56 protein-coding genes, 2 pseudogenes and 1 other annotated feature (1 of these 59 running past the window's edge) are annotated in these 57,671 nt (G+C 42.2%); of the genes and pseudogenes, 50 read left to right on the forward strand and 8 right to left on the reverse strand.

The window, feature by feature from the left end:
• The 10 genes from DXD06_RS12025 to DXD06_RS12065 form a co-directional block, all read left to right on the forward strand.
• On the forward strand, positions 1 to 188 hold a 188-nt coding region (locus DXD06_RS12025), incomplete at its 5' end, for a nucleotidyltransferase substrate binding protein (RefSeq protein ID WP_243001059.1).
• 3 nt (positions 189 to 191) lie between these two features.
• Positions 192 to 347 carry a hypothetical protein gene (locus DXD06_RS17145; RefSeq protein WP_158569530.1) on the forward strand — a complete coding sequence of 52 codons (156 nt, stop codon included), beginning with the start codon at positions 192 to 194 and terminating at the stop codon, positions 345 to 347.
• Between the two features lie 112 nt (positions 348 to 459).
• Complete coding sequence (locus DXD06_RS12030; protein WP_117832090.1) at positions 460 to 2,127, forward strand: AAA family ATPase; 1,668 nt, start codon at positions 460 to 462, stop codon at positions 2,125 to 2,127.
• Between the two features lie 286 nt (positions 2,128 to 2,413).
• Positions 2,414 to 3,193: a P-loop ATPase, Sll1717 family gene (locus DXD06_RS12035; protein ID WP_442969668.1), complete on the forward strand. Its 780-nt coding sequence runs from the start codon at positions 2,414 to 2,416 to the stop codon at positions 3,191 to 3,193.
• A 383-nt stretch (positions 3,194 to 3,576) separates the two neighbouring features.
• A complete protein-coding gene (locus DXD06_RS12040; RefSeq protein ID WP_117832094.1) occupies positions 3,577 to 4,014 on the forward strand; it encodes a DUF4869 domain-containing protein in 438 nt (145 codons plus the stop codon).
• 9 nt (positions 4,015 to 4,023) lie between these two features.
• Positions 4,024 to 5,025 (forward strand): hypothetical protein, encoded by a 1,002-nt coding sequence (locus DXD06_RS12045; RefSeq protein WP_147343629.1) that lies wholly within the window; start codon positions 4,024 to 4,026, stop codon positions 5,023 to 5,025.
• A gap of 63 nt (positions 5,026 to 5,088) precedes the next feature.
• Positions 5,089 to 5,907, forward strand: a complete 819-nt coding sequence (locus tag DXD06_RS12050; protein WP_117832099.1) for a DUF6612 family protein — start codon at positions 5,089 to 5,091, stop codon at positions 5,905 to 5,907.
• A 359-nt stretch (positions 5,908 to 6,266) separates the two neighbouring features.
• Entirely contained in the window at positions 6,267 to 6,674 is a 408-nt protein-coding gene (locus tag DXD06_RS12055) for a BlaI/MecI/CopY family transcriptional regulator (protein ID WP_022045724.1), read from the forward strand.
• Positions 6,675 to 6,784: 110 nt separating this feature from the next.
• Positions 6,785 to 7,828 carry a M56 family metallopeptidase gene (locus DXD06_RS12060; protein ID WP_158569531.1) on the forward strand — a complete coding sequence of 348 codons (1,044 nt, stop codon included), beginning with the start codon at positions 6,785 to 6,787 and terminating at the stop codon, positions 7,826 to 7,828.
• A 1-nt stretch (position 7,829) separates the two neighbouring features.
• Positions 7,830 to 8,084: a hypothetical protein gene (locus DXD06_RS12065; protein ID WP_117832102.1), complete on the forward strand. Its 255-nt coding sequence runs from the start codon at positions 7,830 to 7,832 to the stop codon at positions 8,082 to 8,084.
• 60 nt (positions 8,085 to 8,144) lie between these two features.
• Here DXD06_RS12065 and DXD06_RS12070 read toward each other — a convergent pair whose 3' ends face one another.
• A complete protein-coding gene (locus DXD06_RS12070) occupies positions 8,145 to 9,191 on the reverse strand; it encodes a glycosyltransferase family 2 protein (protein WP_117832104.1) in 1,047 nt (348 codons plus the stop codon).
• Between the two features lie 153 nt (positions 9,192 to 9,344).
• Here DXD06_RS12070 and DXD06_RS12075 point away from each other — a divergent pair, with 153 nt between their 5' ends.
• A complete protein-coding gene (locus DXD06_RS12075) occupies positions 9,345 to 9,848 on the forward strand; it encodes a VanZ family protein (RefSeq protein WP_158569532.1) in 504 nt (167 codons plus the stop codon).
• The gene (gene glf / locus DXD06_RS12080; RefSeq protein WP_117832108.1) at positions 9,845 to 10,963 is read left to right on the forward strand and encodes a UDP-galactopyranose mutase; all 1,119 of its coding nucleotides are present in this window, start codon (positions 9,845 to 9,847) and stop codon (positions 10,961 to 10,963) included. Before DXD06_RS12075 ends, glf begins: the two co-directional genes overlap by 4 nt.
• A gap of 62 nt (positions 10,964 to 11,025) precedes the next feature.
• On the opposite strand, the gene fliD is transcribed toward glf, so the two are convergent.
• Complete coding sequence (gene fliD / locus DXD06_RS12085; protein WP_117832110.1) at positions 11,026 to 12,324, reverse strand: flagellar filament capping protein FliD; 1,299 nt, start codon at positions 12,322 to 12,324, stop codon at positions 11,026 to 11,028.
• A 335-nt stretch (positions 12,325 to 12,659) separates the two neighbouring features.
• On the opposite strand from fliD, the gene rpmG reads away from it, so the two are divergent.
• The 21 genes and pseudogenes from rpmG to DXD06_RS18180 form a co-directional block, all read left to right on the forward strand.
• Positions 12,660 to 12,809, forward strand: a complete 150-nt coding sequence (rpmG, locus tag DXD06_RS12090) for a 50S ribosomal protein L33 (RefSeq protein ID WP_055068799.1) — start codon at positions 12,660 to 12,662, stop codon at positions 12,807 to 12,809.
• 26 nt (positions 12,810 to 12,835) lie between these two features.
• Complete coding sequence (secE, locus tag DXD06_RS12095; protein ID WP_022044852.1) at positions 12,836 to 13,051, forward strand: preprotein translocase subunit SecE; 216 nt, start codon at positions 12,836 to 12,838, stop codon at positions 13,049 to 13,051.
• Between the two features lie 17 nt (positions 13,052 to 13,068).
• The gene (gene nusG / locus DXD06_RS12100; protein ID WP_022044851.1) at positions 13,069 to 13,587 is read left to right on the forward strand and encodes a transcription termination/antitermination protein NusG; all 519 of its coding nucleotides are present in this window, start codon (positions 13,069 to 13,071) and stop codon (positions 13,585 to 13,587) included.
• Between the two features lie 13 nt (positions 13,588 to 13,600).
• Positions 13,601 to 14,026 (forward strand): 50S ribosomal protein L11, encoded by a 426-nt coding sequence (gene rplK, locus DXD06_RS12105; RefSeq protein ID WP_055068800.1) that lies wholly within the window; start codon positions 13,601 to 13,603, stop codon positions 14,024 to 14,026.
• Between the two features lie 73 nt (positions 14,027 to 14,099).
• Positions 14,100 to 14,795, forward strand: coding sequence for a 50S ribosomal protein L1 (rplA, locus tag DXD06_RS12110; RefSeq protein WP_022044849.1), 696 nt, complete (start codon positions 14,100 to 14,102; stop codon positions 14,793 to 14,795).
• A gap of 116 nt (positions 14,796 to 14,911) precedes the next feature.
• Positions 14,912 to 15,064 (forward strand) — a sequence feature (ribosomal protein L10 leader region).
• A gap of 39 nt (positions 15,065 to 15,103) precedes the next feature.
• Positions 15,104 to 15,643 carry a 50S ribosomal protein L10 gene (gene rplJ / locus DXD06_RS12115; RefSeq protein WP_022044848.1) on the forward strand — a complete coding sequence of 180 codons (540 nt, stop codon included), beginning with the start codon at positions 15,104 to 15,106 and terminating at the stop codon, positions 15,641 to 15,643.
• Positions 15,644 to 15,678: 35 nt separating this feature from the next.
• Complete coding sequence (rplL, locus tag DXD06_RS12120; RefSeq protein WP_117832112.1) at positions 15,679 to 16,053, forward strand: 50S ribosomal protein L7/L12; 375 nt, start codon at positions 15,679 to 15,681, stop codon at positions 16,051 to 16,053.
• Between the two features lie 238 nt (positions 16,054 to 16,291).
• Complete coding sequence (gene rpoB / locus DXD06_RS12125) at positions 16,292 to 20,230, forward strand: DNA-directed RNA polymerase subunit beta (protein ID WP_055068801.1); 3,939 nt, start codon at positions 16,292 to 16,294, stop codon at positions 20,228 to 20,230.
• A gap of 19 nt (positions 20,231 to 20,249) precedes the next feature.
• Positions 20,250 to 24,125, forward strand: coding sequence for a DNA-directed RNA polymerase subunit beta' (gene rpoC / locus DXD06_RS12130; RefSeq protein ID WP_117832114.1), 3,876 nt, complete (start codon positions 20,250 to 20,252; stop codon positions 24,123 to 24,125).
• Between the two features lie 173 nt (positions 24,126 to 24,298).
• On the forward strand, positions 24,299 to 24,718 hold the full coding sequence (rpsL, locus tag DXD06_RS12135; protein ID WP_022046801.1) for a 30S ribosomal protein S12: 420 nt from the start codon (positions 24,299 to 24,301) through the stop codon (positions 24,716 to 24,718).
• A 179-nt stretch (positions 24,719 to 24,897) separates the two neighbouring features.
• On the forward strand, positions 24,898 to 25,368 hold the full coding sequence (rpsG, locus tag DXD06_RS12140; RefSeq protein WP_207661915.1) for a 30S ribosomal protein S7: 471 nt from the start codon (positions 24,898 to 24,900) through the stop codon (positions 25,366 to 25,368).
• 27 nt (positions 25,369 to 25,395) lie between these two features.
• Complete coding sequence (fusA, locus tag DXD06_RS12145; RefSeq protein WP_117832119.1) at positions 25,396 to 27,513, forward strand: elongation factor G; 2,118 nt, start codon at positions 25,396 to 25,398, stop codon at positions 27,511 to 27,513.
• A 117-nt stretch (positions 27,514 to 27,630) separates the two neighbouring features.
• On the forward strand, positions 27,631 to 28,818 hold the full coding sequence (gene tuf / locus DXD06_RS12150; RefSeq protein WP_117832120.1) for an elongation factor Tu: 1,188 nt from the start codon (positions 27,631 to 27,633) through the stop codon (positions 28,816 to 28,818).
• A gap of 145 nt (positions 28,819 to 28,963) precedes the next feature.
• Positions 28,964 to 29,485 (forward strand): GNAT family N-acetyltransferase, encoded by a 522-nt coding sequence (locus DXD06_RS12155; protein ID WP_117832122.1) that lies wholly within the window; start codon positions 28,964 to 28,966, stop codon positions 29,483 to 29,485.
• 33 nt (positions 29,486 to 29,518) lie between these two features.
• The gene (locus DXD06_RS12160) at positions 29,519 to 30,043 is read left to right on the forward strand and encodes a hypothetical protein (protein WP_117832124.1); all 525 of its coding nucleotides are present in this window, start codon (positions 29,519 to 29,521) and stop codon (positions 30,041 to 30,043) included.
• 146 nt (positions 30,044 to 30,189) lie between these two features.
• Entirely contained in the window at positions 30,190 to 30,684 is a 495-nt protein-coding gene (locus DXD06_RS17540) for a hypothetical protein (RefSeq protein ID WP_243001061.1), read from the forward strand.
• A gap of 322 nt (positions 30,685 to 31,006) precedes the next feature.
• Positions 31,007 to 31,387 (forward strand): hypothetical protein, encoded by a 381-nt coding sequence (locus DXD06_RS12170; RefSeq protein WP_117832126.1) that lies wholly within the window; start codon positions 31,007 to 31,009, stop codon positions 31,385 to 31,387.
• 14 nt (positions 31,388 to 31,401) lie between these two features.
• Entirely contained in the window at positions 31,402 to 32,169 is a 768-nt protein-coding gene (locus DXD06_RS12175) for an ImmA/IrrE family metallo-endopeptidase (protein WP_158569534.1), read from the forward strand.
• A complete protein-coding gene (locus DXD06_RS12180; RefSeq protein WP_117832130.1) occupies positions 32,159 to 32,803 on the forward strand; it encodes a hypothetical protein in 645 nt (214 codons plus the stop codon). Before DXD06_RS12175 ends, DXD06_RS12180 begins: the two co-directional genes overlap by 11 nt.
• Before the next feature lie 366 nt (positions 32,804 to 33,169).
• A pseudogene (locus tag DXD06_RS18175) lies at positions 33,170 to 33,613 on the forward strand (ABC transporter transmembrane domain-containing protein); the annotation flags it as partial.
• A gap of 24 nt (positions 33,614 to 33,637) precedes the next feature.
• A pseudogene (locus tag DXD06_RS18180) lies at positions 33,638 to 33,961 on the forward strand (ATP-binding cassette domain-containing protein); the annotation flags it as partial.
• A 93-nt stretch (positions 33,962 to 34,054) separates the two neighbouring features.
• Here the strand turns inward: DXD06_RS18180 and DXD06_RS12190 are convergent.
• On the reverse strand, positions 34,055 to 35,035 hold the full coding sequence (locus DXD06_RS12190) for a zf-HC2 domain-containing protein (RefSeq protein ID WP_117832134.1): 981 nt from the start codon (positions 35,033 to 35,035) through the stop codon (positions 34,055 to 34,057).
• A complete protein-coding gene (locus DXD06_RS12195) occupies positions 35,025 to 35,453 on the reverse strand; it encodes an RNA polymerase sigma factor (RefSeq protein ID WP_243001063.1) in 429 nt (142 codons plus the stop codon). Before DXD06_RS12195 ends, DXD06_RS12190 begins: the two co-directional genes overlap by 11 nt.
• A 283-nt stretch (positions 35,454 to 35,736) precedes the next feature.
• On the opposite strand from DXD06_RS12195, the gene DXD06_RS12200 reads away from it, so the two are divergent.
• The 8 genes from DXD06_RS12200 (at position 35,737) to DXD06_RS12235 (ending at position 45,726) form a co-directional block, all read left to right on the forward strand.
• Complete coding sequence (locus DXD06_RS12200; RefSeq protein WP_055263476.1) at positions 35,737 to 37,314, forward strand: flotillin family protein; 1,578 nt, start codon at positions 35,737 to 35,739, stop codon at positions 37,312 to 37,314.
• A gap of 140 nt (positions 37,315 to 37,454) precedes the next feature.
• Positions 37,455 to 37,643 (forward strand): hypothetical protein, encoded by a 189-nt coding sequence (locus DXD06_RS12205; RefSeq protein WP_117832139.1) that lies wholly within the window; start codon positions 37,455 to 37,457, stop codon positions 37,641 to 37,643.
• A gap of 18 nt (positions 37,644 to 37,661) precedes the next feature.
• Positions 37,662 to 38,663, forward strand: a complete 1,002-nt coding sequence (locus DXD06_RS12210) for a hypothetical protein (protein WP_117832141.1) — start codon at positions 37,662 to 37,664, stop codon at positions 38,661 to 38,663.
• Between the two features lie 22 nt (positions 38,664 to 38,685).
• Positions 38,686 to 40,104, forward strand: coding sequence for a Wadjet anti-phage system protein JetA family protein (locus DXD06_RS12215; protein ID WP_117832143.1), 1,419 nt, complete (start codon positions 38,686 to 38,688; stop codon positions 40,102 to 40,104).
• Positions 40,105 to 40,779 carry a DUF4194 domain-containing protein gene (locus DXD06_RS12220; RefSeq protein WP_022045035.1) on the forward strand — a complete coding sequence of 225 codons (675 nt, stop codon included), beginning with the start codon at positions 40,105 to 40,107 and terminating at the stop codon, positions 40,777 to 40,779.
• A 1-nt stretch (position 40,780) separates the two neighbouring features.
• Entirely contained in the window at positions 40,781 to 44,128 is a 3,348-nt protein-coding gene (locus DXD06_RS12225) for an SbcC/MukB-like Walker B domain-containing protein (RefSeq protein WP_117832145.1), read from the forward strand.
• Between the two features lie 35 nt (positions 44,129 to 44,163).
• Positions 44,164 to 44,784 (forward strand): hypothetical protein, encoded by a 621-nt coding sequence (locus DXD06_RS12230; protein WP_117832147.1) that lies wholly within the window; start codon positions 44,164 to 44,166, stop codon positions 44,782 to 44,784.
• A gap of 63 nt (positions 44,785 to 44,847) precedes the next feature.
• Positions 44,848 to 45,726 (forward strand): YitT family protein, encoded by an 879-nt coding sequence (locus tag DXD06_RS12235; protein ID WP_055068814.1) that lies wholly within the window; start codon positions 44,848 to 44,850, stop codon positions 45,724 to 45,726.
• 5 nt (positions 45,727 to 45,731) lie between these two features.
• Here the strand turns inward: DXD06_RS12235 and bioB are convergent, their stop codons facing one another.
• Positions 45,732 to 46,697, reverse strand: a complete 966-nt coding sequence (bioB, locus tag DXD06_RS12240; protein ID WP_022045031.1) for a biotin synthase BioB — start codon at positions 46,695 to 46,697, stop codon at positions 45,732 to 45,734.
• Between the two features lie 148 nt (positions 46,698 to 46,845).
• Entirely contained in the window at positions 46,846 to 46,998 is a 153-nt protein-coding gene (locus DXD06_RS17285) for a hypothetical protein (RefSeq protein WP_022045030.1), read from the reverse strand.
• Between the two features lie 171 nt (positions 46,999 to 47,169).
• On the opposite strand from DXD06_RS17285, the gene trpS reads away from it, so the two are divergent.
• From trpS to DXD06_RS12270, 6 genes are read left to right on the forward strand one after another with little or no spacing between them, the layout of a single operon-like run.
• Positions 47,170 to 48,258, forward strand: coding sequence for a tryptophan--tRNA ligase (gene trpS, locus DXD06_RS12245; protein ID WP_022045029.1), 1,089 nt, complete (start codon positions 47,170 to 47,172; stop codon positions 48,256 to 48,258).
• Positions 48,251 to 48,739: a DUF4358 domain-containing protein gene (locus tag DXD06_RS12250; protein WP_117832149.1), complete on the forward strand. Its 489-nt coding sequence runs from the start codon at positions 48,251 to 48,253 to the stop codon at positions 48,737 to 48,739. Before trpS ends, DXD06_RS12250 begins: the two co-directional genes overlap by 8 nt.
• Position 48,740: 1 nt before the next feature.
• Complete coding sequence (locus tag DXD06_RS12255; protein WP_117832151.1) at positions 48,741 to 50,174, forward strand: MBOAT family O-acyltransferase; 1,434 nt, start codon at positions 48,741 to 48,743, stop codon at positions 50,172 to 50,174.
• 13 nt (positions 50,175 to 50,187) lie between these two features.
• On the forward strand, positions 50,188 to 51,351 hold the full coding sequence (locus tag DXD06_RS12260; RefSeq protein WP_117832153.1) for a DHHW family protein: 1,164 nt from the start codon (positions 50,188 to 50,190) through the stop codon (positions 51,349 to 51,351).
• Positions 51,352 to 51,372: 21 nt separating this feature from the next.
• Complete coding sequence (locus tag DXD06_RS12265) at positions 51,373 to 52,470, forward strand: DHHW family protein (RefSeq protein WP_117832155.1); 1,098 nt, start codon at positions 51,373 to 51,375, stop codon at positions 52,468 to 52,470.
• 51 nt (positions 52,471 to 52,521) lie between these two features.
• On the forward strand, positions 52,522 to 53,463 hold the full coding sequence (locus tag DXD06_RS12270) for a magnesium transporter CorA family protein (protein ID WP_055068818.1): 942 nt from the start codon (positions 52,522 to 52,524) through the stop codon (positions 53,461 to 53,463).
• On the opposite strand, the gene DXD06_RS12275 is transcribed toward DXD06_RS12270, so the two are convergent.
• Positions 53,460 to 54,338 carry an AraC family transcriptional regulator gene (locus DXD06_RS12275; protein WP_117832157.1) on the reverse strand — a complete coding sequence of 293 codons (879 nt, stop codon included), beginning with the start codon at positions 54,336 to 54,338 and terminating at the stop codon, positions 53,460 to 53,462. The genes DXD06_RS12270 and DXD06_RS12275 overlap by 4 nt on opposite strands.
• Positions 54,339 to 54,470: 132 nt before the next feature.
• On the opposite strand from DXD06_RS12275, the gene DXD06_RS12280 reads away from it, so the two are divergent.
• Positions 54,471 to 55,796: an MATE family efflux transporter gene (locus tag DXD06_RS12280; RefSeq protein WP_117832159.1), complete on the forward strand. Its 1,326-nt coding sequence runs from the start codon at positions 54,471 to 54,473 to the stop codon at positions 55,794 to 55,796.
• Here DXD06_RS12280 and DXD06_RS12285 read toward each other — a convergent pair.
• Complete coding sequence (locus tag DXD06_RS12285) at positions 55,783 to 56,673, reverse strand: class I SAM-dependent methyltransferase (RefSeq protein ID WP_117832161.1); 891 nt, start codon at positions 56,671 to 56,673, stop codon at positions 55,783 to 55,785. The two genes, DXD06_RS12280 and DXD06_RS12285, sit on opposite strands and share 14 nt — an antisense overlap.
• 419 nt (positions 56,674 to 57,092) lie before the next feature.
• On the opposite strand from DXD06_RS12285, the gene rpsJ reads away from it, so the two are divergent.
• Both rpsJ and rplC read left to right on the forward strand, forming a co-directional pair.
• Positions 57,093 to 57,410, forward strand: a complete 318-nt coding sequence (gene rpsJ, locus DXD06_RS12290) for a 30S ribosomal protein S10 (RefSeq protein ID WP_022045826.1) — start codon at positions 57,093 to 57,095, stop codon at positions 57,408 to 57,410.
• A 145-nt stretch (positions 57,411 to 57,555) separates the two neighbouring features.
• Positions 57,556 to 57,671: the 5' end (the start) of a 50S ribosomal protein L3 gene (gene rplC / locus DXD06_RS12295; protein ID WP_022045827.1), read on the forward strand. 568 nt of this gene lie beyond the right edge of the window; 116 of the gene's 684 nt are visible here — the first part of the coding sequence; its start codon is at positions 57,556 to 57,558; its stop codon lies off the right edge, out of view.

Genomic DNA, 57,671 nt, shown 5'->3' on the forward strand with positions numbered 1-57,671 from the left:
TGTGGTTGGAAATGCTGCGGGCACGGAATCAACTGGCTCATGATTATGATGGCAAATTAGCAAAGAAATATTTTGAGCGGATTACGGTGGAGTTCTATCCGCTATTTGTCAAACTTCAGGAGCGGGTCAAAAAGTATTATGAAGAGCCTTGTCTGCGGGAAACAATGACTTTTTACACAAAGGGTTGATCGATGCGAAAGTATGTATATTTATTTGAAGCTGGCGATGTGATGCACTTATCACAGAATGTGGTAGAATCCTTTATTGACCGCATCGAGGTTTTCAACGATGAGCGTGTGAAAATTCGTTTTACATTTGAAGATGTGCTGGCAGACTATGCCGAATGAGTCGTAGCCAGAATCAATGCAGTAAGCAGAGTTTTTTGTAAGAACATGAGATTCATGGTATCATAGAAGCAATAAAAAGTCTGTGTGTGGCTACGCGAAAGGAGCAGCAGAGATGAAAAAATTGAACATCCCAGTTGGTATTTCGGACTTTGAGAAGATTCGGAAAGGTGGGTTTTATTATATTGACAAATCTGGCCTGATTACGGAAATTTTGGACGAAAAAGCAGAAGTGACACTTATCACTCGACCACGGCGTTTCGGCAAGACGCTTGGCATGAGTATGCTGGAAAGTTTCTTCGACATCCGTAAAAACAGCAAAGAATTGTTTGAGAGACTGGAAATTGCGGAGCATCAGGCATTATGTGATGAGTGGATGAATCAGTATCCTACAGTCTTTATTTCATTCCGGCAGGTAGACGGTCTGGATTTCACTGGGGCATACGATATGCTCACAATGGTGATAGCGGATTTGTACAACAAACATCTTTATTTGCTTGATAGTAAAAGTGCTACAGAATTCCAAAAAACAGCGTTTGAGCATCTTGCACATGGCAATGGTTCTATAAAAGAAGTTAAGAACAGCCTTATGCTTTTGACAACGATGATGCAGAGCTATTATGCAAAGCCTGTAATTCTTCTTATAGACGAGTATGATGTCCCTGTAGCAAAAGCGAATAACAACGGTTATTATAATGAAATGGTCGATGTTATGAAAGGCTTGATGCAGGCCCTAAAAGACAATCAAGCACTTCAGTTTGCAGTTGTTACGGGGTGCTTAAAGATTGCGAAAGAAAGCATTTTTACGGGAACAAATAATTTTGTATCGGATACGATCACAAATTCTCGTCTGAACGAGTATTTCGGATTTGTACAGAGTGAGGTTGACCTGCTGCTAAAGGATGCTGACTTGACAACGCAGGCTGAGAGCATCAAGAAATGGTATGATGGATACCATTTCGGAGCCTTTGATGTTTACTGCCCGTGGGATGTAATGAATTATTTGCTGGAACTGCAGCGCAATCCGAAAGCTAAGCCTATCAGCTACTGGAAGAACACCAGCGACAATGCAATCATCCGTTCCTTTATTGACTATGCGGGGAGTACCATCACAAATAAACTTGAAATCCTGATGGCTGGTGGCTGCATCGTTCAGCGTGTGGATGAAAACCTGACCTATGATTATCTACATTCCTCAGAAGACAATCTTTGGAGTACGCTGTACCTGACAGGGTACTTAACCAAGGCGCGTGAAGAAGATTATAAGGGTGAGTTGCCGGATGGCATGGTTGCCCTTATGATTCCGAATGCAGAAATCAAAGAGATTTTTGAAACAACAGTCATCAAATGGTTCGATGACAGTACGAAGAAGTGGAATCGAAATGCTTTGTTTGATGCAGTCTGGAACGGTGACAGCGAAGGCATTACCAAGGAAATGAATGCTCTGCTCCGGCGCACCATAAGCTACCATGACTACCGGGAAGACTTCTATCATGCTTTCCTTGCGGGCATCTTCACAGGTGCCGGATATATGGTGGATTCCAATAAGGAGCATGGAGAAGGCCGAAGTGATGTGGTCGTTTACGATTCCATCAATGCCCGCGTTGCAATCTTTGAAGCAAAGTACACGAAAGTTTTGGAAAATCTGGAAAGTGAATGCGATATAGCCTTGCAGCAAATGGATGATCGGATGTATGCAAAGGAGTATGAGGATGATTACGATCAGATTCTTTGCTACGGTATTTCGTTCTTTAAAAAACGTTGCATGGTAAAGAAAAAGTGATTCACAGCAAATCTTAACTTGAATTCTGTATTATAACTTAAAATGAGTTAAAATACAGAAAAAGAATTATAAGAGAAGCTCGCATAAACCACAGACAGCACCCAAGATGATTCGAGGGTGCGTCTGCAGCTTATGCGGGCCGTTTTATTTTGTGCTTTTTACTGCAAAATAATGTTAAACTCCAAGGCTGACAAGAGAAATCGATAATGCACAGTATTTTGATTGTCTGGTGGGATTGGTGAATGCTGTGTTGGAAATGAATTAATCTTTCCTGAAAGAAAAAAATATTAAGGTTATGTTGTTGATCAGACCTGATATTATGTATAAAATGCCAGTTCATAATATGAATCAGAAACTTCGGAATAATGCTGTTTTATTGAATTGGGTGACAACATATCGTAAGTATGTTGATTCCAAACTGTTTAAGATTGCGGATGATTATTTTATGAAACAGCAGGATCAGCAGTATTTATTGGGACAAAGTTGGAATCATTATTTTCCGTATAAGATACAAGCACCATGGAAGCAGCCGGATAATCTTTTTATAGAATTTTTAAGGTATTCGCTGTACAAACCAAGAGACATACTCACCATGTTGAATGAAATGGTGGATGCATGCAATGGAGATATATTTAAGCATGCGGATTTTGAAGATATGCTGACAAATTATTCCGTATATTTAAAAGGCGAATTGAAGGATTGTATGTTAATTTATATGGAAGACAGTGATTACAGTAATTTTATTTTATTCTTTGATTATTTTCAGGGACATAAAAACTTTGATTATGCTTTTTTTGAAACAAAACATTTAGAGTATGTACGATATTTGAAGGCGTTGGAGCGCAAGATTCCTCCGTTTATGGAAACCGCAAGTGAAGCTCTGCAGTTATTATATGATACTAATATTATTTGTTATAAAACGGTAGAAACGCTTCCAAATGGCAGAAAGAAAAATAAGATGTTCTGGTCATACAAAGAACGTAATTATGCCAATATACAGCCGGAAGTAAAAAAGGGTGGAAAATATGCGTTCCATCTTGCCTATGCGAAGGCGTTTCGGTTATAGAAGCTGCATGCGAAAACAGAAATATGTTTTGATAAGAATATCGAAGCAACAGAATACGTGCTGCAGATCATTCTCATCAAAGCGAAGCGGGAAAGAGAGAAAATAAGGTATTGGCAGATGGAGTGAAGCATTTCAAGGAGACAAAAGGTGGGAGAAAGCTTATGTGTGAGGCAGTAGATATGCACAGGAAGTTCACATATATGAGAGCCTCGACAAATAGAAGATTGTTTTCAGGGCAGGGATTCGTATCACTGTTTAAAACAAAATTGTATTTTTAATAGGAATCCGTTATACTATATGCAAAGTATAACGGATTTTTATTAATCAATAAAACCAATAACATTTCATTCGTGAAATCGTATAGGATGAATTAGGAGATAATTATGTTAACAATCGTTTATGGAGAGGTTGATGGGGCAATCAATGACCCAGACACCTATTTTAATCATACCTATTCTCAAAAATGGTTTGAGGACCCTTTTGTTAAGGAGATGATCCGGGCGGTAGACAAGTCGGAGGTATTGTCATCCCATGCAATTGAAAGTCCTGTTCTTGGAATTATTCCGACATCGAAATTGTCTGGTGGGGTAAAGGCACTTATCCTTGTTTATAAAAAGCCGGAGTTGTTGATAGATTGTACTGCATGTGGTGAAAATTGTGCCGAATGGATTCTTAGGATTGCGGAAAAACAGGATACTTTGATCAATCTGAATTATTTTATGGATTTTCCGGAACCGTTTGAACTTAAAATAAAAAATACAGGTGCTGTTTGTCGCAATTCAAAAGAGTTGTATCGTAATTCTATTCATTTTGTGAGGTGAGCAGATGATATGGTAGGGAAACATAGAGTTCAAATTGGTGACAATACAGTCAGATATGACTTTGTGGTATCGCGAAATATTACCATTATACGTGGGGATAGCGGAACTGGAAAGACGACTTTGTATAATCTTATACAGGAAATGAACCAGAAGAAAAACAGTGGGATTACATGGAATTGTGACTGTGACTGTTATGCATTGACAGATTTTGACTGGGAGGATGTTATTGAAAGACATCCGAAATCCATTATTTTTGTAGATGAAAATTTCAGTTCAATGAGGAGCGAAAAATTTGCGTCTATTGTGAATTCAGCGGATAATTATTTTGTTTTGATTACACGCGCATATCTTCCAATGCTGGCATACAGTATTAAAGAAGTATATAGTATGCATGTATCAGGAAAATATGCTACGTTAAATAATGAGTATGAGATAACTGTCAATGAACTTCAGAATGTATATAGTTCGACATTAAGTTATCCGCCCCGGCTTATTACGCCGGATTACGTGCTGTGTGAGGATTCTAATTCAGGGTTGGAGATGTTTCATGCTTTAGCTGAAAAAGTTTCAGCAGAATGTCATAGCGCACATGGAAAATCCAACATTCCAGAAAAGGTACTTGATTTTGAGGAAAATAAGACGTATCTCATAATTGTAGATGGAGCGGCATATGGACCGGAGATGGGAGCTACGGTCAGGTACATCGAAGATCATTTTAACTGCTATCTGTATGCTCCGGAATCTTTTGAATGGCTGTTGCTGAAAGTTATGTTTTCAAAAGATCCAATGATTTATCGTATCCTGAAAAATCCAAGTGACTATACAGAGAGCACAAAATACCTGAGCTGGGAGAGGTATTTTACGCATGTACTGGAAGAACATACGAAGGGGACAGAACTGGAATATCACAAGAAAAAATTAAACAAACAGTATCTTTATGCCAGAGCGATGAAAATATTATCAAAGTTTTTACTGGACAGTAATATTAATTTTGACAGGTGCATGGTATAGGAAAAAAGGATGAGATAAAACCAGCGTCTAGGCTCGACACATAAAGAAAGGAGAACGAAAACGATGAAAGCATTAAAAAAACAACAAATTGCGGTCATTTTGGTACTGTCTGTCATACTCAGCACATTTGCAGCTGTTACACCTGTAAGTGCGGCGACGCTGTCTGCACAGCAGTATTTGGAAAAGATGGATATAGCAGTACGAAACTTAAAATCATATGATTTTACGCAGACAACCGATCAGAAGATGACAATGGAAGGGCAGATCATTCAAAATAAGACGGTGGTAAAGCAAAGCGTATACAACAGTCCTCTGAAGGTAAAAAGCGTAACAGATACAACCACAGTACTTGCAGGAATGAGTTCTAAGAACCAGGCGGTTGCCTATCTGACAAAAGATGCGGATGGATTGCTGTGGGAGTACATTTCTTCCAATGGTTCCGGATATCAGAAAACAGGGATTTTAAACTATACCAATCAGATCAAAGGTATGGATATTTCCATGTATTCGGATGCAAAAATTGTGAAAAAGAAAATAAAAGTCAACCGGATCAATACCGTTCAGATTTCGGCGCAGGTAAAGGGCTCCGATGTGGTGAAATTTTTGGACCAGATGGGAATGAGCAAAGAGATCAATGCGGCAGCTGCTGTGGATTACAATACGTTGCCGGCAATCAAAGTGACCTGTTGGATCGATAAAAAAACCTGTCGTCCAGTCAGAACCACGGCGGATATGAAAGCGTTTATGAACGGGTATATGTCGGCGCTGTATCAGAAGCTGGGACAGGATCTGAAACTTGTTTATTCGCAGGCAAAAGCAACGGTAACCTATAAAAATTTTAATAAGGCTGCAACATTTACAATACCGAAGGAATGCAGATAAAGATACCACATTTTCAAAGATGACAACAACAGTTACTACGGATACAAATAAAATAATATATACGGCAAAGGTTCCGAAAGACGCTACATCTGCACGGTAAGTATTCGGTTGGAACATACACCTATCAAAAATAAATGTTTCTGAGAAGAGAGAATGGCTGTTTGTGAAAACGGCTATTCTTTTTTTATCTAAAATGGCATATTTCTTGTCAGAAGCAATTGAAATTATAATTCAAATATGATAGGATAAAGTAGGCTGTCTAGTGTAGAAAAGACACGTAAGGCAGAGTTGGTGATATATGTAATGTCAGAGAATGATAGTTACTACATATAAAATTATAAAACTACGGAGGAAGAAACATGAAGAACAAAGATTATTTAACAGTAAGACAGGAAGAATTAATGAATTTTCTGTGGAAGGTCAATGAGCCGCTGACTGCCAACGAGATGGCAGAGCGCCTGGCAGAAGACGGATGGAACAATGTTACATTGTTTAAGACCGTTCAGTCTCTGACAACGGATGGCTATCTGGAAGTTGTAGGACTTGAGAAAACCGTCAAGACTTATGCACGTAAACTCGCTCCGTCTATGTCAAAAGATGATTATTATGCATCTGTATTGATTAAGCGTGGAATTGACAGCAGTTCTATTGCGAACATTACAGCTGCTCTGATCGGAGCAAAAGATAAGCAGGCAAAAGAAAAAAATGCAGAGGTTATTGCAAAGTTAGAGGAGATTATTGATACTCTGAAAAATGATGAGGAATAAGAATGCAAATAACAATATTTTCGGTTTGGATGACGTTCGTTTGGTGTAACATTTTTATTGTACTGTGCTACATTCTCAGAAAACGATCGGTTCTGCTGAATTTATCCAGTATGACAGGAATCATCATTTTATATTTGTTTTGTCTGATCAGGCTTGCCGTCCCGGTGGAATTGCCATGGACGAAAGTGGTATCCGGAGGCAGCCTGTATAATTTCCTGTATCAGATATTCGGGTGTGAAATAACCTGTGTGGCAGGACACGAAATCTATGTCTATCATGTATTTGTGGTGGCATGGGGAGTGGTCATGGCAGTTCTTCTGACGCGGTATCTGATACAGTATCACAGAGTTGTGTCGTATTTTTCAGAGATGGAAAAAACGGAAGATACAGAATTAAATAATATTTTAGATGAAATTTGTACGGATAAAGAAAAGCGGAACATTAAGATCGTACAGACAGCAGCGGTAGAAGTACCGTGTTGTATTGGGATTTTTGAGAAACGGATATTGATTCCGGACAAAAAATATTCGCGTGAAGAATTGCATTATATTATTCTACATGAATATACACATTTGGATAATAAGGATATACTGACGATACAGCTGATCAACATTCTGTGTATCGTGTTCTGGTGGAACCCGTTTGTGTATATTTTAAAAGGAGATATGTATCAGAGTATTGAGATCCGTTGTGACCAGACGGTTACAAAGAAACTCAAATCGGCAGAGCGGGGTAACTATCTGACGGTGATATTAAAAGAGTATAAGGCAAGTGTGCAGGAAAAAGAATTTCGAAAACCTGCAGGAGCCATGCCATTGTGTGAAGATCATTCGGATCATCTGATCGAACGATTTCGTCTGGTCGCGGAGGGAAAGCAAAGTAGTTCGCGTATTGGAAGAATTCTCGTTCCGGTGATTGCGGTTGCACTGCTGGTGCTTTCGTATTCACTTATCCTTCAGCCGAGGTATGAGGAACCAGAGAATTCGTATGATCTGCCAAATGATAGTTGTAAAGAAATAAATGGGCAGAATTCATATCTGTATGAAATAGATGGAAAGTATTATCTTCATTATGAAAGGGGAGATGTCCCAATTGATAAGAAGAGTATGGAGCTTTTTAAAAAGGCGGGTTTAAAATTTGAAGGAGGAAACTAGCATGAAAAAGAAGTTTTTAATTGCTGTAGCGATTTGTGCATCATTATTTGTTGTTGCGCCTAGTGTAAGTGTAAGTGCGGCAGAAGTTGAACCAGAAGTACAGGTTCAGAGTGAAAAGAGCAATATAGGTGTTGCACCATGTGCGGATGAGATCGTGATGAAATTCCGCATTATCAATGGGAAAAAGTTACAGTATCGACGTTGGAACCAGACCAGAGGATACTGGGTGGATAAGCATTGGATTGATATGAATTAACCAAAGAATTTGCCGGTGCAGCTGCACCGGCATTTTTTTTATAAATTATTCTTTCGCAAATTATAATTCTTCCGGCAGTTCCCACGCCTGTGCCTGTTGTTCATATTCCGAAGCACGGGAGAGAAGATCCCCGGCAGAGCATGGATCACAGAGTTCATTTTCTGCCAGCGTGCGGTAACATTCCGCCAGTTGAAGCAATGCTTTTTTCCCTGAAATTTCAATATCCAGAACAGGCTGTGTCTCAAATGCAGCATTGTAAAACCACAGAGAAGCTTCCTGGGGATTCTGCCGTTCCCGGTAGTATTGTCCGAGCTCATAACAGATTTCGGAGCAGGAAGAACTGCACATATCTTTCAGACAGATCGAAAAGAAATCATCCACAGAATTTTGGATACGGGCAGCGTGTGCCAGAATACACGCGGATTCTGCATCAGCGTGTGCTTCATAGTGTAACGAAAAATAATCCGCAGCGCGCAGAAAATCTTCCTCATCCCCACATTTATAAAGCTCTCTTGCATACATGCGCGTGATTTTTTCCGAGAGGACACGATTTTCACGAAATGCTTTTTCAAACATGGCAAAATCCCGTTTGGCATGCATGACATGTGGGCGGTGCAGAATATCAATATCACTGTCATAGATAACGGGATCGGTGCGGATCGTTTCGTGAACCGGATCAACCCATGAAAACGTGCGCAGGCGTTTAAAAAGTTTTGGCCGTGGTTCTTTCTTACAGTTCTGCACGGTGTTGAAATCCGGTGGGGTGATATAGTTCATCTGAACAATTTCAATTTCCGGAAGAAGAGCACCTTTTAACCGGAGAAAACGTCTTTGATTTTCCAGATCAAGGTATTCGTCCGCATCCGGACAGTAGATGTAATCCATGGTTGCAAGCGAAAACGCATAATTTCTTGCGGCGGAGAAATCATCACACCAGGTAAAATCATAGATCCGGTTGGTGTATTGTGCGGCGATTTCTTTGGTGCGATCTGTGGAGCCGGTATCAACGATGATGATTTCGTCCATCATGGAAGCAACGGAATCCAGGCATCTTGCCAGAACCGGTTCTTCATTTTTGACAATCATACATAAACTTATTGTGATCATAATAACAGATGGTCCTTCCGAGGTTTTTCTTTTATATTACACTATCCTGCAACAGTTTTACATAGAAATAAAGAAATATACTTGTATCTTTTTTGAACCATGGCTATAATAAAATTTATGTGGTGTGAAATTATAAAACAAATTTTGGCAGATATGCGGCAGCCACTTCAATATGTGCCATGGGCACTGGTTATTGTGGTACTTGGGCTGGTTGTAACAATTGTACTTTCTGAAAAAAAGGATGGAAAAAAAGCATCCGTCCGGTTTTTTCGTATACTTTTTGCGATTTATATACTTGTGGTGATACAGATTACTTTTTTTTCCAGAGAACCCGGTTCCAGAAATGGGTGCATGAATCTGGAACTGTTTTCCACGTGGGGATACAGCGTGGTTACCCATGCATTTTTTATTGAAAATATTCTTATGACAGTGCCTTTCGGAATTCTGGCACCGCTTTGTTTTCGCCGGCTGCGGCCGATGTGGAAATGTGTTGTACTCGGAGGTGTCTGTTCGGTTCTGACGGAACTGAGCCAGTACGTGACGAAACGCGGGTATTGTGAAGTAGATGATATGCTGACCAACACCATAGGTGTTTTATGTGGTTGCATTTTGTTATGGCTGATTGAACTGATAATAAAACAAAGGAGAAAGAAATGAAGTATGATTATCTGGTGGTAGGAGCGGGATTATATGGCTCCGTATTTGCTCACGAGGCAGCAACAAGGGGGAAAAGGGTTCTGGTTGTCGATAAACGTCCGAATATTGCCGGAAATGTTTATACGGAGGACATTGAGGGAATCCATGTGCACAAGTATGGTGCACATATTTTACATACCAACAATAAAAAGGTGTGGGATTACATTACAAAATTTGCGGAATTTAACCGCTTTACGAATTCACCGGTAGCAAATTACAAAGGGGAACTATACTCGCTTCCGTTTAATATGTACACCTTTAATAAGATGTGGGGGGTGGTGACACCGGAGGAAGCAGCGGCGAAAATTGAGGAGCAGAAAAAAGCCGCAGGCATTACAGAACCGAAAAATCTCGAGGAACAGGCGATCAGTCTTGTGGGAACCGATATTTACGAGAAACTGATCAAAGGATATACACAGAAACAGTGGGGGCGTAAGTGCACGGATCTGCCTGCTTTTATTATCAAGCGCCTTCCGGTGCGCCTGACGTTTGATAACAATTATTTTAATGCGCTGTATCAGGGAATTCCGATGGGCGGTTACACAAAGATGGTTGAGCATCTGCTGGAGGGAATCGAAGTCCGGCTTGGGATTGATTATCTGGAGCAGAAAGAGGAACTGAAGGCTCTGGCTGAGAAAACGGTATATACGGGAGCGATAGATGCGTATTTTGATTATTCGCTCGGCGCGTTGGAATATCGTTCCGTGCGGTTTGAAACAGAACTTCTGGATACTCCGAATTTCCAGGGAAATGCAGCAGTCAATTATACGGATGCCCAGACGCCGTGGACACGTATCATTGAACACAAATGGTTTGAATTCGGCAAGGATGATGAGGGACATGATTTACCGAAGACTGTAATTTCGAGGGAGTACAGTTCGGAGTGGAAACCGGGGGATGAACCGTACTATCCGGTAAACGATGAAAAGAACGGAGTTCTTTATCAGAAATATAAAGAACTTGCGGAAAAGGAAAAAAATGTAATTTTCGGGGGAAGACTCGGAGAGTATAAGTATTATGATATGGACGCTGTGATTGCTTCTGCACTGGAAATGTGCGAAAAAGAACTGGGATAGGCTTCTAGAAAGATACAAAAAAGAGCATTCGCTGTATGGTTACAGCTGGAATGCTCTTTTTGTTATACATATTTGTCCAGCATCATTCCGGAATAGATGGATGTGATGTATGGGGTTGCAAAGTTGTGACCGGGATTTTTATAGGCCACGACTATCTTGTTGACATAGTTCATCGGATTGATGGAGATATTTTCCGCTTCTTTTCCGATGGAATCCCGAAATTGGGATAAAGTTTCAAATGTATTCTGATCACGTTCCGGAACAACTGCTTCACGGAGCGCTTCTTTATCAATAGAGATGGAGCCGTTCTCGTTCGTGACCAGACCGATGTCCTGTAAAGAACTCCGGCTTGAACCGGATATGGAAAGAATCTCTGTCTGAAGTTTGTTTCCGGCACTGGCATTGGTGTCTGCATACACGGCTGCGGTGGAGAGTATGGAATTATAGGCATCCACCAGAGACTGGATATTGTCCGCAATTGCATCCGCATCTGTTTTAAATCCAATGTTTACTTTCTCACCATCGGTTGGCTGATGTAAGGTCAGTTCAAATACCTGATTGATGGAAAATGTGTTGGTCAGGGAAGAGTGGCTTGTGCCATTCAGCGTAAAGGTGGAACTCTGTGCCGGGGATGTGATACGGTCAATTCCCAGCTGATCCATGATTTCCGTGGAACCCGTGCTGGCATCCGGTGCAATGGAAAAAAGTTCGGTTTCGTTTTCTGCCAGACCGGTCTGTATGGAAGTCAGTTTCAGCGCACTCGAACCGTTTCCATCGGACAGTATTTCGGCGGTAATTCCAAGACTGGAGGAGTTGACAAGCCTGGCCAGCTTGTCCAGCACATCCAGATTGGTTTCATCGGAATTGATATTATATTGAAATTCATATGCAGCACCGGGCGTATTCAGATCAAAAGAATATGCGCCGGGACGCATTGACAGCGTATTGTCTTTTAAAAAACGTCCCTGATTGACCTGGGGGGTGGCAAGCCGCTGCACTTCAATGTCAAAGTTATTGGTTTTACTTTCTTCACTTCCGTCGCCGATATAGGTCACACTGACTTTTTCGTCATCGGAAGACATGGCAACTTTCTTCTTAAAAGAATCCTCAAATGAACCATATTGGTCGGAAAGAGATGCCACAACGTTCTGAATGGAGCGCGCGTTTTCCTTGATGTCTATGGCATATTTTTTCGCATCGGTGAGATTCGGAATTTTATAAAGAGGCGAATCTTTATTTATTTTGACAATTTTATTATAAACTTTGCGCAGTTCACTTTTCTTGTGTGAATCATAACGTGAAACCGTTTTCTTGGCATACGTCGAGATATAATAAGCGTAAGCATTATCAATCCTTGCCATTGAGATTCCCCTCCTTTCTTCCCTGAATTGAGGATTGAGAGCAGGACAGTAACAGACCTGTTCTCCTGTGAGGTGCATATCCTTTGCACCAAAAAGATTCTACTTGAATAGTATATCGGCATCATACCGCATTTTCCATACCCTTGTATATGGTAAAATTTTACTAAAAATTCACAATTTGGCGTAAAAGCTGCAAAAAATCATAAAAACCATTGTAAAAGATGTTGACGGACATGGAAAATCATGATATAGTATGAAAGCTTGGAAGTAGGTCTTTTTTTTATGCCTTTTTTTAGGCGAGACAAAACACGAAAATTAAAACGGAGGTGGAAGTTGTGCGTACAAAGATTACATTAGCCTGCACAGAATGTCAGCGTCGTAATTACAACATGACAAAGGACAAGAAGACTCATCCGGACAGAATGGAAACCAAGAAGTACTGTAGATTCTGCAAGACTCATACAGTTCATAAGGAAACCAAATAGTCCGTACAGAGCAAAGGAGTTATGAAATGGGACAGACAGAAAACGTTGAAAAGGCTCCAAAGACAAGCTGGTTTGACGGTGTAAAGGCAGAGTTCAAAAAAATCATCTGGCCGGAACAGAAATCAGTTGTCAGACAGACCATTGCAGTGATTGTTACATCCGTTGTAGTCGGTCTTATTATTGCACTGCTGGATTGGGCAATTCAGCACGGTGTGAATTTCCTTGTTGGTTTGAAATTTTAACGGAGGCATAGTGATTTATGGCAGAGGCGAACTGGTATGTAGTTCATACCTATTCAGGTTATGAGAACAAAGTCAAAGCGAATATTGACAAGACAATTGAGAACAGACATCTGGAAGACCAGATTTTGGAGGTCCGTGTTCCTCTTGAGGAAGTGACAGAAGTTAAAAACGGAGTGAAAAAACAGGTTTCCAAGAAAATGTTCCCGGGCTATGTGCTGATTCATATGATTATGAATGACGATACATGGTATGTTGTCCGCAATACCCGTGGTGTGACAGGGTTCGTTGGACCGGGAAGCAAACCGGTGCCGCTCACAGATGCTGAAATGAGACCGCTCGGAATCAAGGCTGAAAACGTTGTGGTGGATTTCGCGGAAGGCGACATGATTGTTGTTATCGGCGGTGTCTGGAAAGATACCTGCGGTGTGATTACAGCGATGAACCATAACAAACAGACGGTTACGATCAATGTGGATCTGTTCGGTCGCGAAACACCGGTAGAAGTAAGTTTCGCAGATGTAAAGAAGATGAATTAAGGAGGCAATTCCAATGGCAAAGAAAGTTGAAGGATACATTAAGCTGCAGATTCCTGCTGGAAAGGCAACACCTGCTCCTCCAGTCGGACCGGCACTTGGACAGCACGGTGTAAACATCGTTGAGTTTACAAAGCAGTTTAATGCAAAGACAGCCGATCAGGGCGACTTAATTATCCCTGTAGTTATTACAGTATATGCAGACAGAAGCTTTAGCTTTATTACTAAAACTCCTCCTGCACCAGTACTGATCAAGAAAGCCTGCAAGATCAAGTCTGGTTCCGGTGAACCAAACAAGACAAAGGTTGCAAAGATTACAAAGGCACAGGTTCAGGAAATCGCTGAGCTGAAGATGCCTGACTTAAACGCTGCAAATATCGAAGCTGCCATGAGCATGATCGCTGGTACAGCAAGATCTATGGGTGTTGAAGTAGTAGACTAATCTAAGTTTAAGAAGAAATGTGGGAGGGTAATTAATTTCCCACCCGATATTACCACCAGGAGGTTTATATTTCATGAAAAGAGGAAAGAAATATCAGGACGCTGTAAAGGCATACGATAGAAGTGCTCAGTACGATGTTGCTGAAGCAATCGACCTCGTAAAGAAGAATGCCACAGCGAAATTTGATGAGACAATCGAACTTCATCTTAGAACGGGCTGTGATGGACGTCACGCAGAGCAGCAGATCCGTGGTGCGGTTGTACTGCCACACGGAACAGGTAAGACCGTTAAGGTATTGGTTTTCGCAAAGGGAACCAAGGTAGACGAGGCACAGGCAGCAGGAGCTGACTTCGTTGGAGGAGAGGAATTAATTCCGAAGATCCAGAACGAGGGATGGTTAGACTTCGATGTTGTAGTTGCTACACCGGATATGATGGGTGTTGTAGGACGTCTGGGACGTGTCCTTGGACCGAAGGGCTTAATGCCAAACCCAAAAGCTGGTACAGTTACCATGGATGTTACCAAAGCTGTTAATGACATCAAAGCCGGTAAGATTGAGTATCGTTTGGACAAGACAAATATTATCCACGTGCCAGTTGGAAAAGCTTCATTTACAAGTGAGCAGTTGAACGACAACTTCCAGTCTCTTATGGGCGCAATCAACAAGGCTAAGCCTTCAAGCTTAAAGGGTCAGTACATTAAGAGTGCTGTATTAACTTCTACAATGGGACCTGGCGTAAAGCTTAACGTTGTAAAGATTGCTCAGTAATAAAAAAATCAGAAGTCGGGAACCGGAAACGGTTCCTGATGAAATGATAAAATGTATGATCAGACTTACACAAGCAAAATGCGGAAAACACTTGACATCCGCATAAGAACATATTATAATAGCAAAGCATATTGCCGAAGACAGTAAGGTGCTATCGCATATTGCGACAGCGTAAAGGGAAATCCACCTACCGAGGGAATTTTTGATGATAATCGTCATAAAGAATGATACCCCTCTGCTGTAAGGCGGAGGGTTTTTATTATACCTCACGCTATATGCAAGAAATAAAATAAGGAGGTAAATGAATCGTGGCAAAGGTAGAATTAAAGCAGCCGATCGTTCAGGAGATTTCTGAAACAATTAAGGACGCGCAGTCACTTGTAGTAGTTGACTACCGTGGACTTACAGTTGCTGAGGATACACAGCTTCGTAAAAATTTAAGAGAAGCTGGCGTAACTTACAAAGTATACAAAAATACTTTAGTAAACCGCGCAATCGAGGGAACAGAGTTCGAGAGCTTAAAGGATGTCCTGGAAGGACCTAACGCATTTGCAGTATCTACAGAAGATGCTACAGCTCCAGCCAGAGTTCTGGCAGAGTTCGCAAAGAAGGCTCCAAGCCTTGAGATCAAGGCCGGCGTTGTAGAAGGAACATACTATGACGCAGAGGGAATGAAGCAGATCGCAAGTGTACCAAGCAGAGAAGTACTTCTTTCCAAATTACTTGGAAGCTTACAGTCACCTATTACAAATCTTGCTCGCGTTCTTAATCAGATCGCAGAGAAGGGTGGCGCAGCAGATGCAGCAGCAGACGCAGCACCGGCTGAGGAAGCACCAGCAGCAGAATAATTATTAAAAATAAAATTATAACGGAGGAAATAATCATGGCAAAGTTAACAACAGCAGAGTTTATCGATGCTATCAAAGAGTTAAGTGTATTAGAGTTAAATGACCTTGTAAAGGCATGTGAAGAAGAGTTCGGCGTATCTGCAGCAGCAGGCGTTGTAGTAGCAGCAGCAGGCGGAGACACAGCAGCAGCTGAAGAGAAGACTGAGTTCGACGTAGAGTTAACAGAAGTTGGACCGAACAAGGTTAAGGTTATCAAGGTTGTTCGTGAGATCACAGGTCTTGGACTGAAGGAAGCTAAGGACGCTGTTGATGGCGCACCTAAGGTAATCAAGGAGCAGGCTGACAAGGCATCTGCTGAAGACGCTAAGGCTAAACTTGAGGCTGAAGGAGCAAAGGTTACATTAAAGTAGTCTGTGCGTAAGCGACGAGAAACCAATAATAACCCGGCAGAGATGCTTGCATTTCTGTTGGGTTATTTTATTTAGCTGTATCCCCTCTCTCTATCTGAAAAAAGTTCTTAAAAATAATTCTTGCATTCCCCTTGATTTTGTTGTATAGTATAAGTTGCACTATTGTGGTGCACTAGGCATTTCCATGCTCTTTTTTAGGAAAAACTAGATTGAAATAAAAACGAGAGGTGAAACGTCAATGGAGAAAAACAGAATACGTCCAGTCAAGGCTGGAAAAGGCTTGCGTATGAGTTACTCAAGACAGAAAGAGGTTTTGCAGATGCCAAACCTGATCGAAGTCCAGAAGAATTCTTATCAGTGGTTCCTGGATGAAGGTTTAAAAGAAGCATTTGCAGATATCTCCCCGATCACGGATTACAGTGGTCATCTGAGTCTGGATTTCGTCGATTTTACACTGTGCGAAGACGATGTGAAATATACAATCCCGGAATGCAAAGAGAGAGATGCGACATATGCAGCACCTTTGAAAGTCAAGGTTAGACTTCATAACAAAGAGACAGATGAGATTAACGAACATGAAATTTTCATGGGTGATCTTCCTCTTATGACAGAGACAGGTACGTTCGTTATCAACGGTGCAGAACGTGTAATCGTCAGCCAGTTGGTTCGTTCCCCTGGTATCTATTACGGAATTGCTCATGATAAAGTGGGTAAAACTCTTTATTCATGTACTGTTATCCCGAACCGTGGTGCATGGCTCGAGTATGAGACTGACTCCAATGACGTTTTCAGTGTAAGAGTAGATAGAACCCGTAAAGTGCCGATTACCGTATTGCTTCGTGCACTTGGTGTAGGTACCAACCAGCAGATCATTGACATGTTCGGCGAGGAGCCAAAGATTCTGGCATCCCTGCAGAAGGACCCGGCGATCACAGAGCGTGAGCCACAGGGAAGTTTTGAGGCTGGTTTATTAGAGTTATATAAAAAGATCCGTCCGGGTGAGCCGCTTTCCGTAGAAAGTGCGGAGAGTCTGATCACTGCCATGTTCTTCGATCCGAGAAGATATGACCTGGCAAAAGTAGGACGTTACAAATTTAATAAGAAGCTTGCTTTAAAGAACCGTATCAACGGACAGGTTCTGGCAGAGGATGTACTGGATCCTTCTACCGGAGAAGTAATTGCAGAGGCAGGCACAACTGTTGACCGTGATCTGGCAGATCAGATTCAGAATGCTGCAGTTCCGGCACTCTGGATTCAGACAGAGACACGTAACGTAAAAGTTCTTTCTTCTATGATGGTAGATATCAGAAGCTGGATTCCTGAAATTGAGGACCCGAAGGCTATTGGTGTTACAGAACTGGTATATTATCCGGCTCTGCAGCAGATTATGGAAGAAAACGAGACATTGGAAGAGCGTATCGCTGCAATTAAGAGAGATATTGCAGACCTGATTCCAAAGCATATTACAAAAGAGGATATCTTCGCATCCATCAACTATAATATGCATCTGGAGTGGGGCATCGGAACAGATGACGATATTGACCACTTAGGAAACCGTCGTATCCGTGCTGTCGGTGAATTGTTACAGAACCAGTATCGTATCGGTCTTTCCCGTCTGGAAAGAGTGGTTCGTGAGCGCATGACAACTCAGGATCTTGAGGGAATTTCCCCACAGAGTCTGATCAACATCAAACCGGTTACGGCTGCGGTAAAAGAGTTCTTCGGCTCTTCCCAGCTGTCACAGTTTATGGATCAGAACAACCCACTGGGTGAGCTGACACATAAGAGACGTCTTTCTGCATTGGGACCTGGCGGTTTGTCCAGAGACCGTGCCGGATTCGAAGTACGAGATGTCCATTATTCCCATTATGGACGTATGTGCCCGATTGAGACGCCTGAAGGACCAAACATCGGTCTGATCAACTCTCTGGCATGCTACGCAAGAATTAACGAGTACGGATTTGTTGAGGCTCCGTACCGTAAGATTGATAAATCAGATAAAGACAATCCTCGTGTTACAGACGAAGTTGTATACATGACTGCGGATGAGGAAGATAATTACCATGTAGCGCAGGCGAACGAAAAACTGGATGAGGATGGACATTTTGTTCGTAATTCCGTATCCGGTCGTTACCGTGAAGAAACGCAGGAGTACGATAAGACTGCATTCGATTACATGGACGTATCTCCAAAGATGGTGTTCTCCGTTGCTACAGCACTGATTCCGTTCCTGCAGAACGATGATGCAAACCGAGCACTGATGGGATCTAACATGCAGCGTCAGGCAGTGCCGCTTCTTACCACCGAGGCACCTGTAGTAGGAACCGGTATGGAGACAAAGACAGCGGTCGATTCCGGTGTCTGTGTACTTGCAAAAGAAGCAGGTATCGTGGAGAGTTCTGAGTCTAATCGTATCGTAGTACGTGAGGAGGACGGAAATCGCAGAGAATATATTCTGACAAAGTTTGCACGAAGCAACCAGTCCAACTGCTACAACCAGAGACCAATCGTGTTCAAGGGACAGAAAGTAGCAAAGGGTGAGGTGATCGCTGATGGACCATCTACATCCAATGGTGAGCTGGCACTTGGAAAGAACCCGCTGATCGGCTTCATGACATGGGAAGGTTATAACTACGAGGATGCCGTTCTTTTGAGTGAGCGTCTGGTAGAGTATGATGTATATACTTCTGTCCATATTGAGGAATACGAAGTAGAGTCTCGTGATACAAAGCTCGGACCGGAAGAGATCACAAGAGATGTACCGGGTGTCGGTGATGATGCCTTAAAGGATCTTGACGAGCGCGGAATCATCCGTGTCGGTGCCGAAGTCCGTGCCGGAGACATTCTGGTAGGAAAGGTTACACCAAAGGGAGAGACAGAGCTTACCGCAGAAGAGAGACTGCTTCGTGCAATCTTCGGTGAAAAAGCGCGTGAGGTTCGTGACACTTCCCTGAAAGTGCCGCACGGTGCATATGGTATTGTTGTAGATGCCAAAGTATTTACCAGAGAAGATGGCGATGAGTTATCTCCTGGTGTAAATGAGTCTGTTCGTATTTACATTGCCCAGAAACGTAAGATTTCTGTTGGTGATAAGATGGCCGGACGTCATGGTAACAAGGGTGTCGTTTCCCGTGTATTACCTGTAGAAGATATGCCATATCTTCCAAATGGCCGTCCACTTGACATTGTATTAAATCCTCTGGGTGTGCCTTCCCGAATGAACATCGGACAGGTGCTGGAGATTCACTTAAGCCTTGCTGCGAAGGCACTTGGCTTTAATATCGAGACTCCGGTATTCGATGGCGCAAAAGAGATTGATATCCAGGATACACTGGAACTTGCAAATGACTATGTAAACATGCCGTTTGATGCAGAGGAAGCAGAAGACGGAGAAGAAAACTTCTACGATAAGTATAAAGATACTCTGAGAGAGGACGTTATGGATTATCTTTCAGAGAATCGTGCACACAGAAGTCTGTGGAAGGGTGTTCCGATTTCCCGTGACGGAAAGGTTCAGCTGCGTGACGGACGTACCGGAGAATACTTCGACGGAAAAGTCACAATCGGACACATGCATTATCTGAAACTGCATCATCTGGTTGATGATAAGATCCATGCACGTTCTACAGGTCCTTACTCCTTAGTTACACAGCAGCCGCTGGGAGGTAAAGCACAGTTCGGTGGCCAGCGATTCGGAGAGATGGAGGTATGGGCACTGGAAGCTTATGGTGCTGCATATACTCTGCAGGAGATCCTGACTGTTAAGTCCGATGATGTCGTAGGACGAGTAAAGACATACGAGGCTATTATCAAAGGCGAGAATATCCCTGAGCCGGGTGTTCCGGAATCTTTCAAGGTACTTTTGAAAGAGTTACAGTCTCTTGGTCTGGATGTCAAAGTGCTTGACGAAGACAGAAATGAAGTAGAACTCATTGAAACCAGTGAGTACGGAAATACCGATATCAATGCCATCATTGGAAATGACAGAGATGACAGAGATTATGCATTTGAAGACAGTGAGTCGTTTGAAAAACACGGATTTACCAAGCAGGAGTTCGATTCCGAGAATGAAGAGCTTGTCAATGTAGAACCGGAAAATGATAACGATGATGAAGATTTCGGCGATGCTGATGATCTCTTTGATGACGCAGAAGAAGTTCTTGATGATGAAGAGTAATTGGGAAGGAGTGTCATAAATGCCAGAAACAAATAAAAAGGACATGAATCAGGCAATGCAGTTTGATGCGATCCAGATTGGATTAGCATCACCTGAGAAGATCCGTGAGTGGTCTCATGGCGAAGTAAAAAAGCCGGAGACAATCAATTACAGAACCTTAAAGCCTGAGAAGGATGGTCTTTTCTGTGAGAAAATTTTTGGACCGCAGAAAGACTGGGAATGTCATTGTGGTAAATATAAAAAGATTCGTTATAAAGGTGTTGTCTGCGACCGCTGTGGTGTAGAAATTACAAAATCCAGTGTTCGTAGAGAGCGTATGGGACATATTGAGCTGGCAGCTCCGGTTTCCCATATCTGGTATTTCAAGGGAATTCCATCCCGTATGGGTCTGATCCTTGATTTATCTCCGCGTGTACTTGAGCGTGTGCTTTATTTCGCTTCTTATATTGTGCTTGATGCAGGAGATACTTCTCTTGCATACAAGCAGGTACTTTCTGAGGCAGAATATCAGGAAGCAAGAGAGCAGTACGGAAGTGCATTCCGTGTGGGCATGGGAGCAGAAGCCATCCATGAACTGCTTGCTGCGATTGATCTGGAAAAAGATTCTGCAGAGCTGAAAGCAGAGTTAGAGAATGCAACGGGACAGAAGCGTGCACGTATTATCAAGCGTCTGGAAGTTGTAGAAGCATTCCGTGAGTCCGGAAATAAGCCGGAGTGGATGATCATGACGGTTATCCCGGTTATTCCGCCGGATTTACGTCCGATGGTTCAGCTGGATGGTGGTCGTTTTGCAACATCTGATCTGAATGATCTGTATCGTAGAATTATTAACCGCAACAACCGTCTGAGAAGACTGCTTGATCTCGGTGCACCGGATATTATCGTGCGCAATGAGAAACGTATGTTACAGGAAGCGGTTGATGCCCTGATCGATAATGGCCGTCGTGGACGTCCGGTTACCGGTCCTGGAAACAGAGCACTGAAGTCTCTGTCTGATATGTTAAAGGGTAAGGGCGGACGTTTCCGTCAGAACCTGTTAGGAAAGCGAGTTGACTACTCCGGACGTTCCGTTATCTGTGTAGAGCCAAAACTTAAGATCTATCAGTGTGGTCTGCCAAAAGAGATGGCAATCGAGCTGTTTAAGCCGTTTGTTATGAAAGAACTGGCAGCTAAAGGGATTGCTCATAATATCAAGAGTGCCAAGAAAATGGTAGAAAGACTTCAGCCGGAGGTATGGGATGTGCTTGAAGAAGTAATCAAAGAGCATCCGGTTATGTTAAACCGTGCCCCTACACTGCACAGACTTGGTATTCAGGCGTTCGAGCCAATCCTTGTAGAAGGTAAGGCAATTAAGCTTCATCCGCTGGTATGTACCGCGTTCAACGCCGATTTCGACGGTGACCAGATGGCTGTGCATCTTCCTCTGTCCGTAGAAGCTCAGGCAGAATGCCGTTTTATGCTGTTATCACCAAACAACCTGCTGAAGCCGTCTGATGGTGGTCCGGTAGCCGTTCCTTCCCAGGATATGGTCCTCGGAGTATACTATCTGACTATGCACAAACTGGCAGATTACAAGGATAAAAAAGATGCAGTTGCTGTTTCCGATAAAGTGTATAACGATATTGAGGAATTAAAGAAAGCAACCACACCGGACCCGAAGACAGGAAAGAGTGAGATCGGATTGTATGATCTGATCTGGTTTGAAGATACAACAGACAATAACCGTCGGGTATTATGTAAGCCGATGGATCTGTTCGGATATCATTACGGAAGCATGAATCAGGCATTGCTTGCGTATGAGAATGGAGAGATTACACTTCATCAGAATATTTATGTATACCGTAAGGCAACTATGGCTGACGGAACAGAAGTATCCGGATTTATCAAGACAACACTTGGTCTTCTGATTTTCAATGAGATTATTCCTCAGGATCTGGGATTTGTAGACCGCAGTACCCCGGAGAATGCTTTGAAGCTGGAAATTGATTTCCATGTTGGAAAGAAACAGATCAAACAGATTCTGGAGAAGGTTATTAATATTCATGGTGCGACAAAGACTGCCGAAGTACTGGATGATGTCAAGGCAATGGGTTATGGATATTCCACAAGAGCTGCCATGACCGTATCAATTTCCGATATGACAGTGCCACCACAGAAGCCACAGATGATCGAGCAGGCACAGAATACGGTAGACCGGATCACACGTCAGTATAAGCGTGGTCTTATCACAGAAGAAGAGCGTTATAAGGAAGTTGTAGAGACCTGGAAAGAGACGGATGATGAGCTGACAACAGCACTTCTTACCGGACTTGACAAGTACAACAACATCTTCATGATGGCCGATTCCGGAGCCCGTGGTTCTGATAAACAGATCAAGCAGCTGGCCGGTATGCGTGGATTGATGGCCGATACAACCGGTAGAACCATCGAGCTGCCAATCAAGTCGAACTTCCGTGAAGGTCTGGACGTACTGGAGTACTTCATGTCAGCGCATGGAGCACGTAAAGGTCTGTCCGATACCGCACTTCGTACGGCCGATTCCGGATACCTGACCAGACGTCTGGTTGATGTATCCCAGCATATGATCGTTCGTGAGTCTGACTGTTGTGCAGGAACAAACCGTGAGATTCCGGGAATGATCGTTAAGGCATTTATGGAAGGCAAGGAGGAAATCGAAAGTCTGGAAGAACGTATTACCGGACGTTTCTCCTGTGAGACAATCTGTGACAAAGACGGAAACGTTATTGTTAAAGCAAACCATATGATTACACCTCGCCGTGCAGCGGATGTTGTGAATAAGGGTGTTGATGAGAACGGAAATCCGATCACTAGTGTGAAGATCCGTACTATTCTTACCTGCCGTTCCCACATGGGAGTCTGTGCGAAATGTTACGGTGCCAACATGGCAACCGGTCAGGCGGTACAGGTTGGTGAAGCAATTGGTATTATCGCCGCACAGTCCATCGGTGAGCCTGGTACACAGCTTACCATGAGAACATTCCATACCGGTGGTGTAGCCGGTAACGATATTACACAGGGTCTTCCTCGTGTAGAGGAAATTTTCGAGGCACGTAAGCCAAAGGGACTTGCAATTATTACAGAGTTCGGCGGCGTTGCTACCATTAAGGATACCAAGAAGAAGCGTGAAGTCATCGTTACAGATCCGGAATCCGGGGATACAAAGACTTACCTGATTCCTTATGGATCACGTATTAAGATCATGGATGGTGCCGTACTTGAAGCCGGTGATGAACTGACCGAAGGTTCTGTAAATCCACATGATATCTTAAAAATCAAAGGTGTGCGTGCCGTACAGGATTACATGCTTCGTGAAGTACAGCGTGTATATCGTCTGCAGGGTGTAGAAATCAACGATAAGCATATTGAGGTTATCGTTCGACAGATGTTACAGAAGATCCGCGTAGAAGAGAATGGAGATTCCGATCTTCTTCCGGGCAGCATGGTAGATTCTCTTGATTTCCTTGAACTGAACGAAAAGCTTGAGGAAGAAGGCAAGGAACAGGCAGTTGGTTCCCAGGTATTACTTGGTATCACAAAAGCATCCCTTGCAACAAATTCATTCCTGTCAGCTGCATCCTTCCAGGAGACCACGAAGGTCCTTACGGAAGCAGCAATCAAGGGCAAGATTGATCCGTTGATCGGTATGAAAGAGAACGTTATCATCGGTAAGCTGATTCCGGCAGGTACCGGTATGAAGAGATACCGCAATATCAAACTGGACAGTGATGTGAACGAAGAAGAAGAGTTCTCATTTGACGATCTGGAAGATTTCACTATGGATGAAGAAGAGGAAATGATCCCGACAGTAACCGTTCCGGATGGAACAGATCTGTCAGCCGTTTCCGGAACTGATGAGGATTCATCGGAAGAATAAATTACAGCACAGATAATAGAATCTGTGAAGATACAAAAGAGGGAGAGCAAATCTCCCTCTTTTTCATGTATTTTTCAAAAGTGGGTTGACAAGCACAACAGAAATTTATATAATATTTTAGCGTGCATTGTAGTATGATGCATGCTTGAAGAATAATACAGGAGGTGAAAATAATGCCAACATTTAACCAGTTAGTAAGAAAAGGACGTCAGACTACTGTAAAGAAGTCTACAGCACCTGCACTTCAGAGAAGCTTTAACTCTCTGCAGAAGAAGCCAATCAATACTTCTTCTCCACAGAAGAGAGGTGTTTGTACTGCTGTTAAGACAGCAACTCCTAAGAAGCCTAACTCAGCTCTTCGTAAGATCGCCAGAGTTCGTCTTTCCAACGGAATCGAAGTAACATCTTATATCCCAGGTGAAGGACACAACTTACAGGAGCATAGTGTTGTTCTGATCCGTGGTGGTCGTGTTAAGGATTTACCTGGTACACGTTACCATATCATCCGTGGTACATTAGATACCGCTGGTGTTGCGAACAGAAAGCAGGCCCGTTCTAAGTACGGCGCTAAGAAACCAAAGGCAGCTAAATAATAAACAGATTATTTGGCAGACAATGGGTCACAAACAGAGCTAAATAGGTTTAGTGTTGGGATTATTGTTGTATCCGCTACCGGATATAACCTACTCATTATATAGCCCGCACGAACACATTAGAGAGACACATGTGAGTACCGTTGAATTAATTAAAAATGATTAAGGAGGGAAGTAACGTGCCACGTAAAGGACATACTCAGAAAAGAGACGTATTAGCAGATCCGTTATACAACAACAAAGTGGTTACCAAGCTTATCAACAACATTATGTTAGATGGTAAGAAAGGTGTTGCACAGAAGATCGTATACGGCGCTTTTGCTAAAGTAGAAGAGAAGACAGGAAAGCCAGCAATCGAGGTATTCGAGGAGGCTATGAACAACGTTATGCCAGCTCTTGAAGTTAAGGCAAGACGTATCGGTGGAGCTACCTATCAGGTACCTATCGAGGTTCGTCCGGATCGTCGTCAGGCATTAGCTCTTCGTTGGTTAACAACTTTCTCACGTGCTAGAGGTGAGAAGACTCAGGAAGAGAGACTGGCAAACGAGATCATGGATGCTGCAAACAATACTGGTGCAGCAGTTAAGAGAAAAGAAGATATGCACAAGATGGCAGAGGCAAACAAGGCCTTCGCACATTACAGATTCTAATTGGAAATCTAATAGGAGGAAAAAACCTTGGCTGGAAGAGAATATCCACTTGAGAGAACCAGAAATATCGGAATTATGGCTCATATCGATGCTGGTAAGACAACATTAACAGAGCGTATTCTGTATTATACTGGTGTTAACTATAAAATCGGTGATACTCATGAAGGTACTGCTACCATGGACTGGATGGAGCAGGAGCAGGAAAGAGGTATCACAATTACTTCAGCCGCTACAACATGTCACTGGACAGAAGAAGAGTTCACAAAGCCGAAAAAGGGCGCTCTTGAGCATCGTATCAACATCATCGATACTCCTGGACACGTAGACTTTACAGTAGAGGTTGAGCGTTCACTCCGTGTATTGGACGGCGCCGTTGGTGTCTTCTGTGCAAAGGGTGGTGTTGAGCCTCAGTCAGAGAACGTATGGCGTCAGGCTGATACCTACAATGTACCTCGTATGGCATTCATCAATAAGATGGATATCTTAGGTGCGAACTTTTACGGAGCTGTAGATCAGATCCGTGAGAGATTAGGAAAGAACGCAATCGTTCTTCAGTTACCAATCGGTAAAGAAGATGATTTCAAGGGAATCATTGATCTGTTCGAGATGAAAGCATATATCTACAACGATGAGAAGGGTGATAACATCACTGTTACAGATGATCTTGGAGAGATGGCTGATCAGGCAGCAGAGTATCGTACAGAACTCATTGAGAAGATCTGTGAGTTAGATGACGATTTAATGATGCAGTACCTTGAGGGCGAAGAGCCATCCGTTGATGATATGAAGAAGGTTCTTCGTAAAGGAACATGTGAGTGTACGGCAGTGCCTGTTTGCTGTGGTTCTGCATACAGAAACAAGGGTGTTCAGAAGTTACTGGATGCTATTATCGAATATATGCCAGCTCCAACAGACATCCCTGCAATCAAGGGTGTTGATCTGGATGGCAACGAGATCGAGAGACATTCATCTGATGATGAGCCTTTCGCAGCTCTTGCATTCAAGATTATGGCAGATCCATTCGTAGGAAAACTTGCTTACTTCCGTGTTTATTCCGGAACATGTAAGTCTGGTTCTTACGTGTTAAATGCAACAAAGGATAAGAAGGAACGTGTTGGACGTATTCTTCAGATGCATGCAAACAAGAGACAGGAGTTAGACATTGTTTACTCCGGTGATATCGCAGCAGCAGTTGGATTTAAGTTCACTACTACCGGTGATACCATCTGTGATGAGCAGCATCCGGTTATCCTCGAGTCTATGGAATTCCCAGAGCCAGTTATCGAGCTCGCAATTGAGCCTAAAACAAAAGCTGGACAGGGCAAGTTAGGTGAAGCATTAGCAAAACTTGCTGAAGAAGATCCTACATTCCGTGCACATACAGATCAGGAAACTGGTCAGACAATCATTGCCGGAATGGGTGAGTTACATCTGGAGATCATCGTTGACCGTCTGCTTCGTGAGTTCAAGGTAGAAGCAAACGTAGGTGCTCCTCAGGTAGCATACAAAGAGACATTTACAAAGGCTGTTGATCAGGAATACAAGTACGCTAAGCAGTCCGGTGGTCGTGGACAGTACGGACATTGTAAGGTACGTTTCGAGCCGATGGATGCCAACGGAGAAGAACTGTTCAAGTTCGATTCCGAGGTTGTCGGTGGTGCTATTCCGAAGGAATACATCCCAGCAATCGGTGAAGGTATTGAGGAAGCTACAAAGGCTGGTTCCCTTGGCGGATTCCCTGTTGTAGGTATCCATGCTACCGTATATGACGGATCTTACCATGAAGTCGATTCTTCCGAGATGGCATTCCATATTGCCGGATCTATGTGTTTCAAGGAAGCTATGGCTAAGGCAGCTCCAGTATTACTTGAGCCTATCATGAAAGTTGAGATTACTATGCCGGAAGAGTACATGGGAGATGTTATCGGTGACGTTAACTCCCGTCGTGGACGTATCGAAGGTATGGATGATCTGGGCGGCGGTAAGATTGTACACGCTTATGTACCACTTGCTGAGATGTTCGGATACTCAACAGACTTACGTTCTAAGACACAGGGTCGTGGTAACTACTCTATGTTCTTCGAGAAGTATGAGCCAGTTCCAAAGAACGTACAGGAGAAGCTTCTGTCTAATAAGGCAAAATAATAGAAAAAGCTTGAAATATAGCTGATTATTCGCTATAATCGAGTTAGTCGGTTTGACAACCTAAAACCATAAAAACAAGCCCAAAACCGGGCATAAAATGAAGGAGGACATTTCAAAATGGCAAAGGCTAAATTTGAAAGAACAAAACCACATTGTAATATTGGTACCATCGGTCACGTAGATCATGGTAAAACAACTTTAACAGCAGCTATTACAAAGGTATTAGCAGCTCGTGTTGCTGGTAACGAAGCAACAGATTTCGAGAACATTGATAAGGCTCCAGAAGAGAGAGAGCGTGGTATCACAATTTCTACAGCTCACGTTGAGTATGAGACAGAGAAGAGACATTACGCACACGTTGACTGTCCTGGACATGCTGACTACGTAAAGAACATGATCACTGGTGCAGCTCAGATGGATGGTGCTATCCTCGTTGTTGCTGCTACTGATGGTGTTATGGCTCAGACAAAGGAGCACATCCTCCTTTCTCGTCAGGTAGGTGTACCTTACATCATCGTTTTCTTAAACAAGTGCGATATGGTAGACGATCCAGAACTTATCGAGTTAGTAGAGATGGAAGTTACCGAGCAGCTTGAAGAGTATGGTTTCAATGATTGCCCAATCATCAAGGGTTCTGCTTTAAAGGCTCTTGAAGATCCTAACGGAGAGTGGGGAGACAAGATCATGGAGCTTATGGATACTGTTGATTCTTATATCCCAGATCCAGAGCGTGATACAGATAAGCCATTCCTTATGCCAGTAGAGGACGTATTCACAATCACAGGTCGTGGTACTGTTGCAACTGGTAGAGTAGAGCGTGGTACATTACATCTGAACGACGAACTTGAAATCCTTGGTGTTAAGGAAGATGTTCTTAAGACAGTTGTAACTGGTATCGAGATGTTCCGTAAGCAGTTAGACGAGGCTATGGCTGGTGATAACATCGGTGCATTACTTCGTGGTGTAAACCGTGACCAGATCGTTCGTGGACAGGTTCTTGCTAAGCCAGGTACTGTAACTTGCCATCACAAGTTCACAGCTCAGGTTTACGTTTTAACAAAGGATGAAGGTGGACGTCATACTCCATTCTTCAACAACTATCGTCCACAGTTCTACTTCAGAACAACTGACGTAACAGGTGTTTGCGAGCTTCCAGCAGGAACAGAGATGTGCATGCCTGGTGATAACGTAGAGATGACAATCGAGCTGATTCATCCAGTAGCTATGGAGCAGGGTCTTACATTCGCTATCCGTGAGGGTGGACGTACTGTAGGATCAGGACGTGTTGCTACTGTCATCGAGTAATCATTTGTTGATAGTGTAAATATCTAGTAAATTCAAGGGTTTCCGAGATTTCTCGGGAACCCTTTTTTACAGTTTATAAGTATGTTATAGTAGGATTAATTGATGTAGTGGTGCCAAGTCATAATGTAGATGGAAAAGGAGTTCTATGATGAAAATAGAAACAGAGCGATTATACATCCGCCATTTTGTGAATGAAGATGCTTCAACATGCTTCGAGGGATGGGGGACAGATGAGCATTTGGGTGATTTTATAATGGGATATCCAATGAATATGGATCAGATGAATTCTTTTGTAAATGCTATGGTGAAAAATACGAATGCATGGGTAATTGTTGAAAAAGAAAGTGGTGCATGCATAGGATATATATCTTTTGATATACCATATCAAGAATTAAGGATTGGTGAAATTGGTTATGTTATTGGTGAAAAGTGGCATGGTAAAGGTTATGGCACTGAAGCTGTAAAAAAGATGATTTCAGAATATTTGTCAAAAGATAGACTGTATCTCATTGAGGCAAAATGTAATATAGGTAATAAACCTTCGCTTAATCTGCTTGAAAAGGTAGGTTTTATTAAGGATGGAGTTTTAAGGAAAAGAAGAATTGATAAAAACACAGGGGAATATAGGGATTTGGTTGTTTATTCAATTATTACAAATGAAAAATAAGCAACATGTTTATCGTGAGGAGAGTGTACGCTAATGAAAAATGAATTTTTAGAAGCATTAGGAAGTAATAATGCGAATAATAACACAGATTTATCATTGTATAGTAGATTTGTTGGAAAATGGTCGTTTACAATGACTACATATGACGAAGAGGGTAAGGTTGAAGATACAAAAGAAGGTGAGTGGCTTTTTTCGTATGTCATGGATGGGTATGGAATTCAAGATGTTTTTATTTGTCCCAAAAGAGGAGAATGGACAGAGGAAGATACTTTATACGGAGATTATGGAACAACAATACGAGTTCCAATGATAGATAACCCCGAAAAGTGGAATATAGTGTATGTTTCCAAATGGAGTGTTGATAGGTTGATCGCTGAAGAATTGGAGAATGATATTATACAAACAGGGATTAATAAAGATGCGAACGATACAACTATATGGCAATGGAATTTCAAAAATATTGAGAAGGATACATTTAGTTGGGAAAGTATCTATTCAAAAGATTGTGGAAAGACGTGGAAATATGCAACAAAGGTAGAAGCTAAAAGAGAAATGTAAATCAAATGGTTTGAATAATAATTGTATTCTTATATGATAAAGTACAATGTTCCAGAGAATATTCTCTGGAGCAAAATATTATCAGCCTTTTATTTGTTTTATTTGTCGAATTGGGAACTGTTAGCTTTAACAAAGGTGATGAGGATTTGATTAATAATCAGATTAATATTACAAAGACATACTATAGAACCGATAGACAGGATGTGATTACTGAACCCAAAACGAAAAAATCTGTAAGAGTGGTGGAAATACCGGAGTTTCTTTCGAAAGAGATAAAAGAATTTGTGGATGGATTATATGGGATGCCGGATGATGAAAGACTATTCCCCATAGTACAGGAAGCGGTTCAACACAAGATGAAGAACTATATAAAGAAGGCTGTGCAGACAGTAACGTTGGAGAGAGACAATCTATTGAAACAATTACTACAGAGCCAGAAGCTATTCCAAGAGCAGAGAAAGGAATGGAAAGGAAAGGAAAGAACAGATACAGATGCAGAACTTCGAGATGGAACTGCTTCAGGAGAGAAACAATCGATTAGAGAGCGACTTGAGGTATACAGAGAGACAGTTAAGCAGAGAGAACAAGAACAGCAATTGGCAAATCAGACGAATAAGACAATTCGAGGAAGAGGTCGCTAAATTGAAGAATAGGACATTGTGGCAGCAGATATTAAGTCAAAAAGAAAGGGCAATTGCTATGGCAGACGAAATAAATGTAAGGAGTTTGGGAAGAAGGTGCTGGATGTGGTATTGGCTGTTGGATATGCTGTAGCGGTGTGTTGGGGCATGTGGTGTATTATGAATAGCATGTGATTGGGTAATGACAATCCATGATAAAGCTCGATATATAAAATATAGATATATAATAAAAATTTTTGTGAAAAATCTATTGAAATACGACAAAAAGTGTTATAATATGAATAGACCTAGTGCATATAGTATTAGAAATGGAGGAATAGATATGGCAGATATTTACGAGTTTGTAAAAAAGTCAAATAATAGTCGTCCTTTGTATACTAGTTATGAGTTAAGTAAAAAAGTAAAGGATAAGAGAATAAGCGAAGGAATTGATGCATCAGGATTTGCTTCAAAGTATGACATCCCTTTAGATATTTTACTTAAAATTGAAGAAGGAACTTGCAGTTTTTCTCCAAAGATTTACAAGGCATGTGGTCAGATATTAGGATTAGCAACGGATGAGTTATTGTCTGAAATTAATGATGATGTGGCAGCAGCGAATTTTAGATCGGATGGAAATGATGCTAATGTTCAAGGAACATTTGAATTAGCAAATATGTTATTTAATGAGATTATTATGCAAAGAAAAATCGGAATAAACTGATAAGGCGGTGTTTTTTGAAAAGGTTAACAGAACAGGAAAAAACAGAGCTGTATGAAGAAGTGCACCCAATTGCTCTTGAGTATAGAGAATCTTTTATTAGTAAAGATGAAGTGATAAAAGATACTTTCAAAACGATAGAGCAATTGGGTTTTTTACTTATAAGGTTTCCGGCAGTGGGAGATAATACTTCTTTGAGTGGCTTTACAATATATAAAAATCCATATAATTGTATTTATATAAATAGCAGGCAAAATCTGGGAAGACAATATTTGTCATGTTGGCATGAGTGTTATCATATTCACACGGGAGAAGGAAACGGCATTAGTTATACGGAAGCAGAAAAGCAGGATCCTATTGAATATAAAGCAAGTGCCTTCGCTAGTATTATTCTAATGCCAGATTCTTTAGTTAAGAGATATATTTCAGATCATAATATTTCTGTGCAATATATAAAGCATGAAGAAATAATTTGTATGCAGAATTATTTTAATGTTGGTTATTCAGCCATGCTTGCAAGAATTATACAATTGTACCCTCAATTTAAGAAAAATTTGCAAAATAGATATGCGATTGCAATGAATACCGAAGAAAAACGGAGATTGTTGGAGAAAAAAACAAAATCTGTTAATGGAAATTTACAACTAATAAATGCCACAAATGATATATATATTCCAGACTCTTTTTATGATGACATTACTTTTAATCTGGATAAAAAGAGAATATCGAAAGAAAAGGCTTTTGACTTATTAAAAGTTATAGATGGGCTGAATATTGATTTATAAGGGCGAAGAATTGTCAAATTATCCAATTTGTGATACAGATATTTGGGTGGATGTAATTCTTGCAAAAATAGATGATGCACTAATTGGAAAGTATTTCAAGATAGTAGTGGCTGATGTTGTAGAAAAAGAAATATTAAAATTCGGTAAGAATGAGTATTTTAAGATTATTGCGGAAAAATACAATACATTGAAAAATGAGGGGAAAATTATTGTTATTGAGCATAGTGATATAAATTCAGAGGATAAGAAACTGTTAGAGAAACAATTAGTCGATTGTGATGGCAGATTTCAAACAGGGTTAGCTGATCATCCTCATGAGGAACATAAAGGAGAAATTGTATCAGCAATATATGCAGAACATTTTGAATGTCTATTTTTGAAAAGTAACGATGGTGCGTTTCATGAGGGGAATATGGGACGTGTAGCGTTTCCGGATTTGGTTGTCAGGGACAGAGAAGATACGTTAAGAGATTTGGTTGATAATTCTTACCATCGTAATAAATGTAGGCAATTAATTCTTGATAATAGGGCTCTAATGAATGAAGGAACAAGAATATATAACGAGGAGAAAAATGCAGTAGTTACAGAAGAACAGGTGGGACTTCTTTTACATAAATTAAGAGGTAAATTGTAGAGTGAAAGTGAAACGGTGCCATTCCGGTGCCAAGAACTCTTGCAAATGAAAATACACTATCCAAAACAAACGCATTTATGCAAGTTTCAATACTTATGACCATATCAAATACCCAGTAAAACGGTATTCAAATATCGTGAGGGTGGACGTACTGTAGGATCAGGACGTGTTGCTACTGTCATCGAGTAATCTTTGATAGATCTAGAGAAATTGGATTTTATGGGGCTTTCCGAGAAATCGGAAAGCCCTTTTTCTGTTTGGAAATATGTGAAAAGGATTGTGAAAATAGAAATTGTGGTACAAAAAGGTGCTAGAGAAAATTTAGAATATAAAGTTTAGTAAAGTAAAAAACACCCATACACATATGTGCATGAGTGTCTTTCCGATATTGTACTGATGTTTCCGGCAGGAATTTTTTACCTGCTGATCCGCGATCTTCTGGAGAATAAATTAGATAGCAGCAGAATTATAATTTATGTGACAGGAAGCATTGTTGTACTTTTGGCGGTTGCGGTAACACAGCATATACAATATAATGCCACCTTTCTTTCCACCTATAAAGAGAGCGGTGTCCGAAGAACTGCTATAGCGGAAAAATTAAGAAAACTTCCGCTTTCTTATTTCGGGAAAAAGGATCTGAGTGATCTGACTACAAATATTATGTCTGACTGTGCAAGAAAGGAAACGGCTTCAAGTCATTGGATTCCGGAACTGATAGGTTCTGTTATAGCAACATTTATCATAGGCATCAGTCTGTTTGCGCTTTTTGACTGGAGTCTTGCACTTGCCAGTTTCTGGGTAATTCCGGTTTCGTTTCTGGTTTTAATGACTTCTTCCGGTGGAGAGAGACAGAGAATTTCCATAGCCAGGGCACTTTTAAAAGATGCACCGATTATTTTACTGGATGAAGCAACGGCATCGCTTGACGTTGAAAATGAAACAAAAATCCAGCAGGCATTATCCCATCTGGTCAAAGATAAAACGGTGCTGATTATTGCCCATCGAATGCGAACGATTGCAAATGCCGATCATATTGTGGTATTAAAAGAGGGAAAAGTCGCGGAAAAAGGAACACCGGAGGAGTTAATGAGCACCAACGGAATCTACCGGCATATGACAAATCTTCAGATGCAGAGCGCCGGATGGAAAATACAATAAGAATCAATGGAAGCTTTTCGGAATAGAGGCTGCGATATTGCCGTCTACAGGTCGGGCAAACGCAGCCTGGTCATCCGATGGACTTTGTTGGAATTATTTTTTCTTTTTTACAATCCCGATTCCGATCAGTAAAGCACTGATGAGAATTCCGGCGACAAGAAGGATGACATACACGTTGGCATTTACGTTGAGATCTGTCGTCCAGGTGGAAAAATTCGCATGGCGGATGGTAAGCTGTCTGGTATCATACAGAAGATAACTGCAAACATCATTGGAGAAGGTAATCCATATACTGCAAAGAAGTGTACACAGACCGCCTTTGATAAAACCATTGACCGGGAGATAGCGAATTATGAGGAAAAAGAGCCATACACCAATCATCAGAACTGTTGCCACAATGCATCCGGTTTTCAGACTGCCTGATCCGGAACGGTAAGATATGGTAAATATGGTCAGGTAGAGCCAAAGCGTATCCCAGATCATGATAATAAGGGCTTTTTTATCGGATAATACAGGCGGTAATGTCATTTCGCGTATCACCAGAGGGAAAAATACAACGGAAAGTCCGAATACAGTCGGAACGGACCAGAAGAAAAATTCTCCTCCGCCATTCATGGCATTTACAAAAAATAAAATCAGCAGCAGGGCACCGACACCACATAAAATACATTTCATCAGCCGTTTCTGGGAAGAAATAAGCGGAACAATAGTGAGTGCTGCGACAAGCATCATGGAAGCGGTTACGACAGAGAATACGCCGAGTCCGCTGCCGCCGGCCATGGATACAATAAAGGTAATAAGGATCGGAACAAGCAGCAGGGCGGCAATGACTATACCGGCTTTGTATGCCAGGTTCCGTTCTTTTTTGGCATGTCGTTCCAGAATTTCGCAGGATTCGGTTTCAATTACGTTGTCAATGGTATGATTGGCTAAATCTTCGTAAATTTTTTCGCAGTCAGCGCAGTCAGCAAGATGCTGTCTGACCAGTTCACAGCTGGCAGGACTGCATGCATGGTCGTAATATAATGGCAGGAGATCCTGCACAATGTCACATTCGTTTGGATTATGATTCATAGTGGTCCATCCTTTCTTTAATTTTTAATCTTGCCCTGTGATAAGTAACTCTCGCCCAGTTTTCTGTTTTCCCGAAGATTATTCCAATTTGTGAAAAGGATAATTCTCCGAAAACTCTTAGCTGAAAGACTTCTTTATAAGGTTCTTTAAGTTCATGAAGTACGAGATGAATCTGCAGCGCAGAGTCCTGATCCGCAATATGGTTTGCAATATCATCGGATGTTTCCGCTGCAGATGCATCGAAACAGGCATATTTTTGGTTTTTGCGGCATTCATCAACTGCAAGGTTTTTGGCTATGCTGCACAGCCATGTGAATTCACGGGATTTCCCTTCATAGCCGTGTCGGGCAGTCAGCGCTTTATAAAACGTATTTTGTGTGATTTCTTCCGCCAGGGACTGATTTCTGACGATTGTCATCACGTAAGAGTAAACCTGCAGGTAATAGGAATTGTACAATTTTTCATAATTCAGAACCGGTCACCTCCTTTTTACACAGATTAGACGGCGAAAAGATGGTTTCGTTACAAACTTTTCCAAATTATTTTATAATATTTTTCATGGATTTAACAGGAAAGAATTTCAAGTGTCTATGTTTTAAGGTTAAGTTAAGGAAAACATCATAAGAAAATAATATGACAATTTTTAAAAAGTATATTACAATAAAAAGGTAGCAGGAGTAGTTAACAGAAAGGGGATTTTTATGGAAAATCTGATACCGTATCTTGTCCCGGCAGTTATTGTGGTCATCGTTGTATTGCTGTTATTGCTGGGATATGTGAAAGCACCACCGGATATGGCATACATTATTTCCGGTGTGAAAAAGAAATCAAAAGTTGTCATTGGAAAGGCAAGTATAAGGATTCCGTTTTTTGAGCGTCTGGATAAACTGAATCTGCGTCTGATTCCGATTGATGTCAAGACGAGTAACGCCGTACCGACAGCGGATTACATCAATATCAATGTGGATGCCACGGTCAATGTCAAGATCAGTAATGATCCGGAGAAACTGCGTCTGGCAGCAGAGAACTTTCTGAATAAAAATACAGAGTACATAGCAAGTGTGGCACGTGAAGTGCTTGAAGGCAATGTGCGTGAGATTGTTGGTAAGATGCGGCTGGAGGAGATGGTTTCCGACCGTCAGAAATTTGCCAACCTTGTCAAAGAAAATGCAGAGCCGGATCTGGCAGCGATGGGACTGGATATCATCAGTTTCAATGTGCAGAATTTCGTTGATGGAAATGATGTCATTGAAAATCTCGGTATCGACAATATTGTAAAGATTAAGAAATCGGCAGCTATCGCAAAGGCCGAGAGTGAAAGAGATATTAAAGTTGCACAGGCAGCAGCGGATAAAGAATCCAATGATGCGGCAGTGGAAGCGCAGACAGAGATTGCGAAGAAACAGAATGAACTGGCAATCAAAAAATCAGAACTTCAGATGGAAGCCGATACAAAGAAGGCGATGGCAGATGCCGCTTACGAAATCCAGAAAGAGGAACAACGTAAGACCATCGAAGTTACCACGGCAAATGCAGATATTGCAAAGCAGGAGCGTGAAATTGAGTTAAAGCAGAAGCAGGTTGCCGTTACGGAGCAGTCGCTGGAGGCAGAAGTAAAGAAGAAAGCCGAGGCAGAAAAATATGCAGCCCAGCAGCGCGCGGAAGCAGAACTTTATCAGCGTCAGAAGGACGCAGAGGCAAAGCAGTTTGAGGCACAGCGGGAAGCGGAAGCACAGAAGGCACAGGCAGAAGCCATGCGTTTTGCAAGAGAGCAGGAAGCAGCCGGTATCCGGGCAGTCGGTGAGGCAGAGGCATCTGCGATTCAGGCAAAAGGTATTGCGGAAGCAGAAGCCATGGAAAAGAAGGCAGAAGCATATGCGAAGTATAATAAGGCTGCAGTAGCGGAAATGATGATCAAGGTACTTCCGGATATTGCCGGAAAAGTTGCAGAACCGCTCGGTCAGATTGACAAGATCACAATCATTGGAGGTGGCGAAGGCGGCAGCAATGGTGTGGATCAGATTGCCGGAAATGTGCCGGTGGTCATGGCAAAAGTCTTTGAAAGCATGAAAGAAGCAACCGGAATTGATCTGGCAGATATTATCAATGCCGAGTCTTACGATGCGAAGGTCAACCGCAATGTGAATGTATCGGGACTTGATTCCGTGAATTTTGTAGTAAAGGATGACGGAACAAAGGTTACGATGGCAAAAGTGGAGCCGCAGAATAGTACAAAACCGGTAAGTACAGATGTACCGGAATCCGGAGAACAGGGATAAAACCAAAAGAAAGAGAACAGTGTCAGATGATAAATCGGGGCACTGTTCTCTTTTTGTCGGTGATGATTCATGCGAAATGTTTAAATAATAGGTGCAATTCGGAAAATTTTTCGTTATACTAAATACATGAAGATGAGGAAATGAAAGATAATCATACGCTCCCGACCGATGAGGGATTACAGGGAAATGAAAAAATGGAAACAGCAATCGCAGCATTACAGCAGGAAGCAACGGAAGAAGAGGTAAAAGGTTCAGGAAGTGTTATGTCTACGTTTTTGGCAGATATGCATCAGCTTTTTACGCGGCACTTCCTGTGGATGAAATCATAGGAATAAAGGAGAGACCACGTGGGCAGAAAAAAAGAGCAGGAACATAAAACTTTAGCCCGTTGGATCATTGATAAAACCAATACCGATCATTACAGGGCGGGGATGCTCAGTGGATGGAAACATCCGTATATCGATGCGGATGTTATGGAAATCGTGGGTGGAAGAAAACAGCTTTTGGATCAGGCAAATATTCTTGAAAATGAGACAAATGCGGGAAAGATGGGGAAGTTTAAGCCAAATTGGAAAGATGTAAAAACAAGTATTAAGAAAATTGATTATGATGTTGCGATTATTCCGGAATTGTGTGAAAGGGAACAAATCGAAGATCCAAGGGAAAGGCAGCTTCGTCTCATTGCCCGTGTGGAAAAATGGCGGAGAAAAGGACAGGATTGTGCATGGTTGTGCTCCTACTATGATGATTTATTGGATCTGTTGAACAGAGGCAAAGAGCAGAAAGAACTGGAAGATGAAACTTTTTTTGTATGTATAGATGCAGTTGCACATCAAAAGGAACACATCTGGAAACGGGTGTTCAGTGCGCGTGTCCTTCACAATTCCAAATGTTTCCAAAAAAATTATGAGGATAGAATACTGTCTGTTTTAAAAGCAAAATCCCCATTTTATATAGAGGAAATGAGTGATGATGAACTGCTGGATGCGCATAATATTCATTCTTATGCGCAGACGCTTGAGTGGAAAGGCACACTGCAGTATATTATAAATGATGAAAAAGTAATTGATTCTTCATCACAGATTTATGGAACGATTATAAATACACAGACAATGGAACATGCAAGGGCGTATGCCCTGTCAGGTTGCAAAAGAATCATGACAATTGAAAATAAAGCAAACTATGAGGACATGTCTTATAGAAAAGATACTCTTTATATATTTTGTCATGGTTTTTTCTCTCCAAAGGAAGTTCGGTTTTTGAAGACGATTTGTGATCTGGTTTCGGAACCATTAAAGGAAGCAATACTTAAGTCAGGTCTGACGATAGAACAGGAACGGCTGTTGTAGAAAATAAAGAGGAAATTCATTCATGATTTTAAAAAAGAAAATTCCAAAGGAATTTTATAAATTATTTCGCACGAAAAACCGTGATGCATATATGCAGTTTCTTGTGGCAATTTATGAGAAAAATAATGAAGTGTATACAGCACTTGGATTGACGATAGAGGAATGCCATGTGATTATTGCAGATACAATTGCAAAGGCAAGGATTATCTGGGAGGATGAGGAAATAGAAGAAGAGGACGAGCCGGATACCTTATTTCCGGAAGATTCGCCGTCTGGCATATTGAATACCTTGATTCGATGGGGATGGTTAAAAAGCGATTTTGATGAAAAGTTAAATACGTATATTATTTCTTTCCCGGAATACAGCCAGCTGTTTACGGAATTGTTTCAGAAGCTTCAGACAGAAGATGACAGCCGGGAGAGGGAAAGTATCCTTTCGATTTACAGTGCTTTGTTTACGTATCATTCGGATACAGAAAAAAATAATGATATTTTAAAAAACGCACTCCAGACGTCCAGACGGCTGGGGCAGCTTCTTTCCAATATGCAGGATGGAATGCGTTCCTATTTTGAGGAATTGTCGCAGAAAAAAAATTTTATTGGAATTCAGAAAGTTCTGGTAGAGGAAATTAACAACAGTGACAGTAAAAAATATGCAATTCTTACGACAACAGACAGCTTTTACCGTTATAAGGAAGCAGTTAAAGAACTGGTCAGCCAGATTCTTCGCGAAAATGACCAAAAAAGGGAACAGCTTGTAAAAGAGCGTACCGGACTTGTGGAGGGAACTGTTACCAGCAAAAGAAACCAGTATCGTCTGGAATATTGTGAAAGTGCCAGTCAGCTTGTGTATCAGGTGGAGCGGGAATTTGATCTGATCGAAAAAAAATATAACAAGCTGATCGAACAGAAAACTGTCTTTGCCAAGCGTGCACTGGCACGAATCCATTATATTCTGCAGGAAGGCTCTTCGGATGAAGATCATATTGTAAAGTTAATTAATTTGTTGGATCATCATGCAAACAGCCCACAGGTGTTAGAACAAATGCGTGACCGGATCAGAGTGGGAACACAGTTTAAGAATATAACCGATAGAAGTTTTTACAACCGGAAAAATGCGGAGGATGCAGGATTTCACCCGATTGCGATGGAAAAGCACAACGAGGAGACGCAGATGACCGATTTTGTACCAAAGCCGCTTTATACGAAAAAACAGTTGCAGGAATTCAGGCAGAAAAATATCGTGGATGGCAGATTTGTCACGGATGAACAGACGATTCAGTCTGTAGAAGATCTGGAAAAACTGCTGTTTTTGTGGCAGGAGGAAACGGATGATACGAAACAGGAGGAAACGGTGCATATTGATGGAGAATTAAAAGGAGAATATGGATTTGTTTTTTCAAAACTGGTGATTGACGCAAAAAAAGGAGAGAAAAAATAAATGTTAGAATACATGGAAAATATCTCGCAGAGTGAGGCGGAAAATATTAGAAAAACCATACAGGATCTGTTTCGCCAGACCTGTATTTTGCAGACAAAGTGTGATCCGGTTACTCTGATCCAGAAGGATAATCCTCACTATCAGGTATGTGCGAGAAATCGGGAATTTATTGCAGATTATCTGCAGGTGCTTGACTGTGAACTGGTTCATGATCCGCAGGAACATATTTTCCGGATTACAGGAGATGGCGTGCTGACGGAGCGTATGACACTTTTAACAACGAAACTGGTGATCCTTATGAAATTGATTTATCGGGATAAAATTATGGGAGAAGGACTACATGCCACGACAACCAGTCTTGCGGAGATCCGAAGATATGGAAAGGAAACAAACCTGATTACGCGCAGACTGACCGCTCAGGAGTGGCAGGAGGCATTGATTCTGATGAAAACACACCAGATGATCGAACTGCCAAGTGCCATTGGAAATCTCGAAGACGATTCCCCGATTTATATTTACAGTACCATTAATATTTTCTGTTCAGCGGCAGATATCAATGAGCTGGTTGAAATGTTCAAAGGAGAAACCGGGGAAACGGAAGAACAAAAGGAAGCAGAGTATTCGGAAAAGACGCAGGATCAGTGGGAAACACAAGACGAAATGAGGAGTGAATAAATTGAGTCAGGCAAAAAAAGTTTTTACAAGGATGTGCCTTAACAACTGGGGAGGCATTGATCATAAGGTACTGGAGTTTCATGAATATGTGAATTTGTTCAGTGGAAAAAGCGGATCTGGAAAATCGACAGTGATGGATGCCATCCAGGTCATTTTGTATGGAAGTTTCTCACCGAGTTTTCTGAATAAAGCAGCGGATGATGCAAAAAATCGCAGAAGTGTGTTAAGTTATCTGCGCGGAGAACAAAAAGACGGATCTGCCAATCGTAAAGACTGTGATTTCTGTTCCGTAATTGCTCTGGAAATTGAAGATACCGGAACCCATATGATAACCTGTATTGGAATTGCGTTTGAAGTAAGAAAATCAGATTCTGAGATTAAAAAATTTGTGTATTTCAGTCACTCCGGGAAAATGCCGGAGTCTGAATATCTGACGGAACAGGGCGTCTGCTATTCCAATCAGGAGATCAAAAAGCTGGTCAGTGCCAGAACAAAATCCGATGACAACCGCGGAAAGGGAGAAGTCAACCGCATTTATGGTTCCAAAGAGGCATACCTGGGAACTCTGTATGATGTGATTCTCGGGTATATTGATCAGAACCGTTTTATCACGATGGAAAAAAGTGCAATTGCCCTGAAAATGACCAATGGAACGGGACAGTTTATTCGTGATTATATGTTTCCAAAGAACACTTCCAATACCATTGCCACGATTAGTGAACAATTGGATTCTTACCGGCAGATCAAAGATAAAATAGAAGATCTGAGAAAACGAATCGAGATACTGACAGATATTCAGACATCCGGGCAGGAACTTGTGCGTCTGCAGTCCGATAAGATCCGGGCAGAGGCAATGATCCGCTGCATTGGAATTGAAGATTTGCGGGCAAGAATTCAGACCGCGGAAGAGGATAAAAAGATCATTGCAGAGAAACAGGAGCAGCTGCATGGAAAGATAAAAGAATGTTCTGTTGTGCGTGGGGAAACCGAACAGGAACTGATTCAGGTCAGTGCAGATCTTAAGTCCAGTGATTTGGGTGGAAAACAGCAGCAGTATGAGGAACTGGATGCACGCAGCCAGATGCTTGCGGATAATACGAGACAGTGGAACAAGATCCTTCTTGGAATGAAAAACTGGGAAGAAGATGATGTGATCACCGATTATATCAGTAATCCGGTTCTAAATTTGATTGCAGAACTTGGCAGTGGAAACGTAACGGAGGAATTGTGCCAGAACCTGCATTTAAAAATTGAATCTGCCAAGCAGAATATCGAAAATGAAGTGGAGGATTACAGTGAGCAGAGGCGCGAGATCGGAAAAGAATTAAAAGAAAAAAAGCGGCTGGTGGATGACATGAAACATAACCGCAAACCATATGAGGAGAATCTGAGGTCTGCAAGAACGGCATTATCCCAACAGCTGAGTGACCGCTATGGAACGACTGTCAGGGTGCAGATTTTTGCTGATCTGTTTGATGTGCAGGAGGAAGAATGGAAAAATGCCATTGAGGGACGCATGGGAAGGTTAAAACGTTCCCTGATCACGGAACCACAATATGCACATGAGGCAGCAGTCCTGTTTCGCAACATGAAGCAATATGAAAATGTGGATTTAATTAATTCCAAGGCGATTGCGGACAGTGAGCCGGATTGTTTGGAAGGATCTTTATATGATGCAGTAAAGACAGAGGATGCTTATGTGGATGTATGCCTGAAACGGTATCTGGGACATATTATGAAATGCAGGTCTGTGGAGGAACTGGAGCAGGTAAGGGATGGTGTGACACCGGATTGTTATTCGTACAGCAATTTTATTTTCCGGCATCTTAAGAAAAAAGACTATACGACCAGAGCGTGTATTGGACGCCGTGTTTCCAAGGCGCGGCTTACAGAATATGAAAACGATGTGGAAGATTTAAGCAGACAGGAGACGGAATTGGATCATCTGCTGCGCAGATTAAAAGCTGCAAGAGAATTTGAGTGTCTGAAAGATGAGCCATCTCATTACGTGAAACTCTCCAAGGCGGGTGCTGAGCTTGCAAAGGTAAATAAAACCAAGAAAGAACTCGAAGAAGTGATCCGCTTTTTGCGGGAGGGGGCATACAAAGAACTCGAAGAGAAGGAAAAGGCTTTAAAGAAGCAGGTGCGGGACATCCAGACTGAGATCGATGAAGTGCAGACAGAGCTGGCAAAGCTAACCAGCCGGTATGGGCAGCTTTCCGGAGAAAATGAGTCTAGAAGACAGCAGCTGGAGGAAAAGCTGCAGGGATATATTGCCAATGAAGAACTCGAACAGGAAGTGTGGGAATTGTTAAAAAAGCAATCCGGGCAGTCCGTGATTAACAGGAAGAAGGCAGAGATTGCAGATCTGGCAGATAAGGAGCAGGAACAGGCAGAACGTCTGCAGATGGCGCGAAATAAATATATTCTTGCATATCCGGCCAGTGAATTCAGCGGAGCTGAGAAATCCAATGAAGCATATGAAAAAATGCTTGAACGGTACAGGACGGATTTTGAGCCGGCATACGAAGAAGAATTTGAAAAAAAGTGTGCATCCATCTATAAGAGTCTCCGGGAGAATGTCATTGCAACAATTCACGGAGATATCAAAGCAGCCAAACGGCACGCATATGAGATCAACCGCCTGTTGCGGGAAACCAATTTCTCAGACAGCACGTACCAGATTAAAATTGAACCGGCCAAAAATGAAAACGGACAGTTCTTTGATATGCTTATGGCAGAGGAACTCGACAGCAAGAATCTGGACAATGCCGGAATTGACGGTCAGATCAGTTTCGGAGAAGATGCATTTTATCAGAAATATGAGCAGAAGATCAAACTTCTGACTGACAAGTTTATGCCACCAAAAGACGAGGATGAGCATTTGCGTGCACAGAAGCGCAAAGAAATGGAACAGTACGCAGACTACAGAAATTATCTGTCATTCAGCATGTTTGAACAGGTAACCGATGAACATGGAAATGTGATCCGGGAAAACTTTGTCGATGATATGGCGGGCAGGGATTCCGGTGGTGAGGGACAAAATCCAAAGTATGTAGCACTGCTTGCTGGATTTGCCATGCTGTATATGCAGCAGAGTAAGCGGGATTCCAAAATCAAGCTGGTACTGCTGGATGAGGCGTTTTCCAAAATGGATCAGGAGCGAAGCGCAGTCTGTCTGAAATATGCCAGAAAGATGGATCTGCAGCTGATTGTCTGTGTGCCGGATGAGCGTTTGCAGTCTCTGATCCGGAATGTGGACTGTGTATATGGATTCCGTCGGTTTAAAAACCGGATTTCCATGATGCATATTGATAAGGGGCAGTATCTGGAAATGATGGAAGGATAAAATTGGATAGTTGATTTTATTACCTCTGTAGTGGTATGATAATTTTATTGAAGAATACATGCAAAAGAGGAGCATGGTTTTATGAAAAAAGGTTTTATTGTCTGCTTGCAGCAGTGCTTATGGCAGGTGCCTGTATCTGCGTACCGGTGGCAGAAGTGAAAGCAGAAGATGGTCATAATATTGATTCCTATGATAATGATGATTGGTACGACAGTGATGATAGTCCAACGGATATGGTTCTGGATTTGTCTAATGTAACAATTGATAAAACCAGCCAGCCAAAGCGTATGCAGGAAAAATTTTACGACTGCAGTTCTCTGGTGTGGAAATCTTATCATAAGAATGGTGTAAATTTTGGAATGGCATATTATGCACCGGTTGCAGCGGATATGGGAAAATGGTGTGCACAGCATAAGAAACTTGTCAGCGGAGGTCTGAGTCAGGCAAATATACAAAATATGAAATTGAATCCGGGGGATGTGATGTTTGAAACCGGACAGAAAAACGGAAGATATAAGGGGATCTATCATGTGGAAATGATTACTGGTTATATATTCTATGGATTTGATGGGAATGGAAAGGCAGAACTTGGAATTCAGTGGGCAACTGGAGATGAAAAATATTACCCAATGGGGCAGATGGTAGGCAGGCCGTAAAGGTCTGTCTTTTTTTGTCGGAATATGTTACAATGCAAAAAAATGAGAAAGAGGGAGAAAAGGATGTTTCAGTCACTTGAATATAAACACCCGAAATTTTATCAGGTATTCCGCCTGTTTATTGTGTTTTTTGCTTCACTTTTGTATGCGTGGAATCTGCGCTGTTTTGCCAAAACGGCAGGCCTGTTTCCGGGAGGATTTTCCGGATTGTCACTTTTACTACAGCAGATCGGGTTAGATTTTATCCATGTCAGTATACCGTTTTCGGTGTTTAACATCGGACTGAATCTGGTTCCTACTTACATTGCATATAAATTTATCGGGAAAAAATTTACTCTGTATTCTATTATTGTTATTGTACTGACGAGTATTTTTACAGATATGCTTCCGGCGTATGTGTTTACAAAGGATGTGCTGCTGATCAGTGTGTTTGGTGGACTGATCAATGGATTTGCCATCAGTCTGTGTTTAAATGTCGGCACCACCACGGGTGGCACCGACTTTATCAGCATCTTTTTATCACAGCAGAAGGGCATTGATGCATGGAATTATATTCTGGCAGGAAATGTGCTCATGCTTGTAGTTGCAGGTGCCCTGTTCGGCTGGTCGATTGCGTTGTACTCGATTATTTACCAGTTCTGCAGCACGCAGATCATTCAGGCATTGTACAAGCGTTACCAGAAGGAAACGATGTTTATTATTTCTGATAAATCCAATGAAATCTATCGTGCCATCCGGGAACGGACCAACCATGATGCAACGTTATTCCAGGGAATCGGGTGTTATGAGGAAAAGCAAAAGACCCTGATTTATTCCGTCATTAATTCCGAGGCAAAAAGGGAGCTGCTTCCGCTTATCCGTCAGATTGATCCCCATGCTTTTATCAATGTCGTGCGGACAGAAGAACTTGCGGGGCGTTTTCATGATATTCCGCATGATTAAAAGCTTTATGCAGATTCAATCTCATAAGTAAAGCCGGCATCCTCGATGGTTTTGATGGTATCCTGGATGCCCTGTCCACCGGCGGTCAGATAACCGGAGGCGAAAATGGAATCGACGACACTTAAAAGCTTTTTTTCTTCTCCTTTGAAATATACCTCACGGCCGGCGGCACAGCGGATATCTGACTGTGGAACCATCAGTCTTGCAAGGCAGAGGACTTTCATGCAGTATTCTGTGGTCAGACCGGAAATATCTTTATCGCCTAACGGAGTTCCCTTGATCGGAAGCAGAAAATTGATCGGCAGTGCTTCCGGCTGGATCTCACGCAGTTCCATCAGCATATCTACCACATCTTCTTTGCTCTCGCCCATACCGATGATTCCGCCACTGCAGATTTCAAATCCAATCTTCTGCAGCATATGAATATTTTCAACACGCTGGTCAAAGGTGTGGGTGGAGCAGATATGGCTGTAATAGGCGCGGCTGCTGTTTAAGTTGTGGTTGATACGGTCAAGACCGGCATCGTAGAGCATGCGTGCCTGTTTTTCCGTTAAAAATCCAATGGAACAGCACAGATGTGTGCCGGTTTTCTTCATGGCACGGATGCGTTCGGCAAGTTCTTCAATTTCCTCATCTGTAAATTTCATTCCGCTTAAGCCGATACAGTGGCGGCTTAAATGGTGTTCATTGACAAAATCGTTATCCTTGTACAGTTTCTCATCGGAAACCCATTTGTATTTTTCAATATCTGCGGTGGAACGGCAGGATTGTGCACAGTATGCGCAGTCCTGGGAACAGTTGCCGCTGCGGGCATTGGTCAGAATATGGATGCTGACGTGATTTCCTTTATATTTTCTCCGGAGTTTTTCAGCACGGGCGATCAGATCATCCAGCTGATCGTCCGGAGTGTTTAAAATAGAAAGAGCCTCCTCGCGGGAGAGAACCGGATCGTTTTCTTTTGTTGTATGCATTTGCTAAATACCTTCCTTGTGTGTAATTATTAACAATATGCATTCACTTTAGCATGGAAAAAATGAAATGTCAACGATGATGAGCGAACGGGTTGACAATAAAGAGTAAAAAACCCGGAGAATGAAAAAATTCTCCGGATTTGAAGTATTATAATAAAATTTTTGATTTATGCTTTAGTAAGCGGGACCCGTTTATAATAAGAAGAACCCCTGCGGCGATTCCTGTGGCAAGTACACAGATTCCGATCACGAGGCTTGATACGGCTGATGATCCCATTGCTTTATATATTTTCTCGTTCATAAAAACAAACCTCCTTAAATTGACGAAGTTTAATATCTTAATTCATTCTTATTTTAACACAACATCCGTTGACATTGCAACGTGGATTTGCTACAGTTGACAGTGTATAAATTAAATTAGAAAAATAACACGAAAATATATAGTAACTGAGAAAAATCAGGAGGCATAGAGATGGCAAAAATTATATTAACCGGGGATCGCCCGACAGGAAGACTGCATGTGGGACACTATGTAGGATCTCTGCGAAGAAGAGTGGAATTACAGAATTCGGGAGAGTTTGATAAGATTTTTATTATGATTGCGGATGCACAGGCACTGACCGACAATTTTGATAATCCGGAGAAGGTGCGTCAGAATATCATAGAGGTGGCACTGGATTATTTATCTGCAGGGCTGGATCCAGCGAAATCCACATTGTTTGTCCAGTCACAGATTTCCGAATTGACAGAGCTTACGTTTTTCTATGCCAATCTGGTAACTGTTTCCAGGCTGCAGCGGAATCCGACTGTTAAGTCAGAAATTAAAATGCGCAATTTTGAGACCAGTATTCCGGTCGGATTTTTTACATATCCGATCAGTCAGGCAGCAGATATTACTGCTTTTAAGGCAACGGTTGTACCAGCGGGAGAAGATCAGCTTCCAATGATTGAGCAGACAAGGGAGATTGTCCGTAAATTCAATTCCATTTATGATGAGGTGCTGGTGGAGCCGGATGTGCTGCTTCCGGAGAATGAGGCATGTATGCGTCTGCCGGGAATTGATGGAAAACAGAAGATGAGCAAATCCCTGGGGAACTGTATTTATCTTTCAGATACGGAAAGTGATGTCAAAAAAAAGATTATGAGTATGTACACGGATCCGACACATATTCAGATATCTGATCCGGGACATCTGGAAGGAAACTGTGTATTTACCTATCTGGATGCTTTCAGCAAACCGGAACATTTTGAAGAATATCTTCCGGAATATCATAATCTGGATGAATTAAAGGAACACTATACCAGAGGCGGTCTTGGAGATGTAAAAATCAAAAAATTCCTGAACAACGTCATTCAGGAAGAGCTGGCTCCGATTCGTGCGCGAAGGGCAGAATTTGAGAAAGACATTCCGGCAGTATATGAAATTCTGAAAAAAGGAAGTGATGCAGCGCGTGAAGTTGCAGCACAGACACTTTCTGAAGTAAAACAGGCGATGAAAATCAATTATTTTGATGATGAAGAACTAATTCGTGTACAGAGTGAGAAATATCAGGGTGTATAAAAAGAAAGGATCGGAAAATATGATGATGAAAAAGACAGGACTGTTGGCAGTACTGACAGCAGGAGTACTTTTACTTGCAGGATGCGGTGGGGAAGCAAAGACAATTGATGCGCAGGCTCTTGCAAAATCGCTTGCAACAGAGATTAAATATGATGATACATTAAAGGAACTGACAGCGGATGAAATTTCAATGCTTGTAGATTTACCGGAAGATGTTGATTCTGTTATGTATGCCGGAAGCGGTTCTACGGCAGAAGAGGTAGGTGTTTTTACCGCAAAAGATTCAAATCAGGCAAAAGAAACCATGGAAGATGTCCAGAAATATCTTGATGATCAGGCGGATTCTTTCCAGGATTATGTGCCGGAAGAGACAAAACGGATTGGAAATGCGGTGCTGGAGCAGAAAAATCAGTATGTGGTTCTGTGTGTGTCCGGGGATTCGGACCAGGCAAAAGAAATTATAGAAAAGGCGTTTAAATAAAATGGTTTTTAGTAGTTTTGTATTTTTACTTGCATTTTTACCGATCGTATTATTGCTGTACTATCTCTGCCCGGCAAGGCTTAGAAACCTTGTTTTATTGGTTTTCAGTCTGGTCTTTTATGCGTGGGGAGAGCCGGTCTATGTATTAATCATGCTGTTTTCGATTGTATTTGATTATGCGAATGGGCGGTTGATCGAGCACTTTAAAAACAAAAACTGTCCGGGGAAAGCAAAAGCCGCACTGATCGTTGATCTGTGCGGAAACCTTGCCATCCTCGGGTTTTTTAAGTACACGGATTTTGTTATCGGGAGTATCAATTCCATTACAGGGGCAGGGTTGTCGCTGCTGCATATAGCACTTCCGATTGGAATTTCTTTTTATACCTTTCAGACAATGTCTTATACGATTGATGTTTATCGCGGGGAGGTTGCAGCACAGAAAAACATTCTTACATTTGCAACCTATGTAACCCTGTTTCCGCAGCTGATCGCAGGACCGATTGTGCAGTATAAAACGGTGGAAAAAGAACTCATGCACAGAAAAGTCACGCTGGAAGATTTTTCCGAAGGAGCATTTCGTTTTTCCGTGGGCCTGGCAAAGAAAGTGCTTCTGGCAAATCAGATCGGAAGTCTGTGGGATTCCATTTCACAGTTGAATCACATGTCGGTGGCTACGGCATGGCTTGGTGCAATTGCATACAGTTTTCAGATTTATTTTGATTTTTCGGGATATTCGGATATGGCGATCGGACTGGGCAGAATGTTTGGATTTTATTTTCTGGAAAACTTCAATTTCCCGTATATGTCAAAGACAATTACGGAATTCTGGAGACGATGGCATATTTCCCTGAGTTCCTGGTTCCGCGAGTATGTATACATTCCGCTTGGGGGAAACCGTAAGGGTCTGGTACGGCAGCTGTTTAATATTATGGTTGTATGGATGCTGACCGGTCTGTGGCACGGGGCAAACTGGAATTTTGTACTCTGGGGTGTGTATTATGGTGTGCTTCTCATGATTGAAAAGTTGTTCCTGCTTAAATGGCTGGATAAACTTCCAAATTGGATCGGGCATATCTACAGCATGTTTCTCGTGGTTATTGGATGGACAATTTTTGCACAGACGGATATTCACCAGCTGGGAGAATATTTAAAGACAATGTTTGGAATCGGACATGTGGCAGTTGCGGATTCTGATTTCTTATATTTCCTTGGAAGCAATGCGGTACTTCTGGTGGCATTGATCGCGGCATCTATTGATTACCGTGTCTGGATGCGCAGATTAAAGCTTGGAAAAGATGCTACTGTATACGATACGATTGCAACGTCGAAGGGATGGACTATAGCAAAGCCGGTTCTCATGGTTGTGTTTTTGCTGGTGTCCTTTGCGTTTCTGGTAGGGGACAGTTACAATCCGTTTTTATATTTCCGTTTTTAGGAGGCATAGATCATTGAAAAAAATCAGAGTGACAATGATCGTCATTTTTGTTGCGTTTCTTGCGCTGGTATCCGGTGGAAGCCTGCTGATGAAAGATCGTGAGTTCTCACCAAATGAAAACAGATATCTGGCAGAACCGCCCAGACTGACGGTTGACAATATATTGAGTGGAAAATTTCAGGATGGTCTTGAAAATTATCTCAGGGATCAGATCTGTTTCCGTGATGGATGGATCACGGTAAAAACCGGAATCCAGAAAGCCTGCAAAGACACGGATATCGGAGGGGCTTATGTGGGAAAAGACGGCTATGATTTTGAAAAAATCACACCGGAAGATGTGGATGAAAAACAGATTGCCCGCAATGTAAAAGCGGTGCAGGATTTTTTTGCAAAAGTTTCTGAAAATGTAGAAAAGGAGCGGTTATCTTTTCTGCTTGTTCCGTCATCCGGGCTGGTAATGGAGGATAAACTTCCGGCACATGCACGGCTGTTTGATCAGGCAAAGTATATTGACCAGATTGAAAAACAGATGACGGACTGTCGTGTGACAGATGTGAGGAAAGACCTTCTTTCGCATAAGGATGATTATATTTATTACAAAACGGATCATCACTGGACGAGTGAGGGCGCTTACCTTGCCTATGAAACATGGTGTGACAGTACCGGGATGGAGAGCACGCCGCTGGCTGATCTGAAAAAACAGGTTGCAACCCAAAAATTCCGTGGAAGCCTGTATTCCAAAATACTGGATGCGGATTCGGCATATGACAGTATCTGGACATATGGAGATACGAAGCAGGAGACATACGGAAGTGACTGCAGTCTGACAATTGACGAAAAGAAACAGACGGACAGCTGTTACGATACAGCGCAGCTGAGTCAAAAGGATAAATATAAATACTTTTTTGGAGATAATTACGGAACGGTACAGATTGTATCAGACCATGCCAGACATCAGGATCGCAATCTGCTCGTCATTAAGGATTCGTTTGCAAACACCTTTGTGCCGTTTGCAACAGAAAACTATAGACAGATTACTATGATTGACTTACGGTATTATAATGGAAATGTAGAGGAATATATGAAAGAACATCAGATTACAGATGTACTTGTTCTCTATAATATTACAAATTTTATTTCAGACCGGAATCTGTATAAACTGGTCGGAAGAATTTAAAATGGAAAAGAGGTAAGATAAATGGTTTATAAGAGAGTAAGTAAAATAATCTTTGCTGCCATACTTGCCGTAACGGTGTTTTCGGGTTGCGGGAACAGGCAGGAAGAGAAAATAGATAAGACAGAAACAGAGACCACAACACAGAAAAGCACACAGGATTCCACACAGGATGTCACGCAGGAAGCGGAAGAGGAAACAAAATATCCGTCCATCACTTCGGATGGAAAAATGAAAGATTACAAAAGTGTTGTGACAGTGGATGATACAGCATATGAGTTATACACATATCTGGACAAAGTAGCAGACAATTATGCAAAAAGTGTAAATAAGGTAGCGGATACTCTGGCCGGAAAATCGGATGTGTATGATCTTGTCATTCCCCTCAGTTCGGGAATTACATTTCCGGATAATTTGAAAGACAAAATCTCGTCTTCCGATCAGCATGACGCAATGCAGAAGATCCAGGCAAAAATGGACAAACATGTAAAAAACGTGGACGTATATGACGTGCTTATGCAGCATCGGACGGAGTATGAATATTTTCGGACGGATCATCATTGGACGACACTTGGTGCTTATTACGCATATACGGAATTCTGTAAAGCAAAAGGGATTACGCCGGAATCATTGGATGCATATAGTAAGAAACAGGATTTTGACGGTTTTCTGGGATCTTTTTATAATGATACTTCAGATGCAAAACTGAAAGCAAATCCGGATACTGTGACAGCATATTACCCAAATGCTGAGAGCATATGCCATGTGACGGCATCGGATGGCAAAAAATATGACTGGCCGGTAATTTATGATGTTTCGAATTACAATGCGGGACTGAAATACAGTACGTTTATTGCAAGTGATAATCCATACACGGAAATTGAGAACAAGGATCTGTCGGATGGAAGTTCCTGCATTGTTGTAAAAGAATCGTTCGGAAATGCATTTATTCCATTTCTGGTTGATCATTATCAGACGGTGTATGTCGTGGATTACCGTTATTGGACAGGAAGTATCAGTAAACTTGCACAGGACAAGAACGTGAATGATGTGCTGTTTTTGAATAATCTTTCCATGATTCGCAATAAAAGTCTGGTAGGAAAGTTATACAGAGTGCTATAATACATTACAGTAAATAATTCCGTACAGACGATACGAAAGGAGGGGAATCCGGTGGTTAAATACTACAGAACAGATGACCGAAAGATTCATGAAGAACCGACAATTCAGGATGGCGTATGGGTGCAGATGGTAAACCCCAGTGTCGCGGAGGGACAGATGGTCGCGGATGCTCTGGATATGGATGTTGAAGATGTGCTGGCCGCACTCGATGAAGAGGAGAGTTCCCGTATCGAACTACAGGATGGTTATACTCTCATTCTGGTCGATATCCCGTCGATCGAGATCCGTCATGAAAAAGAATCGTATACGACCATACCGCTTGGTATTCTGATTACATCGGGTGAGATCGTTACAGTCTGTACGGAGGATACACCGGTTCTTCAGGCGTTTTTGAATAACCGTGTCCGGGAATTCAGCACGAAAAAAAAGCTTCGTTTTGTCTATCAGATCCTGTACCGGATTGCAGTGCTTTATCAGAGTGATCTTCGTATCATCGACAAGATGCGTACGGAGATCGAGGAACGTGTCGGGGATGATACGGAGGAAGTGGATCTGATTGCGCTGCATGAACTGGAATCGACACTGGTCTACTTTGCGACATCCCTTCGTGCCAACGGAGTAGTGCTTGACCGCCTGACAAGATACAAGCGGCTGGAGCAGTATCCGGAGGATAAGGAACTGCTCGGGGATGTAATCGTAGAGAACCAGCAGGCAATTGAGATGACAAGCATTTACCGTGACATCATAAATGGTACCAGAGAATTGTTGTCATCGGTCATCGACAATCGGATGAATTCCATCATGAAATCGCTGACAGTCATCACGCTGGTTATGGCGATTCCTACGGTTATTTCCGGAATTTACGGTATGAATGTCAACGAGCACTGGGTCCCGTTTGCCAATACTGCGCACGGATTTGCTATTATCATCGGAATTATGGTGATCATTTGTGTGATTATCCTGCTTCTTCTGCGAAAGAAGCGTATCCTCTAGCGGATTGAATTGCGGTATTGCAGAGGCGGGACATGAAAGGTGTTCTTAAATGTCCGGATAAAATAGCTTACATTTGGAAAGCCGCTCTGCAGTGCTGTCTCTGTGATGGAGAGACTTGTGGTTTCCAGCAGATGCTTTGCGTGGGATAACCGCAGGTACGTGATATACTGCGAGAGCGTAAGCTGGAAATGTTCCCGGAAATACCGGGAGATATATTTTTCAGACATATGGAAATGTCCGGCGAGATCGTGCAGGGAAATACGAAAACAGTAATTTTGCTGAATATAAGATAACAACTCTTTCTGGAGACTGCTGGTGCTTTTGGTATGGCTGGGATAAAACAGATCCTGTTCTGCCATAAGAAGCACAAGTTTCAGGAGAAGAATGCGGGTGCCAAGCTGGTTTTGGTATCCGTTTTTTTGGTTCGCAGCAATACGGTCAGAGTTGGCGTTGATGATCTGATCAAGCAGAACGGATGCCTTTGCTGCTGTGTTGTGATCCTCTGGAAGTTTACAGGGAAAGGAGAGGGTGTGGTTCCGCAGGGGAAAGAAAAGTTCCCGTTCCAAAGAATCATCCGACTGAAATGAAATAAATTCGAGAGGAAACAGGAGGGTGTAGTAGTCGACATCCCCGGCTGCCGATCCCATCAGATGAAGCTGCCCCGGAGCAACAAAATAGACCGAACCGTCCTCAGCAGTATATTCTTTCCCGTCAATCAGGAGGTTTAAAGGTCCTTTTTTCGTGTAAATAACTTCAAGCTCATCGTGCCAGTGTACGGGAATCTGAAAAGCATGGAAAATATTATGTATGTGATATTGTGTATAGGGGTAATTGTCTGTGCCGTGCGGACGGTTTTCCTTGAGTTCCGGATACATGAAGTCCCTCCTTCTGTCGGTTTCCTAAATTATAATGGAAAAGTAGAAATAATGCAATTATAAGGCGATAAAATGCAAGCATTTTTTGAAAAAAGGGCATAAAATGAATACGAAAGAAAGGAGATACCATAAATGGAACAGAGGAGAAAAAATTTAACGCAGCTTTTTATTCCTATTTGCCTGGAAACGCTTTTGTATATGCTTTCGGGAATGGTTGATACCCTGATGCTTTCATCTGTAAATGATCAGGCAGTAGGGGCAGTGGGAACTGCGAATACATATATAGGGATTTTTATCATCATGTTTTCTGTGATTTCCTCAGGAATGGTGGCCGTCATGACACAGAATATCGGGGCAGGCAGACCGGGGGTGGCATATCAGGCAAGACAGCTCGGACTGGCTTTTAATGCAGTGCTTGGAATAATCCTATCCCTGATCCTGGCATTTGGGGCAGGAACAATACTTGCTGGTGTTGGCGTGGCAGATGCATTGATGCAGCCGGCGAGAACCTATCTGCAGATTGTGGGTGGATTTTGTATTTTAAATGCTTTGATTCCAATCTGCTCGAGTTATCTTCGGGCATTTGGTTTTTCGAAAGAACCGTTGTATGCATCAATTATCGGTAATGTTATTAATTTTTGCCTGAATGCATTTTTCCTGTTTGTACTGCACAAAGGGGTAGCGGGTGTTGCCACCGCCACGGTGGTCTCGCGTATTATCAATCTGGTGATTGTTGTACTGCTTGGTGCTGTTTTGGTGAAAGCAAAACAGCATCCGGAAAGGGAGAGCAACCGGGAAGTGATGGGACAGATCATCCGTATCGGGCTTCCGTCCGCATGTGAGACCGCGATTTATAACGTTTCCATGACGCTGGTGATCCGTTTCCTGAATCAGATGGATGCGCAGGGACTTAATGTGACAGCACGTTCCTACACAATGCAGATCACAAATTTTTCCTATTGTGTAGGTGCGGCGCTTGCACAGGCAAATGCAATTATGACTGGGTGGCATATCGGTGCGAAAGAGTATGATGCGTGTGACCGTGGAACGAAAAAAGCAGCGGTGATCGGAGTGATTGTTGCAGTTATTCTGGAGACGGTGTTTACGCTTTGTTCCGGCTGGATTATGCAGTTGTTTTCGAAAGATCCGCAGATGGTGTCGCTTGTTGGTAAACTTCTGGCAATTGACATCGTACTTGAGATCGGCCGTGTAACCAATCTGGTGTACGGACAGGCATTAAAGACAAGTGGGGATGCCGTATTCCCGGTAGTGATGGGAGCCTGCTTTATGATTTTGTGTTCGGTTGGGGGAACGTATCTATTTGGAATCCGTCTGGGGCTTCTGGCCGTGGGCGCATACATCGGTATGGCTGGTGATGAATGCGTCCGCGCCATTGGCATGTACCTTCGCTGGAAAAGCGGAAAGTGGAAAGAAAAGGGACTGGTTAAATCCCGGTAGCTTCGTAGCGTCCGCTGGCACCACATGGAAGAACCAGTCCGCTGGAGGAAACCGGAAGACCGATCTCGCTGGCGGTGACTGTACCATTGGCGGTGTCAAGAACCGTACTTATCATATAGGAAAGAACTGCCGGCTGCAGACCGGTGGTATATGAGTTAATCAGGAAGAAGAGCGGATTGTCCGTTAAAATCTGGCTGCAGAGCTGGATGAGCGGATAAACGCTCTCTTCTATTTTCCAGATTTCCCCTTTTGGTCCGCGACCGTAAGACGGCGGGTCCATGATAATGGCATCATAATGGTTCCCACGACGGATTTCCCTCTCTACAAATTTGACACAGTCATCGACCAGCCACCGGATCGGGGCATCTTTCAGACCGGAAGAAATTGCATTTTCTTTTGCCCAGGTGACCATGCCTTTGGATGCATCTACATGGGTTACGCTTGCACCTGCCGCAGCGGCCGCAAGTGTTGCCCCACCGGTATAGGCGAAAAGATTAAGAACCTTAACCTGGCGTCCTTTGGAAACGGCGTCTGCAATGAGCTGGGAAAACCAGTTCCAGTTGGCAGCCTGTTCCGGAAATAATCCGGTATGTTTAAAACTGAAAGGTTTTAAATGAAACGTTAACTTCTTATTAATAGGCAGGGAATATTGAATGGTCCATTCTTTTGGAAGCTGGAAAAATTCCCATTCTCCGCCTCCTTTGGAACTGCGGTGGTAGTGGCCGTTCATTTTGCGCCATCCTTTTTCCTTTTTCGGAGTATCCCAGATTACCTGGGGATCTGGGCGGACGAGAAGATAATCTCCCCAGCGTTCGAGCTTTTCACCTTTTGAACAATCGATCACTTCATAGTCATTCCATTGATCTGCTAACCACATATATCATATCCTCCTGATTTTCATCTGTATAAAACAGTAACATTATATGAAAAATAGAAAAAATAATCAATCATTAAATTTTGGGGCGAAAAAACGTAAAAGAAAAAATAAAAAAAGTTCTTGCTTTTTTGAATAAGACCATGTATAATATCAATTGCTGTGGCATGATAGCTGTGAAACGTGAGGTTGCTGCCTATGTGGCAGGTTTTCCGTGGAGCGAATGTCAAGTTAGGAAACTGACGACAAGTCACTGTACAAACAATATGGTCTATCAAAGATAGAAACAACGTGTGAAAAAATGCGAATCGCCTGACGATGGGGCGATACATCAGAGGTGTACCGCAGGACACACACGGAGAAGTGTACAGTCACCGCTTGTCGTACTATTTACAAAGTGCGAAAAGGAGGCGACTTTTTTTATGGCAAGTCAAGTAATGAGAATCACTCTCAAGGCTTATGATCACGAATTAGTTGATTCATCAGCAAAGAAAATCATCGAGACTGTAAAGAAGAACGGATCACAGGTGAGCGGACCGGTACCTCTTCCTACTAAGAAGGAAGTAGTTACAATTCTTAGAGCTACTCACAAGTACAAAGATTCCCGTGAACAGTTCGAGCAGAGAACTCATAAGAGACTGATTGATATCGTTACACCAACTCAGAAGACTGTTGATGCTTTATCACGTCTTGAGATGCCAGCAGGTGTTTACATCGATATTAAAATGAAACAGAAATAATAACTGTTTCGACAAATTATTTCGTAAGTCCTGATTAGTTATTTCATATAGATATGGCTGCTCTAGGATGAACGGTTCCGCTACTCCACTGCAGATCAGCAGGTGGGCAAGAGGCGTTCCGCTGTAGAAAACAGGAGGTTAAACAATGAAGAAAGCGATTTTAGCAACAAAAGTCGGAATGACACAGATCTTCAATGCAGACGGCGTATTAGTGCCGGTTACTGTATTACAGGCTGGTCCTTGTGTTGTTACTCAGATTAA

Source organism: Roseburia sp. TF10-5 (genome assembly GCF_003462365.1).
GTDB lineage: Bacteria > Bacillota > Clostridia > Lachnospirales > Lachnospiraceae > Roseburia > Roseburia faecis.

Excerpts from the sequence above, each read along its gene's own strand:
- DXD06_RS17145 (WP_158569530.1), top strand. The coding sequence starts at position 192 with ATGCGAAAGTATGTATATTTATTTGAAGCTGGCGATGTGATGCACTTA.
- DXD06_RS12030 (WP_117832090.1), top strand. The coding sequence starts at position 460 with ATGAAAAAATTGAACATCCCAGTTGGTATTTCGGACTTTGAGAAGATT.
- DXD06_RS12040 (WP_117832094.1), top strand. The coding sequence starts at position 3,577 with ATGTTAACAATCGTTTATGGAGAGGTTGATGGGGCAATCAATGACCCA.
- DXD06_RS12045 (WP_147343629.1), top strand. The coding sequence starts at position 4,024 with ATGGTAGGGAAACATAGAGTTCAAATTGGTGACAATACAGTCAGATAT.
- DXD06_RS12050 (WP_117832099.1), top strand. The coding sequence starts at position 5,089 with ATGAAAGCATTAAAAAAACAACAAATTGCGGTCATTTTGGTACTGTCT.
- DXD06_RS12055 (WP_022045724.1), top strand. The coding sequence starts at position 6,267 with ATGAAGAACAAAGATTATTTAACAGTAAGACAGGAAGAATTAATGAAT.
- DXD06_RS12060 (WP_158569531.1), top strand. The coding sequence starts at position 6,785 with ATGACAGGAATCATCATTTTATATTTGTTTTGTCTGATCAGGCTTGCC.
- DXD06_RS12065 (WP_117832102.1), top strand. The coding sequence starts at position 7,830 with ATGAAAAAGAAGTTTTTAATTGCTGTAGCGATTTGTGCATCATTATTT.
- DXD06_RS12070 (WP_117832104.1), bottom strand. The coding sequence starts at position 9,191 with ATGATCACAATAAGTTTATGTATGATTGTCAAAAATGAAGAACCGGTT.
- DXD06_RS12075 (WP_158569532.1), top strand. The coding sequence starts at position 9,345 with ATGCGGCAGCCACTTCAATATGTGCCATGGGCACTGGTTATTGTGGTA.
- glf (WP_117832108.1), top strand. The coding sequence starts at position 9,845 with ATGAAGTATGATTATCTGGTGGTAGGAGCGGGATTATATGGCTCCGTA.
- fliD (WP_117832110.1), bottom strand. The coding sequence starts at position 12,324 with ATGGCAAGGATTGATAATGCTTACGCTTATTATATCTCGACGTATGCC.
- secE (WP_022044852.1), top strand. The coding sequence starts at position 12,836 with ATGGGACAGACAGAAAACGTTGAAAAGGCTCCAAAGACAAGCTGGTTT.
- nusG (WP_022044851.1), top strand. The coding sequence starts at position 13,069 with ATGGCAGAGGCGAACTGGTATGTAGTTCATACCTATTCAGGTTATGAG.
- rplK (WP_055068800.1), top strand. The coding sequence starts at position 13,601 with ATGGCAAAGAAAGTTGAAGGATACATTAAGCTGCAGATTCCTGCTGGA.
- rplA (WP_022044849.1), top strand. The coding sequence starts at position 14,100 with ATGAAAAGAGGAAAGAAATATCAGGACGCTGTAAAGGCATACGATAGA.
- rplL (WP_117832112.1), top strand. The coding sequence starts at position 15,679 with ATGGCAAAGTTAACAACAGCAGAGTTTATCGATGCTATCAAAGAGTTA.
- rpoB (WP_055068801.1), top strand. The coding sequence starts at position 16,292 with ATGGAGAAAAACAGAATACGTCCAGTCAAGGCTGGAAAAGGCTTGCGT.
- rpoC (WP_117832114.1), top strand. The coding sequence starts at position 20,250 with ATGCCAGAAACAAATAAAAAGGACATGAATCAGGCAATGCAGTTTGAT.
- rpsL (WP_022046801.1), top strand. The coding sequence starts at position 24,299 with ATGCCAACATTTAACCAGTTAGTAAGAAAAGGACGTCAGACTACTGTA.
- tuf (WP_117832120.1), top strand. The coding sequence starts at position 27,631 with ATGGCAAAGGCTAAATTTGAAAGAACAAAACCACATTGTAATATTGGT.
- DXD06_RS12155 (WP_117832122.1), top strand. The coding sequence starts at position 28,964 with ATGATGAAAATAGAAACAGAGCGATTATACATCCGCCATTTTGTGAAT.
- DXD06_RS12160 (WP_117832124.1), top strand. The coding sequence starts at position 29,519 with ATGAAAAATGAATTTTTAGAAGCATTAGGAAGTAATAATGCGAATAAT.
- DXD06_RS12170 (WP_117832126.1), top strand. The coding sequence starts at position 31,007 with ATGGCAGATATTTACGAGTTTGTAAAAAAGTCAAATAATAGTCGTCCT.
- DXD06_RS12190 (WP_117832134.1), bottom strand. The coding sequence starts at position 35,035 with ATGAATCATAATCCAAACGAATGTGACATTGTGCAGGATCTCCTGCCA.
- DXD06_RS12195 (WP_243001063.1), bottom strand. The coding sequence starts at position 35,453 with ATGACAATCGTCAGAAATCAGTCCCTGGCGGAAGAAATCACACAAAAT.
- DXD06_RS12200 (WP_055263476.1), top strand. The coding sequence starts at position 35,737 with ATGGAAAATCTGATACCGTATCTTGTCCCGGCAGTTATTGTGGTCATC.
- DXD06_RS12205 (WP_117832139.1), top strand. The coding sequence starts at position 37,455 with ATGAAAGATAATCATACGCTCCCGACCGATGAGGGATTACAGGGAAAT.
- DXD06_RS12215 (WP_117832143.1), top strand. The coding sequence starts at position 38,686 with ATGATTTTAAAAAAGAAAATTCCAAAGGAATTTTATAAATTATTTCGC.
- DXD06_RS12220 (WP_022045035.1), top strand. The coding sequence starts at position 40,105 with ATGTTAGAATACATGGAAAATATCTCGCAGAGTGAGGCGGAAAATATT.
- DXD06_RS12230 (WP_117832147.1), top strand. The coding sequence starts at position 44,164 with ATGATAATTTTATTGAAGAATACATGCAAAAGAGGAGCATGGTTTTAT.
- DXD06_RS12235 (WP_055068814.1), top strand. The coding sequence starts at position 44,848 with ATGTTTCAGTCACTTGAATATAAACACCCGAAATTTTATCAGGTATTC.
- bioB (WP_022045031.1), bottom strand. The coding sequence starts at position 46,697 with ATGCATACAACAAAAGAAAACGATCCGGTTCTCTCCCGCGAGGAGGCT.
- DXD06_RS17285 (WP_022045030.1), bottom strand. The coding sequence starts at position 46,998 with ATGAACGAGAAAATATATAAAGCAATGGGATCATCAGCCGTATCAAGC.
- trpS (WP_022045029.1), top strand. The coding sequence starts at position 47,170 with ATGGCAAAAATTATATTAACCGGGGATCGCCCGACAGGAAGACTGCAT.
- DXD06_RS12255 (WP_117832151.1), top strand. The coding sequence starts at position 48,741 with ATGGTTTTTAGTAGTTTTGTATTTTTACTTGCATTTTTACCGATCGTA.
- DXD06_RS12265 (WP_117832155.1), top strand. The coding sequence starts at position 51,373 with ATGGTTTATAAGAGAGTAAGTAAAATAATCTTTGCTGCCATACTTGCC.
- DXD06_RS12275 (WP_117832157.1), bottom strand. The coding sequence starts at position 54,338 with ATGTATCCGGAACTCAAGGAAAACCGTCCGCACGGCACAGACAATTAC.
- DXD06_RS12280 (WP_117832159.1), top strand. The coding sequence starts at position 54,471 with ATGGAACAGAGGAGAAAAAATTTAACGCAGCTTTTTATTCCTATTTGC.
- DXD06_RS12285 (WP_117832161.1), bottom strand. The coding sequence starts at position 56,673 with ATGTGGTTAGCAGATCAATGGAATGACTATGAAGTGATCGATTGTTCA.
- rpsJ (WP_022045826.1), top strand. The coding sequence starts at position 57,093 with ATGGCAAGTCAAGTAATGAGAATCACTCTCAAGGCTTATGATCACGAA.